This is a genomic window from Enterococcus sp. AAFC-DPL-6103 (genome assembly GCF_058216595.1).
On the sequence record NZ_CM177102.1, the window covers coordinates 520,343 to 578,013 of the forward strand.

General features: G+C 34.5%; 59 protein-coding genes, 1 tRNA gene and 1 pseudogene (1 of these 61 cut by a window edge). 45 read left to right on the forward strand and 16 right to left on the reverse strand.

The features are described from left to right. On the reverse strand, positions 1-488 hold the 5' portion of the coding sequence (locus tag AC4BC3_RS02530; protein ID WP_490466886.1) for a GntR family transcriptional regulator. The gene continues 229 nt to the left of window position 1, outside the view; only the first 488 of its 717 coding nucleotides appear in the window; it begins with the start codon at positions 486-488; the stop codon falls past the left edge of the window. A 158-nt stretch (positions 489-646) separates the two neighbouring features. On the opposite strand from AC4BC3_RS02530, the gene AC4BC3_RS02535 reads away from it, so the two are divergent. Genes AC4BC3_RS02535 through AC4BC3_RS02550 form a run of 4 tightly spaced genes read left to right on the forward strand, consistent with a single transcriptional unit; the run spans position 647 to position 7,176 of the window. Next, on the forward strand, positions 647-1,990 hold the full coding sequence (locus AC4BC3_RS02535; protein ID WP_206907030.1) for a PTS sugar transporter subunit IIC: 1,344 nt from the start codon (positions 647-649) through the stop codon (positions 1,988-1,990). Between the two features lie 36 nt (positions 1,991-2,026). Continuing rightward, on the forward strand, positions 2,027-4,663 hold the full coding sequence (locus AC4BC3_RS02540) for a glycoside hydrolase family 38 N-terminal domain-containing protein (protein WP_490466887.1): 2,637 nt from the start codon (positions 2,027-2,029) through the stop codon (positions 4,661-4,663). Then, entirely contained in the window at positions 4,629-5,957 is a 1,329-nt protein-coding gene (locus AC4BC3_RS02545; RefSeq protein ID WP_206907034.1) for a glycoside hydrolase family 125 protein, read from the forward strand. Before AC4BC3_RS02540 ends, AC4BC3_RS02545 begins: the two co-directional genes overlap by 35 nt. A gap of 52 nt (positions 5,958-6,009) precedes the next feature. Beyond that, positions 6,010-7,176, forward strand: coding sequence for an EndoS/ChiA family endoglycosidase (locus AC4BC3_RS02550; RefSeq protein ID WP_490466888.1), 1,167 nt, complete (start codon positions 6,010-6,012; stop codon positions 7,174-7,176). A 37-nt stretch (positions 7,177-7,213) separates the two neighbouring features. Here the strand turns inward: AC4BC3_RS02550 and AC4BC3_RS02555 are convergent, their stop codons facing one another. Beyond that, complete coding sequence (locus AC4BC3_RS02555; protein WP_490466889.1) at positions 7,214-7,849, reverse strand: SDR family oxidoreductase; 636 nt, start codon at positions 7,847-7,849, stop codon at positions 7,214-7,216. Positions 7,850-8,347: 498 nt separating this feature from the next. Between AC4BC3_RS02555 and AC4BC3_RS02560 the strand changes: the two genes are divergently transcribed. Next, complete coding sequence (locus AC4BC3_RS02560; RefSeq protein ID WP_490466890.1) at positions 8,348-8,770, forward strand: glycine zipper family protein; 423 nt, start codon at positions 8,348-8,350, stop codon at positions 8,768-8,770. A gap of 297 nt (positions 8,771-9,067) precedes the next feature. Here the strand turns inward: AC4BC3_RS02560 and AC4BC3_RS02565 are convergent, their stop codons facing one another. The 5 genes from AC4BC3_RS02565 to AC4BC3_RS02585 form a co-directional block, all read right to left on the reverse strand. Beyond that, positions 9,068-9,172, reverse strand: a complete 105-nt coding sequence (locus AC4BC3_RS02565; protein ID WP_490466891.1) for a putative holin-like toxin — start codon at positions 9,170-9,172, stop codon at positions 9,068-9,070. 487 nt (positions 9,173-9,659) lie between these two features. Further along, the gene (locus tag AC4BC3_RS02570) at positions 9,660-10,295 is read right to left on the reverse strand and encodes an ECF transporter S component (protein ID WP_490466892.1); all 636 of its coding nucleotides are present in this window, start codon (positions 10,293-10,295) and stop codon (positions 9,660-9,662) included. 13 nt (positions 10,296-10,308) lie between these two features. Then, entirely contained in the window at positions 10,309-10,860 is a 552-nt protein-coding gene (gene coaC / locus AC4BC3_RS02575; RefSeq protein ID WP_490466893.1) for a phosphopantothenoylcysteine decarboxylase, read from the reverse strand. Then, positions 10,861-11,607 carry a phosphopantothenate--cysteine ligase gene (locus AC4BC3_RS02580; protein ID WP_490466894.1) on the reverse strand — a complete coding sequence of 249 codons (747 nt, stop codon included), beginning with the start codon at positions 11,605-11,607 and terminating at the stop codon, positions 10,861-10,863. Further along, positions 11,607-12,593 carry an acrylyl-CoA reductase family protein gene (locus tag AC4BC3_RS02585; RefSeq protein WP_490466895.1) on the reverse strand — a complete coding sequence of 329 codons (987 nt, stop codon included), beginning with the start codon at positions 12,591-12,593 and terminating at the stop codon, positions 11,607-11,609. The genes AC4BC3_RS02580 and AC4BC3_RS02585 overlap by 1 nt, the downstream gene beginning before the upstream one ends. Positions 12,594-12,866: 273 nt before the next feature. On the opposite strand from AC4BC3_RS02585, the gene AC4BC3_RS02590 reads away from it, so the two are divergent. From AC4BC3_RS02590 to AC4BC3_RS02615, 6 genes are all read left to right on the forward strand, one after another. Then, complete coding sequence (locus AC4BC3_RS02590) at positions 12,867-13,409, forward strand: helix-turn-helix domain-containing protein (RefSeq protein WP_206907049.1); 543 nt, start codon at positions 12,867-12,869, stop codon at positions 13,407-13,409. A 17-nt stretch (positions 13,410-13,426) separates the two neighbouring features. Further along, entirely contained in the window at positions 13,427-14,512 is a 1,086-nt protein-coding gene (locus AC4BC3_RS02595) for a polyamine ABC transporter ATP-binding protein (RefSeq protein ID WP_206907050.1), read from the forward strand. A 12-nt stretch (positions 14,513-14,524) separates the two neighbouring features. Further along, entirely contained in the window at positions 14,525-15,331 is an 807-nt protein-coding gene (locus AC4BC3_RS02600) for an ABC transporter permease (protein WP_206907053.1), read from the forward strand. Further along, positions 15,331-16,158, forward strand: coding sequence for an ABC transporter permease (locus tag AC4BC3_RS02605; RefSeq protein WP_206898708.1), 828 nt, complete (start codon positions 15,331-15,333; stop codon positions 16,156-16,158). The genes AC4BC3_RS02600 and AC4BC3_RS02605 overlap by 1 nt, the downstream gene beginning before the upstream one ends. Continuing rightward, complete coding sequence (locus AC4BC3_RS02610) at positions 16,155-17,228, forward strand: ABC transporter substrate-binding protein (protein WP_206907054.1); 1,074 nt, start codon at positions 16,155-16,157, stop codon at positions 17,226-17,228. Before AC4BC3_RS02605 ends, AC4BC3_RS02610 begins: the two co-directional genes overlap by 4 nt. 559 nt (positions 17,229-17,787) lie before the next feature. Then, on the forward strand, positions 17,788-18,858 hold the full coding sequence (locus tag AC4BC3_RS02615; protein WP_490466896.1) for a hypothetical protein: 1,071 nt from the start codon (positions 17,788-17,790) through the stop codon (positions 18,856-18,858). A gap of 177 nt (positions 18,859-19,035) precedes the next feature. Here the strand turns inward: AC4BC3_RS02615 and AC4BC3_RS02620 are convergent, their stop codons facing one another. From AC4BC3_RS02620 to AC4BC3_RS02630, 3 genes are all read right to left on the reverse strand, one after another. Continuing rightward, complete coding sequence (locus AC4BC3_RS02620) at positions 19,036-19,665, reverse strand: ImmA/IrrE family metallo-endopeptidase (RefSeq protein ID WP_490466897.1); 630 nt, start codon at positions 19,663-19,665, stop codon at positions 19,036-19,038. A 15-nt stretch (positions 19,666-19,680) separates the two neighbouring features. After that, entirely contained in the window at positions 19,681-20,064 is a 384-nt protein-coding gene (locus AC4BC3_RS02625; protein ID WP_490466898.1) for a helix-turn-helix domain-containing protein, read from the reverse strand. Between the two features lie 282 nt (positions 20,065-20,346). After that, positions 20,347-20,868, reverse strand: coding sequence for a helix-turn-helix domain-containing protein (locus tag AC4BC3_RS02630; protein WP_490466899.1), 522 nt, complete (start codon positions 20,866-20,868; stop codon positions 20,347-20,349). Positions 20,869-21,849: 981 nt separating this feature from the next. Between AC4BC3_RS02630 and AC4BC3_RS02635 the strand changes: the two genes are divergently transcribed. The 25 genes and pseudogenes from AC4BC3_RS02635 to AC4BC3_RS02755 all read left to right on the forward strand — a co-directional run. Beyond that, entirely contained in the window at positions 21,850-22,176 is a 327-nt protein-coding gene (locus AC4BC3_RS02635) for a hypothetical protein (protein ID WP_490466900.1), read from the forward strand. Further along, positions 22,176-22,565, forward strand: a complete 390-nt coding sequence (locus tag AC4BC3_RS02640) for a DUF961 family protein (RefSeq protein WP_490466901.1) — start codon at positions 22,176-22,178, stop codon at positions 22,563-22,565. Before AC4BC3_RS02635 ends, AC4BC3_RS02640 begins: the two co-directional genes overlap by 1 nt. Before the next feature lie 166 nt (positions 22,566-22,731). Next, positions 22,732-22,902, forward strand: a complete 171-nt coding sequence (locus AC4BC3_RS02645) for a hypothetical protein (protein ID WP_490466902.1) — start codon at positions 22,732-22,734, stop codon at positions 22,900-22,902. A 217-nt stretch (positions 22,903-23,119) separates the two neighbouring features. After that, positions 23,120-25,582, forward strand: a complete 2,463-nt coding sequence (locus AC4BC3_RS02650; protein ID WP_490466903.1) for a hypothetical protein — start codon at positions 23,120-23,122, stop codon at positions 25,580-25,582. 68 nt (positions 25,583-25,650) lie between these two features. Then, a complete protein-coding gene (locus AC4BC3_RS02655) occupies positions 25,651-26,361 on the forward strand; it encodes a class A sortase (protein WP_490466904.1) in 711 nt (236 codons plus the stop codon). A 54-nt stretch (positions 26,362-26,415) separates the two neighbouring features. Then, entirely contained in the window at positions 26,416-26,964 is a 549-nt protein-coding gene (locus tag AC4BC3_RS02660) for an antirestriction protein ArdA (protein WP_490466905.1), read from the forward strand. A gap of 146 nt (positions 26,965-27,110) precedes the next feature. After that, complete coding sequence (locus AC4BC3_RS02665) at positions 27,111-28,628, forward strand: cell division protein FtsK (protein ID WP_490466906.1); 1,518 nt, start codon at positions 27,111-27,113, stop codon at positions 28,626-28,628. Between the two features lie 18 nt (positions 28,629-28,646). Then, entirely contained in the window at positions 28,647-29,057 is a 411-nt protein-coding gene (locus AC4BC3_RS02670) for a P-loop NTPase family protein (RefSeq protein ID WP_490466907.1), read from the forward strand. A 291-nt stretch (positions 29,058-29,348) separates the two neighbouring features. Beyond that, a complete protein-coding gene (locus AC4BC3_RS02675; RefSeq protein WP_490466908.1) occupies positions 29,349-30,632 on the forward strand; it encodes a replication initiation factor domain-containing protein in 1,284 nt (427 codons plus the stop codon). 18 nt (positions 30,633-30,650) lie between these two features. Beyond that, positions 30,651-31,262 (forward strand): Phi-29-like late activator, encoded by a 612-nt coding sequence (locus tag AC4BC3_RS02680; RefSeq protein WP_490466909.1) that lies wholly within the window; start codon positions 30,651-30,653, stop codon positions 31,260-31,262. 62 nt (positions 31,263-31,324) lie between these two features. Then, positions 31,325-31,879: a hypothetical protein gene (locus AC4BC3_RS02685; protein ID WP_490466910.1), complete on the forward strand. Its 555-nt coding sequence runs from the start codon at positions 31,325-31,327 to the stop codon at positions 31,877-31,879. A 29-nt stretch (positions 31,880-31,908) separates the two neighbouring features. After that, a complete protein-coding gene (locus tag AC4BC3_RS02690) occupies positions 31,909-32,163 on the forward strand; it encodes a hypothetical protein (protein WP_490466911.1) in 255 nt (84 codons plus the stop codon). A 2-nt stretch (positions 32,164-32,165) separates the two neighbouring features. Further along, positions 32,166-32,624 carry a hypothetical protein gene (locus tag AC4BC3_RS02695; RefSeq protein ID WP_490466912.1) on the forward strand — a complete coding sequence of 153 codons (459 nt, stop codon included), beginning with the start codon at positions 32,166-32,168 and terminating at the stop codon, positions 32,622-32,624. Beyond that, the gene (locus AC4BC3_RS02700; RefSeq protein ID WP_490466913.1) at positions 32,605-33,588 is read left to right on the forward strand and encodes a conjugal transfer protein; all 984 of its coding nucleotides are present in this window, start codon (positions 32,605-32,607) and stop codon (positions 33,586-33,588) included. The genes AC4BC3_RS02695 and AC4BC3_RS02700 overlap by 20 nt, the downstream gene beginning before the upstream one ends. 3 nt (positions 33,589-33,591) lie before the next feature. Continuing rightward, positions 33,592-33,816 carry a hypothetical protein gene (locus AC4BC3_RS02705; RefSeq protein ID WP_490466914.1) on the forward strand — a complete coding sequence of 75 codons (225 nt, stop codon included), beginning with the start codon at positions 33,592-33,594 and terminating at the stop codon, positions 33,814-33,816. A 12-nt stretch (positions 33,817-33,828) separates the two neighbouring features. Further along, a complete protein-coding gene (locus AC4BC3_RS02710) occupies positions 33,829-34,218 on the forward strand; it encodes a conjugal transfer protein (RefSeq protein ID WP_490466915.1) in 390 nt (129 codons plus the stop codon). 21 nt (positions 34,219-34,239) lie between these two features. Further along, positions 34,240-36,744, forward strand: a complete 2,505-nt coding sequence (locus tag AC4BC3_RS02715) for an ATP-binding protein (protein ID WP_490466916.1) — start codon at positions 34,240-34,242, stop codon at positions 36,742-36,744. 15 nt (positions 36,745-36,759) lie between these two features. Further along, the gene (locus tag AC4BC3_RS02720; protein WP_490466917.1) at positions 36,760-38,856 is read left to right on the forward strand and encodes a TrbL/VirB6 family protein; all 2,097 of its coding nucleotides are present in this window, start codon (positions 36,760-36,762) and stop codon (positions 38,854-38,856) included. Between the two features lie 42 nt (positions 38,857-38,898). Continuing rightward, on the forward strand, positions 38,899-39,933 hold the full coding sequence (locus tag AC4BC3_RS02725; protein WP_490466918.1) for a phage tail tip lysozyme: 1,035 nt from the start codon (positions 38,899-38,901) through the stop codon (positions 39,931-39,933). An 11-nt stretch (positions 39,934-39,944) separates the two neighbouring features. Then, positions 39,945-40,172, forward strand: a complete 228-nt coding sequence (locus tag AC4BC3_RS02730; protein WP_490466919.1) for a hypothetical protein — start codon at positions 39,945-39,947, stop codon at positions 40,170-40,172. Further along, positions 40,169-40,708 carry an EF0163 family protein gene (locus AC4BC3_RS02735; RefSeq protein ID WP_490466920.1) on the forward strand — a complete coding sequence of 180 codons (540 nt, stop codon included), beginning with the start codon at positions 40,169-40,171 and terminating at the stop codon, positions 40,706-40,708. Before AC4BC3_RS02730 ends, AC4BC3_RS02735 begins: the two co-directional genes overlap by 4 nt. A gap of 73 nt (positions 40,709-40,781) precedes the next feature. After that, the gene (locus AC4BC3_RS02740) at positions 40,782-41,150 is read left to right on the forward strand and encodes an LptM family lipoprotein (RefSeq protein ID WP_490466921.1); all 369 of its coding nucleotides are present in this window, start codon (positions 40,782-40,784) and stop codon (positions 41,148-41,150) included. A 160-nt stretch (positions 41,151-41,310) separates the two neighbouring features. After that, positions 41,311-41,520 carry a DUF3173 family protein gene (locus AC4BC3_RS02745; RefSeq protein ID WP_242589953.1) on the forward strand — a complete coding sequence of 70 codons (210 nt, stop codon included), beginning with the start codon at positions 41,311-41,313 and terminating at the stop codon, positions 41,518-41,520. A gap of 8 nt (positions 41,521-41,528) precedes the next feature. Further along, positions 41,529-42,689 (forward strand): site-specific integrase, encoded by a 1,161-nt coding sequence (locus AC4BC3_RS02750; protein ID WP_490466922.1) that lies wholly within the window; start codon positions 41,529-41,531, stop codon positions 42,687-42,689. A gap of 292 nt (positions 42,690-42,981) precedes the next feature. Then, positions 42,982-43,860: pseudogene (locus AC4BC3_RS02755) on the forward strand (ArgE/DapE family deacylase); the annotation flags it as partial. 694 nt (positions 43,861-44,554) lie between these two features. On the opposite strand, the gene AC4BC3_RS02760 reads toward AC4BC3_RS02755, so the two are convergent. Both AC4BC3_RS02760 and AC4BC3_RS02765 read right to left on the reverse strand, forming a co-directional pair. Next, the gene (locus AC4BC3_RS02760) at positions 44,555-46,168 is read right to left on the reverse strand and encodes an FAD-dependent oxidoreductase (protein ID WP_490466923.1); all 1,614 of its coding nucleotides are present in this window, start codon (positions 46,166-46,168) and stop codon (positions 44,555-44,557) included. A gap of 332 nt (positions 46,169-46,500) precedes the next feature. Beyond that, positions 46,501-48,435: an ABC-F family ATP-binding cassette domain-containing protein gene (locus tag AC4BC3_RS02765; protein ID WP_490466924.1), complete on the reverse strand. Its 1,935-nt coding sequence runs from the start codon at positions 48,433-48,435 to the stop codon at positions 46,501-46,503. Positions 48,436-48,658: 223 nt separating this feature from the next. Here AC4BC3_RS02765 and AC4BC3_RS02770 point away from each other — a divergent pair, with 223 nt between their 5' ends. Further along, complete coding sequence (locus tag AC4BC3_RS02770) at positions 48,659-49,312, forward strand: redox-sensing transcriptional repressor Rex (protein WP_206907060.1); 654 nt, start codon at positions 48,659-48,661, stop codon at positions 49,310-49,312. Positions 49,313-49,418: 106 nt separating this feature from the next. Here the strand turns inward: AC4BC3_RS02770 and AC4BC3_RS02775 are convergent, their stop codons facing one another. Beyond that, positions 49,419-49,781 (reverse strand): thioredoxin family protein, encoded by a 363-nt coding sequence (locus AC4BC3_RS02775; RefSeq protein WP_490466925.1) that lies wholly within the window; start codon positions 49,779-49,781, stop codon positions 49,419-49,421. Between the two features lie 198 nt (positions 49,782-49,979). Between AC4BC3_RS02775 and AC4BC3_RS02780 the strand changes: the two genes are divergently transcribed. Then, a complete protein-coding gene (locus tag AC4BC3_RS02780) occupies positions 49,980-50,936 on the forward strand; it encodes a permease (protein ID WP_206907064.1) in 957 nt (318 codons plus the stop codon). Between the two features lie 11 nt (positions 50,937-50,947). Next, the gene (locus AC4BC3_RS02785) at positions 50,948-51,784 is read left to right on the forward strand and encodes a TIGR03943 family putative permease subunit (protein WP_490466926.1); all 837 of its coding nucleotides are present in this window, start codon (positions 50,948-50,950) and stop codon (positions 51,782-51,784) included. A 305-nt stretch (positions 51,785-52,089) separates the two neighbouring features. Here AC4BC3_RS02785 and AC4BC3_RS02790 read toward each other — a convergent pair whose 3' ends face one another. Together AC4BC3_RS02790 and AC4BC3_RS02795 are read right to left on the reverse strand one after the other, a co-directional pair. After that, positions 52,090-52,575, reverse strand: a complete 486-nt coding sequence (locus AC4BC3_RS02790; RefSeq protein ID WP_206907068.1) for a threonine/serine exporter family protein — start codon at positions 52,573-52,575, stop codon at positions 52,090-52,092. 18 nt (positions 52,576-52,593) lie between these two features. Next, entirely contained in the window at positions 52,594-53,343 is a 750-nt protein-coding gene (locus AC4BC3_RS02795; RefSeq protein ID WP_206907070.1) for a threonine/serine exporter family protein, read from the reverse strand. Between the two features lie 123 nt (positions 53,344-53,466). Here AC4BC3_RS02795 and AC4BC3_RS02800 point away from each other — a divergent pair. Together AC4BC3_RS02800 and AC4BC3_RS02805 are read left to right on the forward strand one after the other, a co-directional pair. Continuing rightward, positions 53,467-53,537, forward strand: a tRNA-Gly gene (locus tag AC4BC3_RS02800). A 136-nt stretch (positions 53,538-53,673) separates the two neighbouring features. Next, complete coding sequence (locus AC4BC3_RS02805; protein WP_206907071.1) at positions 53,674-54,399, forward strand: DNA/RNA non-specific endonuclease; 726 nt, start codon at positions 53,674-53,676, stop codon at positions 54,397-54,399. 181 nt (positions 54,400-54,580) lie between these two features. Here AC4BC3_RS02805 and AC4BC3_RS02810 read toward each other — a convergent pair whose 3' ends face one another. Then, entirely contained in the window at positions 54,581-55,048 is a 468-nt protein-coding gene (locus AC4BC3_RS02810; RefSeq protein WP_490466927.1) for a TspO/MBR family protein, read from the reverse strand. 261 nt (positions 55,049-55,309) lie between these two features. On the opposite strand from AC4BC3_RS02810, the gene AC4BC3_RS02815 reads away from it, so the two are divergent. The 4 genes from AC4BC3_RS02815 to AC4BC3_RS02830 all read left to right on the forward strand — a co-directional run bounded on the left by AC4BC3_RS02815 (position 55,310) and on the right by AC4BC3_RS02830 (position 57,393). Continuing rightward, positions 55,310-55,576 carry an IreB family regulatory phosphoprotein gene (locus AC4BC3_RS02815; RefSeq protein ID WP_067481587.1) on the forward strand — a complete coding sequence of 89 codons (267 nt, stop codon included), beginning with the start codon at positions 55,310-55,312 and terminating at the stop codon, positions 55,574-55,576. Next, positions 55,573-56,004 carry a Holliday junction resolvase RuvX gene (ruvX, locus tag AC4BC3_RS02820; protein WP_206907073.1) on the forward strand — a complete coding sequence of 144 codons (432 nt, stop codon included), beginning with the start codon at positions 55,573-55,575 and terminating at the stop codon, positions 56,002-56,004. Before AC4BC3_RS02815 ends, ruvX begins: the two co-directional genes overlap by 4 nt. A gap of 21 nt (positions 56,005-56,025) precedes the next feature. After that, positions 56,026-56,337: a DUF1292 domain-containing protein gene (locus AC4BC3_RS02825; protein ID WP_067481590.1), complete on the forward strand. Its 312-nt coding sequence runs from the start codon at positions 56,026-56,028 to the stop codon at positions 56,335-56,337. A 141-nt stretch (positions 56,338-56,478) separates the two neighbouring features. After that, the gene (locus tag AC4BC3_RS02830; RefSeq protein WP_206907074.1) at positions 56,479-57,393 is read left to right on the forward strand and encodes an N-acetylmuramoyl-L-alanine amidase family protein; all 915 of its coding nucleotides are present in this window, start codon (positions 56,479-56,481) and stop codon (positions 57,391-57,393) included. Positions 57,394-57,671: the final 278 nt, after the last annotated feature.

The window sequence follows — 57,671 nt, forward strand, 5'->3', positions numbered from 1 at the left end:
TAGTCATAAACGGATCCTTGCAAGATTTCTTCGGTGATTGGTGCGATAGCGACCGGCATAACGACATGTTCGAAACTATAATATTGGCCATTCAATAAACGAACGCGCTTAAATTCATAAACAGGGTCCGTTTTATTTAAAGATAAGTTTTGCTGTTCTTCTTCTGTAGGCAAACGAGCATCAAAAAACAAAATATTACTTTTGATTTCTTGATCACGATGGGAATAAGTTACCCCAACCGGTAAATCTAAGGGAAGTAATTCGCTTGTGTTGTTTTCAATTGTTGGACGAATATATGTACCCGAACCTTGCTTACTAAATATTAATCCCTCATTTTCTAATAAAGATAGTGCTTTTTTTAATGTAATGCGAGAAACATCATATTTTTCTGCAAAAAATTCTTGGGTAGGTAATAAAGTCCCAGCACGATAATGATTTGTTAAGATATCACGCTTAATATCTGAGTAAATTTCGCGGTATTTGTACAATTTGTAAACCTCACTTTTTATTATTTGTATACACATTTTAATGAAAAAAAGATAATTTGTATATATAATTATAAAATTAAGTGTTTACAAATTATCTTAGTTGTATATAATTAAATCAGAAAACGTTTTCTCTAAAAAGTAGAAAAGGGAGTATTACTATGAAATTTGATGTACAAAAACTTCAAGAGCCATTGTTAAAAGTTTCAGCTTGGGTTGAAGGCAATACTATTCTACAGGCTGTAAAAAATGCGTTTGTCCGCACTATCCCATTTACTGTTGTTGGGTCATTTTCCAATTTAATTAAAATGCAGATCGATGCGTTGATTAAAAATCAAGGAATCGATAATGCAATTCTAACAAATATTAGTAACTTATTTGGTTACTTAGGAAATGCTACATTAGGAATCGTTGCTATTATTGTTGTCTTTTCTTCAGCTTACTCTTATGCGATTGAATTAAAACAGAAAGAAAAAAATGAACGCTTAAATCCAATTATTGCAACATTACTTGCATTGTCTGCTTACTTTGTAATGGTACCAAATAATGTGAATTATCTCGACTCTAAGGCAGAAATAATCGAAGGTTTTGCTTCTTCTTTCTTCAGTTATGAAGGTATGTTTACCGCATTGATTGTTGGAATGATCGCAGTTGCTTTATTTGCTCGATTTACACGAAGTAAATTTACGATCAAGATGCCGGGGAATGTTCCACAAAATGTTTTTGATTCCTTTTTCTCATTGATTCCGATCAGTGAAGTATTATTGATTTTTGGTGTTCTTCGTATCGTGATCCAATCATTAGGATATGTTTCATTGTTACAAATGATTTCTGAAGTGTTAATCAAACCATTGTTGACTGTTGGAACAGGCTTACCTGCAATTATTATTGTCATTTTATTACAACAAATTTTATGGTTCTTAGGATTACATGGTTTTAATATCGTTTGGGGAGTTGTTTCCGCGTTTTGGTTACCGGTTTTCTTAGAAAATGTTGCGAAGTTTGCAGAAACACAAAGTTTTGCTGGCATCTCAATCGCACCAAATACTATGACAAATGTTTATGCAATGATTGGTGGTTCAGGGGCAACCTTTGGCTTGATCATCGCCATGCTAATTTTTACGAGAAAAGGTGAAAAAGAACGAGAAGTTGCCAAATTAGCATTGATTCCTGGTTGTTTTGGTATTAATGAACCAGTTATTTTCGGATTACCAATTGTTTTAAATCCATTGATGTTCATTCCTTGGATCGTTGTACCAATCGTCAATGCCGTGATTGCTTATGTGGTAACTTCACTTGGCTGGGTCGTTCCATTAGTTGTTTTAAATTCAGGGAATGAACCAATTTTTATTAGCACTTGGGTCTTAGGCGCCTTCCATATTAGTCCAGTCATCTTGACTTTTGTATTGGTGGTCCTAGATATCATCATGTATGCACCTTTTGTCATTTTGAATCAACGACAAGAAAGAGCAGCAGACCAATTGATGGCTCGTTCAGCTGAATAATCGAATGAATTGTAGAAGAATAGAGGAGTGTCACTCATGAAAGATATTTACACAGTCGCACATACCCATTGGGATTTTGAATGGTATTTTACCCGTCAAGAAGCGCGCGTTCAATTTATTTTCCATATGGATGAAGTTTTAGAAGCTTTAGAAACAAATCAATTAGATTATTATACGCTTGATGGTCAAATGTCGATTATTGAAGATTATTTAGCTCTGTTTCCAGAAAAAGAAGCAGATATCAAAAAATTTGTGACAGCAGGACGCTTGTTCATTGGTCCATGGTTCACACAAATTGATGAGATGACTACGTCAGGTGAATCGATTGTTCGTAATCTAAAAATTGGAATTGCAGAGGCCAAAGCATTAGGTGGTGTGATGCGAGTTGGTTATCTACCAGACTCTTTTGGACAAGGACAAGATATGCCAAAAATTTATCAAGGATTTGATATTTCTCACGCATTGTTTTGGCGAGGAATGCCAAGAGAAGCGGAAGCTCGTTACTTTTACTGGTCAAGCAATGATGGCTCAAAAGTCTTAACAGCAAATATCAAAAACGGATACTATGCTGGTGTGGAATTGGTTGAGCAAAATCAATTTGATGATCTTGCAGAAAAAATCAGTACACAGACACCAAGTGAAACACATTTGTTACCAGTAGGTGGTGACCAACGAGCAGTTGACTTTGATTTGAAACAACGAATCAATTTAGCCAATCAAGAAAGCGAAGCAACGACTCGATTCATTGAAAGCAACTATCCGATTTTCTTTAAATCTTTAGAAAATGAATCTGAAAAACTTCCTGAGTTCTCTGGAGAATTTATTGAACCGTCTGATTCAAAAATCCATCGTGGCATTTATTCTTCTAGATATGATTTGAAACAGGTTTACGATCGATTAGAACGTAGCTTGACGTATCAATTAGAACCATTATCTGTCGTAGCAGCAAATCATGGTATTCCTGTCAAACAAGGACTGATTACAAGCTTGTGGAAAATCGTTGCCAGAGGACAAGCCCATGATAGTGCAGGTGGCTGTAACAGTGATAAAACGAATCAAGATATCTATATGCGTGGGATTAACGGATTACAAGAAGCGCAGTCTTGTGTGGATTATTTATTGCGAAAATTGAGCATTTCTTTGAACCAAGGACAAGAAAATCAAGTATTTCTTTGGAATCCATTACCCTTTGAATTGTCAACGATTCGTAAAGTGACACTTTCAACTAAAACACCTGATTTTTCATTAGTTGATCAAAACGGTGAAAAAGTCGAAATTGAATTGTTAAGTCAAAAACGAGAAAATGCCGCTCTTTTGAGAAGAAATCCAGCAGCGATGAGTGATGAACACTACTATGTAAGTGAAGTAGCAATCAAGTGTACATTGCCTTCAATGGGATGGCTTTGTTTTACTGTCGAAGAATCGGCTGCAAGTGTACCACAGCTTGCAAAAGCAACGGAGTTAGAAAATGACTGGTATGTGATCCAATTAAAAGAAGGAAAACTAAACCTTTACTCAAAAGAATTGAAGAAATGGTACCATGATTTCTTATGGTTTGAAGACAGTGGTGATGAAGGCGACACTTATGATTATTCACCAGCGTTTAATGACTGGTTCCTAGAACTTGATTTTGCACAGCATCAACAAGTAGTGGTTGAACAAGGCAACTTGATTAGTCGAATGACGATTGAGGGAGAATGGGCATTACCTTTTGACTTACGTTCACGAAAAGAACAAGTAACCGATGGAACAGTCAGCTATACGATGGTTCTGGAATGCAACAAACAAACGAACTTGATCGATGTGCATCTAACTTTAGATAATCAAGTCCTTGATCATCGTTTACGTTTGATGATAGCAACCAAAACAGCGGCAAATGTTTCTACAAGTGATACGCCATTTGGCATCATCCAACGGCCAATTGAAGAAAAACATCTACCTGATTGGAAAGAAATTGGCTATAAAGAAGAACCAACAAGTATGCGACCAATGTTACATCTTGCCAATCTTCATGATGAAAAAGAAAGCTGGTCATTTTTAACTAGAGGTACGAAAGATTTCCAAGTGATCGATGGTGAAAGACAGCAATTAGCAATCACTGTTTTACGTGGTGTGGGTTACTTAGGGCGTCCAGATACGTGGCGAAGACCTGGAGATGCTTCGGGACTTCAAACAAAAGTTGTCCCGACACCAGATAGCCAATTAGTGGGAACAATTGTATTTGAAGGAAGCATTGTTTTAGATGAACTTTTTAATAGCCAAAAGTTACAAACCAACTATTTAGAAACAACACAAGAAGCGCTTGACTATCAAACGCAGGAATTGAATCGTTTTACAACACCCATCCAATATTTCCCAGTCAATCCAAAATCACTTGTTGAAGATCCGCGAGGAAAAGTGACAGCTAGTGAGTTGACTGTTGTATTTAGTAGCCTCCAATCAACCATTGATGGAACAGGGATCGAATTACGTTTGTACAATTCAACAGATATAGCACAAGAAATACCAGGAAAACTCTCTTTTGATGTACCTGCGGAAGTAAAACTACTGAATTTGGAAGGCAAAGTAATTGATTCTGTAGCCAAGAATGTAATAACGTTAGCGATGGATGCTTTCAAGCCAGGTGAGATACGAACATATGGCATTTTTTTCAATAAACAAGAAATGGAGTAGTGACGTGATCAATCAAACAGAGTTAATCAATGAAATCCAAAAATATGCAATGACTATTAACTTAAAAGACGAAAAAGCAACAAAGTTATTTCAACATGCACTCGTTGATACAATTACGAATACTGTTTCTGTAAGAGAAAATGGTGAAATCTTTGTTGCCACAGGTGATATTCCCGCCATGTGGTTAAGAGATTCAACTTTTCAAGTCTTACCTTATTTAGAAATCGTCCATGAAGTGCCCGCAATCAAACAATTGATTCATGGCGTATTGAAGCAACAATTAACGTATATCAAGCATGATCCTTATTCTAATGCATTTAACAAGGAAACTGGTGGCGGTCATTACAGTAATGACACGTCAAATATTCCAATTTCACCATTAGTTTGGGAAAGAAAGTTTGAAATCGATTCATTATGTGCACCATTTTTCTTAGCGTTTCATCTGTACAAAAAAACAGGTTATGAAGCGCATTTGACACCTGATTTTTGGGCGATTGCTGAGTTGGCAATCGATACGTTCATTACAGAGCAACACCACGAAACATCAGAATACCTTTTCCAACGTACAGATTGTCCGCCATCGGACACTTTAGCAAGAGAAGGAAAAGGCACACCGATAAGTTATACGGGAATGGTCTGGAGTGGATTTCGTCCAAGTGATGATGCGTGCACCTATGGGTACTTTGTCCCAGGAAATTTATTTATTCTAGTTATCTTAGATCAATTACTAGAATTGTTAGCAGTGAAAACGGAAGAAGACCAAGAAGTATTACGTCAAAAAATCCAGAAGTTACAAAAAGACATATCAGAAGGTGTCCAACAATTTGCTATTTTACATGACGATAATGGTAAAAGTTATTATGCCTATGAGGTAGATGGTTTGGGAAATCATTTATTTATGGATGATGCAAATGTTCCTAGCTTATTATCTTTACCGTTTTTAGGTTATGTGAAAGAAAACGATCCACTTTATCAAACGACACGTCAGAAAATTTTAAGTAAAGAAAACCCTTATTATTATTCTGGAACTTACTTGGCAGGAATTGGCAGTCCGCATACACCACCAAATTATGTATGGCCGATTTCACTTGCGATGGAAGGCTTGACTTCAACGAATCAAGACTTTGTTGAAGAAAAAATTGATCAAATTGCTAAAACCGACGCTGGAACTTTGCAGTGTCATGAGGGAGTTGATGTGGACAATCCTGAGAATTATACGAGAGAATGGTTTTCTTGGGCAAATATGACGTATTGTGGTTTGGTTTTCCATTATTTGAAATTAAATGGAAAATGAATTGCTAGTGAGGCTTGACGGGATGTTTTACAGAAAAAGAGGAGAAAACAAAATGAAGAAAATGAAGGTTGGATTTGCTGCACTCGTTTTTTTTGCTATGGCACTTTTTATTCCTGTAACAGTTCATGGACAAGAACAAGAACATTCAACACAGACGATGGTTTACTATCGAGCTTGGCGCGATAAAACGATGCAGGGTGTCAACACTAGTTTACCTGATGAAAATTGGTTGACAATGGATGACATTCCTTATGGTATCGACATTGTAAACATCTTTAGTTATGTACCAAAAGGAGAAGAAGACAAAGCAGCACCATTTTTTAAGGAATTGAAAGAACATTACGTACCTAACTTACATGCGCGTGGTGTGAAATTAACCAAAGCAATTGACTATTCCGAATTGTTGAAAGTCCCTTATGCTGGTTCATTTCCAACAGAACAAGAGTTTGATGCATATGCAAATCAATTACTAGATGAACACGTACGTGCTTTTGGTATTGATGGTCTTGATATTGATATGGAAACTTTCCCAAGTGCTGCAGACATTGCTCTTTCAGATGGTGTAATCAAAGCGTTAGCAAAATACATTGGACCACTGGCGAACAATGGCACCGTTTTTGTTTACGACACGAATGGCTCTAACTTAGCACCTTTACAAAATGTTGCATCAAGTTTTACCTATTTAGGATACCAACAGTATGGATCGGATGACACACGAACACAACGTGCAATCAATGATTATGCCAATATCATTGAAAAAGAGCGCTTTATGCCAGGTTTGACTTTCCCAGAAGAACAAGACAATAATCGTTGGTATGATACAAAAGAACCTTATGAGACAAGTAATATTTATAAAGTAGCAAAATTTACCGCAGATCATCAATTATATGGAATGTTTTTATATGCTTTGGATCGAGATGGGCGAACATATCATGCAGATGATTTGAATCATGTTGTGCCATCAAACTTTTTATGGACAAAAACGGCTATTTTGCAAGCAAAAGGATTCACTTTAGAGCAAGCAAAAAATATTGCGATCCATCATTGGAACCGAGTAAGCGAAGAAGGACCACTAAAAAATTCAGTCCTAGAAAAAATAAATTTGGCGCAATCTATTTATGAAGTGAACAAAGTATTATTAGGGTCAAGTAGCGACTTTATAAACGATGGCGCAAGCATCACCTATGATCCAATTTATGAATTAACACTTATGAAATAAAAAAAAGGTATGGCAAGTAGTTGCCATACCTTTTTTTCTATTTAGCTAGTGCGTCTGCAATTTCCTCTGTTCCTTCGGAAAGAACAATTGTCTTTCGAGAAAAAGCGGAAGTATCAACTAATTGACTTAAGAATGCAGCAACTGTTTGGCGACTGATTGTTTTAGCAGCTTGTTCACCAGGTTCAGTTAATTGAATGTGTGAAACCTTTTCCTCATTGGTCAAAGTAACTGGTTGAACAATAACATAATCTAAAGTTGTTTGATGCTTCAACCATTCGTCAGCATAGTGTTTCGTAATGTAGTAGTCGATCATTGAAGCAGGCCAGTTTGCTGGATTATCTGCAAAAACGGCACTAATCATTAGGTAACGTTTGACCTCAGCTTGTTCTGACGCACGAATGGTTTTGATTGCACCGTCAAGGTCGACTTGTAATAAGTTTTTTCCTTGAGAACCAGCAGCAAAAATAACTGTATCGATTTCTTTAAAAGCGTTGACCATTTCTGCTACAGTCCAAGTCAAATCAAATGGAACGTAAGTAACGTTGTTCGCTTCAATTAGTGATTGTTTAGCAACATCTCGAACACCAGCAATGATTTGGTGATCCGTCTTTGCAAGGTCTTCAATCAAGTGGCGACCAATTTGACCATTAGCGCCGACAACAAAAATATTCATAGGAATCTTCCTTTCCGTTCAATTTCTTTCGAACTCATAGTAACACGAAGTTATTTAAATGTTCAGTGTTAACCCTTGGAAGGGAATGAAAAAGAAAGATAATATATCAAAGTAGAAAATGAGTTGAATAGTCTAAGAATATTAGTCAAGACTTAATTTAGAGCCAATAAACTAATAAACTGATATTTATATAAAGCCTAGCAAATTTTTAGTATCCTCTCTGCGTAATTTAATTCTTTCTGACTATGAAATATTACCTTATAATGTGAGTTATTAATTATAGAAGTAATAGCTGTATGCTATATATTTTTTGTTAACGTTTACAAAAAATATGAGGGAGTGTTAAAATGAAAAAAGTTAAACTAATTATTACGATGTTGTCTTGTATGTTGCTACTGAGTATATTAGCCCCAGGTACTTCTCAAGTTATCTATGCTTCAGAAAATGATGATAGTATAGAAACAAATAAAATGTTTCAACCAGAGAAGATAACCATACTTGATTCAATCACTTATAGTAAAATATGCTGGTGCTGAAGTCAAAATGTGCTATGCAGTTCAAACTCTAGGTGATTATATAGTACCATTAGGTAATGGATGGTCAGAAAAATTTGTGAATGGTGGTATTAATGAGTACGCAACCACTAAGGCAGGTTTAGCAAACTTAAGAGATTATTTAGGCGGTGCCGCTGTAGGATTTGCTGTGAATGGGGCAGCCTATGGAGCGGTAATTGGTGGAGTTATGGGGGCTGTCGTCGGTGTTATTATTGGAGCTGGGATATTAAGTAATTGTTGTAATCAAGGACAGGCTGACATTAAAGCTATGATTAATAAAGGTAGAACAAAAGGTGGTGTTCGACTGACGTTAACAGCAGAATTTCCCATTTGTAGCCTTGATTCACAAACGCAATGTGCTATCTGATAATGTAATGATTATACGATAGCTGATAGGAGTTTACGTATATGTTTCCGATGAGAAATTTTCTGATCTTTTCGACTGTTTTTGTAGTAATATTACTGTTTATAAAATACTATAAAAATAATCGAAGAAAATAGTTTTCGACTATTTGGAAAGTAACTATTAAAAATCAAATACATAATGAACAATAAAAAATGGGAGTAAAGTTAATCATCTTTGCGTTTCACCGCTAAAGACGGTGGCAAAGACATTACGATATCAAAAAGAAATAGCTAGTCGTCTCGCTAAAGTGACGACTAGCTATTTCTTTTTGTCGTTTTTAAGCACAGCCACAATCAAACCAATCAATGCGATGGTAAACATACCAAAACCAAGAATGATTTGAATTGTTTCATATGCGGACAAAAGGGTTACTCCTTTCGTAGCGTCCGGTACTTATATTCATAAGCACCACCACCTTTCGAAAAGTAACCACCGTCATTCAACTTCACTGTCAAATTTGATTATAGCATAAACCTTCCTAAACATAAGTAAATGTTTGGGAAGGCTTTCTTTTTTATTGCTTTCTTTTGTTTAATGAATGTGAGAAAAGCTAGACTAATCATTCAGGGAGATCGTTTTTGAAGCTAAATGCTTTGCACTACAACCTTTTTCTACGGTGTTCAAGAAGTAACTCCTTCCAAATAAGCCTAAATTACTCAAAAATTTGGGAAGCAATTTCTGGTAATTTTTTCTTATTTATTGGAGCTGGGCACTTCTTTCACAACCTTTTACACGGTGTTCCCCAAGCAACTTCTCGAAATAATTCATAACTGTCCAAAAATATGGCAAGCTATTTTTGTCAGTTGCTCATTATTTTTTCGAAGCTGAACGCTTGGAGCCACAACCTTTTTTACAATTCTTGTGTAGGGTTTACCTTAATCAACTTAAGAAGAACACTTGCCACAGCTGCAGTTGCTAGTCCTGCAACAATTGCCTCAGGAATTCCACTAGTAAAGATCACAGCAAGAATCGCCGAGTAGACCGCATTTGCACTTGCACCAATTACCTGAGCATAATCTTGTTGGAATAAAAAATAAATCAAATTCATTACTAAAATCGTGTTTGTAAGTGAGCCGACCAATCCTGCGATAAATAAGGCAACAGGAGAAGTATTTCTCTTAGAAAAGCGCTTGATACCTAAATAAACAAAGTAGGGAACGATACCAATCAAAATTCTTGGAATAAAAACCACCAGCAATGCTTTCCAACTACCTTGAGTGGTACCAATCACAGGAACTAAAGGAGAAAAAACAAAGGAAAGTGGGGTTTGGATAATGGTGCTACGGATTAAGCTGATGAAGCCGAAGACCCCACCAAGAAATGCGCCTAATCTTGGCCCTAAAACGATTGATGCAATAATGACTGGAATATGCATCGTCGTTGCATTGATTGGACCAATCGGAATAAAACCGAGTGGTGTGACTGCTAGTAAGATAAGAATAGCTAAAAACATTGCGGTTAAAGTGAAATTTTTAGTGTTTTTCATCACTTTTCCTCCTCTACATTGTTCGTTGATTCAAGTGTAACAGCACTTGATCAATAATTATTTGGACATCTGCCAATGCGCCTTTGCCAAAATCACCACAAGCTAGTAGGGATTCTCTTGGTTCGATTTCTTGATAACCAACAGATTTCAAAGTGGTTAAGTTTCGTTGGTTGATTGGATTTGTGTACATGTTCGTGTTCATAGCTGGTGCAATCAATTTGGGTGTTTTTTGAGGTAAAGCAAGTGCAACTGTAGAAAGTAAATCATCCGCAATTCCATTTGCTAGCTTTCCAATGATATTGGCTGTTGCCGGAGCAACTAGAAAGAGGTCAGCTTGTTTTGCTAATTCAATATGGTTGATTACTTTAGGGTTAGCTTCTTGCATGACATCTGTGTGAATTGGACGTTTGGCTAAAGATTGTAAAGTTAACGGTGTAATGAAATGAGTGCTGCTTTCAGTCATGATGACTTCAACTTGATAACCTAACTTCGTCAATTGGTTGGTGATATCTGCACTTTTGTAGGCAGAGATACTTCCAGAAATACCAAGTAGAACAGTTTTCATTTAATCATCTCCTTTATTTTTTTGAACATTTGTAACAATCAGATCCGCAATTTCTTTTTTTGTAAATGCTTCAGTAACGGTTCCATCTGCTGCGAGTAAATACCCGTGATGGTGTTCTTGAGAAATTTCAGTTAAGTCATTAGCTAGAATGAAGTCAGTTTGATTTTTGACCAGACTTTGTTGCGCAATATTTAGTAAGTGTTCTTTTGAAACATCCACAAGTAACTTAAATCCAACAATACATGCAGTAGGTTGCCAGTTCCGCAAATAACTAATGATTTTGGGTGTTTTTTCTAAAACAATGACTAATTGATCTGTGTCAGAAGAAATTTTCTTGGCAGAGTTGTTGTCAGCTTGCTTTGTTTGGGTCAACCAGTTGTCAAAAGAAGTTTCAGTCACTTCATTTGTACCAAAACTTTCAATGAAATGCTCTTTTGACAAACTAATACTAGGGGTGAAATCACTGACAGCCATACTGTGAATGATGACGTCATATGTTTTTGTTTGTAAAAGTGTTTCTAGAGTTGTTAATAAATCATGTGTCGATTCAATCATATGCAAGTGAATCATGGTACTCGGCTTAGGTAACACACTGTTTTTGGTGGTGACATAGTCAATGATTGCTTCGGGGTTTTTCGAAAAAGCATCCGCGATTTGTTTACCTAGACGACCAGTTGAATGATTGATTATTGCACGTACTTGATCAATTTTTTCCGTGGTTCCACCAGCAGTTATCAAAATATTCATTATTCTTCACCTATATGAACTAAAGTTCTTCCTTGATGTGTTCCTGCCAACAATTGAGCAATTGTTTCTGGTAATTGGGCAAGCAAAATTTCTGTGACCAATAAGTCATTCGCAATTGCTAGTTCAGCCAATTGGTTCCAAATTTTTTCTCGTCGTTCATGAGGCACATTGACGGAGTCGATCCCAATCAACTGAATGTTTCGTAAAATAAAAGGTAAAACGGTTGTAGTTAATTCAATCCCACTGGCGTTGCCACACAACGCAGCAGCTCCATTATAAGAAATCAAAGGTAAAAGTTGACTCAATTGAGCGCCACCAACTGTGTCGATTACATAATCAACGGTTTGTTTTGCTAGTGGTTTTGGTTTTTCTGGTAAAAAAGCAGCTGGTTGAACAACTTGAGTTGCACCTAATTTTTTTAGCCAAGATGCAGCAGCTGTTTTCCGAGAAAGACCAGTGATAGTTGTAAAACCTAATTTATGTAGTAAAGCGATTGCTACACTACCTACACCGCCTGAAGCACCTGTGACTAACACGTGATTCGTTGGCTTCATTCCTTGTTCTAACAACGCATTGACTGCAAGAGCCGCAGTCAATCCAGCTGTTCCTAAAATCATTGCTTGTCGTGTACTTAATTGTTCAGGTAACTTGACTAGCCATTCACTTGGAACCGCTTGATATTGACTGTATCCACCAGGATGAGTAACGCCTAGTCCGTAGCCAGTAACTAAAACTTTTTCACCGGGTGAGAAGTGTTCAGTTGAACTTTTGATAACAGTTCCAGCTAAATCAATACCGGGTGTCATCGGGTAAGTCCGAATCACATTTCCAGATTCACTGCTAGCTAAAGCATCTTTATAGTTAACATCTGAGTAAGCAACTTTAACAAGCACTTCATTGTCTCTTAGATCAATGGATTCTTGCTCAATAATTTTTGCTTGAAATGTTGGTTCCTTTGTTACTTGAAAAGATTTAAAAGTTTCCATAATAAAATGAAACCTCCCTCAAAATTTTCTTATATCATACCATAAATACATCATTTTTTTCGGAGTTCTTTCTCTAAGCTTTTATAAAAAAATAGCGAATGCCTCCTGAAAATTTTTTTCTTTTCTCTAGACGTAAAATTCTTTTTTTTATCACACGTTTTTTTCTCAAAAAAATAAACTGAAAGGGTTGCGTTTTTTGTTAAAATTCGTATACTAATACAGGTGATTGTAAACTTTAAGTTTACTATTAGAAAACTTCCGTTGGAGGAAAAAATGGAAATTGGAGAAAAGTTACGAAATTTACGAATTCAAAAGAACTTGACACAAGAAGAACTTGGCGAACGGACAGATTTATCAAAAGGCTATATTTCTCAATTGGAAAGAGACTTGAGTTCGCCCTCAATGGAAACTTTTTTTTCCATACTCGAAGTCTTGGGTGTTTCACCAGAAGAATTTTTTCGCCAAGAGGCACCAAGCTTGCAGATCGTTTATTCAGCAGAAGACCATACGATTTATTTTGATGAAGAAAATGGGTATGAACTGGAATGGTTAGTTTCTGATTCAAATGAAAAAGAAATGGAACCTGTTCTCTTGACGTTTGAGTCAGTTGGTGAGTATAAGACATTTGAACCTTCTTTATCTGAAACGTTTATTTTTGTGTTAGAAGGGGAATTAGAGTTAATCTTAGGTGAGAAGAGTTATTTTGCGAAAGCTGGTCAGTCTGTTTATTATCAAGCGACGAAGCAACATCAGTTAAGAAATCACTTGACAACTAAGACGAAAGTATTGATTGTTGCGACAAAATCGTATTTATAAATTGGAGGTAGGAAGAAGTGGGGAAACCAATTATTGCGTTTGATCAAGTAGTGAAACGCTATGACGATGAAACGATTTTAAAAAAGGTTAGTTTTGAAATTGAACAAGGAAAATTTTATACATTATTAGGGCCTTCCGGATGTGGAAAAACAACGATTTTACGAATTATTGCTGGTTTTACGGAAGCGACTGAAGGGGATATTTATTTTGAAGGGAAACGACTAAACGATCTTCCTGCCAATAAACGTCAAGTAAATACCGTTTTTCAAGACTATGCATTATTTCCTCATATGAATGTATTTGATAATGTTGCTTTTGGCTTACAAATAAAAAAGATGCCTAAAGATGAAATTCGAAAAAAAGTGACTGACGCACTAAGAATGGTCCAACTTCCTGGCTACGAAACGAGAGAAATCAGTGAAATGTCTGGTGGACAAAGGCAGCGTGTCGCGATCGCACGCGCCATCGTTAATGAGCCCAAAGTCTTGTTACTCGATGAGCCATTGTCTGCTTTGGATTTAAAATTACGAACAGATATGCAATATGAATTACGCGAATTGCAACAGCGTTTAGGAATCACTTTTATTTTTGTGACACATGACCAAGAAGAAGCTTTGGCAATGAGTGACGAAATTTTTGTTATGAATAAAGGAAAAATTGTTCAAAGTGGTACACCAGTGGACATTTATGATGAACCAATCAATCATTTTGTTGCTGATTTTGTTGGAGAAAGTAATATTGTTGATGGTGTGATGATTGAGGACAACTTAGTTGAATTTGTTGGAAAACAATTTGAGTGTGTGGATGGTGGAATGCGTCCAAATGAACCGGTCGAAGTTGTTTTACGCCCAGAAGATTTGAATATTACGACACCTGACAAAGGAAAATTAGTTGTTACTGTAGATACTCAGTTATTTCGTGGCGTACACTATGAAATTATTTGTTTCGATGAACAGCACAATGAATGGATGGTTCACTCAACGAAGAAAGCCAAAGAAGGAAGTAAAGTAGGCCTTTCTTTTGAACCAGAAGATATCCATGTTATGCGTTTCAATGAATCAGAGGAAGACTTTGATGCACGACTAGAAAGCTATGAAGAGTAAGGAGGCTGTGTCATGAAAACAATGCGAAGAATTTATTCAGTCCCTTATATGCTTTGGTTAGGATTATTTGTAATTGCACCAGTTATTATGATTATTTATCAATCATTTTTTGACATGAATGGACACTTTACTTTAGCAAATTATGCTACGTACTTTACTTCAGGAACCTATCTTTGGATGACTTTCAACTCTGTTTGGTATGCGTTGTTGATTACAGTTTTTGCGTTGTTGATTAGTTATCCGACAGCTTATTTTTTGACTAAATTGAAACATAAGCAATTGTGGTTGATGCTGATTATTTTGCCCACATGGGTCAACTTATTGCTGAAAGCTTATGCGTTTATTGGGATTTTTAGCATCAATGGAAGCGTTAATCACTTTTTTGATTTCATGGGTATTGGAACTAAGCAAATCTTATTTACAGATGTGAGTTTCTTATTTGTTGCCACTTATATTGAGATTCCGTTTATGATCATGCCGATTTTTAACGCATTAGAAGAGTTGAATCCATCGTTAATTAGTGCAAGTCGAGATTTAGGAGCAAATAATCTAGAAACATTTCGTCGAGTGATTTTTCCTTTATCTTTAAACGGTGTGAAAAGTGGTGTCCAGGCAGTATTTATCCCTTCACTTTCTTTATTCATGTTGACGCGATTAATTGGAGGAAACCGTGTGATCACGTTGGGGACAGCAATTGAACAACACTTCTTGGTTACCCAGAATTGGGGAATGGGTTCGACGATTGGCGTCATTTTGATTATTGCGATGTTTGTGGTCATGCTTTTAACAGGTGAGAAGAAAAAAGGAGGGCGCTCTTAATGAAAAAATTCAAGTGGTCTTATGTTTATCTAGCCATTGTTTTTTTATTGTTGTATTTGCCAATCTTTTATTTGATTTTCTACTCCTTTAATGACGGCGGCTCTATGACAAGTTTCACTGGCTTTACTTGGGAAAATTACCAAGCGGTTTTTGAAGACACGCGTTTGATTATTATTGTGCTGAACACCTTCATGCTTGCCTTTTTGTCTGCGCTATTGGCGACAATCATTGGGACTTTTGGAGCAATGGGAATCTATTACACGAAAAAAAGAAGATCACGGACAGCATTGTTGAGTATGAATAATATTTTATTGGTTTCACCAGATGTTATTATTGGTGCTAGCTTTTTGATCTTTTTCACTTTGCTTGGCTTTGGTTTAGGATTTCAAAGTGTGTTACTTTCACACATTGCTTTTAGTATCCCGATCGTTGTGTTGATGGTATTGCCAAAATTACAAGAAATGAACGATTCTATGGTGGATGCTGCTCGAGATTTAGGTGCCAATAATCTGCAGGTAGTGAAAAATATCATTTTACCTTTTCTTTCTCCTGGGATCATTGCAGGGTATTTCATGGCGTTTACTTATTCATTGGATGATTTTGCTGTGACGTTCTTTGTTACGGGTAACGGGTTCACTACCTTGTCAGTGGAGATTTATTCTCGTGCGCGTCAAGGAATTAGTTTGGAAATCAATGCGTTGAGTGCACTTGTTTTCTTGTTTTCAATGATTCTAGTAATTGGTTATTATTTTATTAGTAAAGAAAACAGTCCAAAAAGAGGCAAAAAAAATCGTCGCGTGCGTGAGGAGGTGGCAAAACTACAATGAAAAATTTGCAATCTTTATTTTTTGGCATCGTGATGATTATTGTTGTTTTGTTATTCGGCGTTCATCAATTGGAAAAATCAAGTGGTATGGCAAATGCTAAAATTTTAACGATTTACAATTGGGGTGACTATATTGATCCTAGTTTGTTAACTAAATTTGAAAAAGAATATGGCTATAAAGTCAACTACGAAACATTTGACTCAAACGAAGCAATGTTCACGAAAATCCAACAAGGTGGAACGAATTATGATATTGCGATTCCAAGTGAATACATGATTCAAAAAATGATAAAAGAAGATTTATTGCTGCCACTGGATCATTCCAAAATCACTGGATTAAATAATATCAACCCTCGATTTTTAGATTTGGCTTTTGATGAAGGAAACAAATACTCGATTCCTTATTTTTGGGGAACGTTAGGAATTGTTTACAACGATCGATTTTTAGATGCAAAACAAATGCAACACTGGGACGATTTATGGCAACCAAAAATAAAAGATAGCTTGATGTTGATTGATGGGGCCAGAGAAGTGATGGGGCTTTCTTTAAATAGTTTGGGCTATTCTTTGAATAGTAAAAATCTTTCAGAGCTAAATGAAGCTGCAGATAAATTGAATCAGTTAACACCAAATGTCAAAGCAATCGTAGCGGATGAAATCAAAATGTACATGATTAACGAAGAAGCATCAGTTGCGGTAACTTTCTCGGGAGAAGCAGCCGACATGATGTCAGAAAACGATCATTTACATTATGTTATTCCCACAGAAGGCTCAAATTTATGGTTTGATAACATTGTGATGCCAAAGACCGCAAAAAATACGGAAGGTGCCTACGATTTTATCAATTTTATGCTTAAACCAGAAAATGCAGCTCAAAATGCAGAGTATATTGGGTATTCGACGCCAAACGCTGCGGCTAAGAAACTATTACCAAAAGAAATTTCTGGTGATAAGCAATTCTATCCATCAGATGAAACGATTGCCCATCTGGAAGTCTATGAGGATCTTGGTCCTAAATATTTGAGCATCTATAATGATCTGTTTTTGGAATTCAAAATGTATCGCAAATGATGGCAAAACTCAGTAAAACTGGCGAAAACTCAAGGGTTAAAAGCCTTTGTTGACGTGCTTTTAAAAGCTCAGTTTTCCAATTTTCTACCAAAAGCGTCTTTTTAGGCGCTTTTTTCGTGTTATTTTATTTTTTCTACCAGTAATTTTCTACCAGAGAAATAGCCGACGAAACACTTGGTGTGTCTGACTTTATTCCCTGTTTTTTAAATAGAAAAAAAGCAATAAAAAAGTAGCTAATAGCCTAATTATTGCTTTTCAATAGGTTAGAAATGGAAATGAGCTATAACTGTTGGTTTAATGCGCTTTTAGATATTGTAAATGGATTACAATTTAATTAAATTTATAAGAACTGTGATAAAAGTGTGACATTTACAAAATTTAAAGATGTAATTATAAATACATTATGAATAGAAGTGGTATATTTTGACTTGATTTTTTTGATAAACTAACTAAAGATGTCAATGAGTAATATAGATTGATGTATTTTAATCATTATTACTTTAGAATTATTTTTATGGTATAATTTTCATGTGAAAAAATACACATTTTGGAGGGTTATATGAAAAAAATCGGTTTAGTATTAGGATTTATTGGTATTTTAATGATTTCGGGATGTAGTAAGTCTAAAGATATTACAGAATATGTAGATGTTAGCTTTTCTGGAATTGATACGAAGGGTGTTGCTACTTATAATGTAAATACTGATAAGCTATTGAAGGATACTCTGAATTATGACGGTGATACGGATTTTCCAGATGAAAAAACTAAAAAAGAGATAGATGCTATTTTAAATAATTATAAAATTAAATTGAATAAAGATGAAAATTTATCTAATGGCGATAAAGTAAAGTTAGTTGCTAATGTTGATAGCGAAAAGACTAATAAGATTAAGTCTGGTGAAAAAACAATAGTGGTTAAGGATTTAGAAAAACCTAAAGAGTTAAAAACTCAAGATGTAGAAAAAAAATTGGTTGTCAATTTTATTGGAACTAGTGGACGTGGAACTGCTCAAATTGATAATACTTTTGATGATGAACTTAGTTATATTGAGTTTGAGATTAATAATGATGGAGAATTAAAAAATGGAGATAAAGCAACCATAAATACATCTAAAGAATTAACTGATGAACTAATGAATATAGGTTACGTTCTGGATAAAAATTTCTCGCCTTCTTTTGAAGTTACGGGACTTGAGGAGGTAGCAGAAAAAGCAACAGAAATTACTAATATTGATGATATTAAACGTATGATTGATGAGGGTGTTAAGAGAAGATATAAGAGTTCAGAAGAGAATAAATATTCTTGGGATACTCAATATGATATTAAAGAAGAAAAATTAATGTACCGTCAATTTAGTAAAGATGAAGATACTAGTAATAGTTGGATGAATAAAGGCGGTAACGGTAATTTAATAAAAATATTTACAATTAAGTCCTATTCTGGAGGGACTGAGGGCAAATTAAAAGAGACAGAAACGGTCATTTTTGGCTATAGTAATATTATATTAAATGATAAAAAAGAAGCAAATGTAGCAGAAATAACAAAAATTATAGACACAAAAGATGATACTTATTCATTGGAATCAGTAATTAAACTTTATGAAGGTTATGGATACACAGAAGTTGAGTAATGTAAAAAACAAGTGTCTGCAGATTTTAATCTTAGGCACTTGTTTTTATTTATAGAAAAACATTAAAAATTTTTGTTGTTTCTATATATACTTAATTATTTCCCATTTTAATAGTTGCTCCGATGTTTGATATATATTTGAATGGAAAGAATCTAGAAAATAATAGATCATGGTTTTTTACTTGAAAACCGTAAGAAGTTTTTTTCTATTCCCATACCTAAAGTTATTTGAGAATTTCTGAGCAAAGTTTGGTGTTAGATGTTTCTCGAAAATTAAATATTCTTTAATTCTATTATGTAAGGCGGATTTACTCATAAAAAAGTAATTAGCAACTTCTTCAAAAGTAGAAAATTTGTGTAGGGCGTATTCTAACGCATAATCATTTGCCATTAGAATACTTGCTCCTATGTTTGCTCTATATTCTTTGGGTAAATCTTCTGGAAAATAGCCATTTTCTGAAATCATGTCTGAAAATGTGTGACCCTCTTCTGCAAAAGGAATATCTTTATAAAAGTGAACAATTTCGTGCATTGTTGTAAAATTTTTTCTTTCGGGGAATAAATTTTTATTTATGGTAATTAAGACCTCATCAAATATTTTAGAAGTTGAACCTAACATTTTATTGCATAACTGTTCTTTAAAGTCATACTGAATAATTTCGATATCATTTGTTTCAGTTACATAATTTTCTATATCAAAGCATTTAATTGTATTTATATCCTTTGAATAGTATTTACTGGCTTTCGATGCTAGTTCATTTGCTAAATCAGACGCTTCAAAATATATATCTTCATAAATAAAATCCAATGCAACAACCACCTATCAATTGTTCTTTTTGCGATCTTTTTTTTCTTTCGCTTTTTTTATAAGAAATTCCATGTAATCATTTAATTCTTCTTCAAGTTGTTCTATATCTTTAATATCCATATCAGCAGTATTTAACCTGAAATGAGAAATAATACTTTGTCCTATATTGCTTTGATCTTGTGGATCGTTTCTATTGTTAGTTCTACCTAATAAATAGTCTGTAGATACATTATACAAACTAGCAATTTTAGTAATCATTTCAGAATCAGGTTCTCTAGTGCCATATTCCCAATTTGCATATGTTCCTAAATTATTCAAATTCAATTTTTTGGCTACATATGTTTTAGTCCATTCTTTTTCTTCACGTAATAACTTTAGTCTTTCAGCTAGTGTTTCCAATAAAGTTCTCCCCCTTACGCTTAATTATAAACGCTTTGAAAATAAAATGGTAAAAGTTAAACAAAAAGTGTTGACTATTTTATTATGCAACTGTATCATGAGGATAAGTTAAACAAAAAGTTTAACATTTTGGCAAGAATAAACAAAAAAGCATTCACGAGAAGAAAATGAATTTCTTTTTCGCAAACGCTCAAATAAAATCTAGACAATTTCATTTGAGCGTGATTTGACGAATTAAAACAAAAATGAACTTTTCAATAAAGATATGACAGGGTTGGAAATTTATAAAGAATTATCTTTTTGATATTCTTGTTCTAATTCTTTTATGGCAGTATTTATGTTCATATCAAATTCAAGATTTATTAAATTGATCTGTTCATTTATTGGACGATCCAGAGTACCCTTTAGTAAGGTAGAGGCTATTTCAATTTGCACTTTTTCAGGAGCATTCATGATTTGCCGATTAAACTCAGTTTTTTGTTTAATATATTGTAAAAGTCGTCTTTCAGAATCTAAGATATTGAGAATATTTGCTTCTTCGTAAAGTTCTACTTTTTTAATTTGTTTCAATTTTTCTTGAATATCAACATATTCTGTTTTTAGTAGTAATGATTCAAGAGGAACATTCAGTGTTTCTGATAACTCTTGCAAAATTCGCTCGTCAGGAAAAGTTGCTCCATTTTCGTAGTTAATAATAGTTCGTTTAGATATTTCAAGTTTTTTTGCTAACTGATCTTGAGTTAACTTTCTATCTTTTCTAATTCTTCGTAAATTTTCTGGAAAATCAACAAAGTTATAATACATAAAAAAAACCTCCGCTTTCACATATTTCACTTTTTTATATTTTTTAATTGACAAGTGAAAAATAGTGAAATATAATGATTATATCAAGTTGATGGTTTACCATTGTTTCTACTTTATAAAAGTATTTTATCAGAGATAGAATACTTTTATAAGGCAAGAAAGCCTTTTAAATTCAAATAAACAAAAAAGCATTCGCGAGAAGAAAATGAATTTCTGTTTCGCAAACGCTCAGAATAAATCTAGACAATTTCATTCTAAGCGATTTGACGAAATAATACAAGGATGAATTTTCATTCAAGGTTATAAGTCTTTTTGGGGTGAGGTATGTCAGCCCATGAATGAGATACAAGCTGGCAATGGAATCTGTAAATAGAGCCATGCTAATGACTAATTTGGGATAAAAGGTTTCTGGCTTATATTAAGGACTAGGTTTTCTGTTTTGACTACAAAATGTGGTAGGGCGTTGAAAACATTGGAGTAATTTCCGCTTGATATATGATGGGTGTTTATTTTAAATAGTCAAATTATTTCTTATAACCATGTCGTGATGACACGTTGGAAATAGTTGCTCGAACCAAGTTGAAAGGAAAGACTTGATTTTGGCTTAGCAAAAGGAGGAGTGTTGTTTAGCGTATGTGGTAGGTCTATCTAATGTGCCGTGATGTGAATAAATTTCACTAGCCGTTGAAGAATTGATTCTATGAAATGAATGGATATAAGTCTATTTCATAGCTTAGGCGAACTTTTAGGCTGTATCAAACAAACATTCTACTACCACGAAAAAGAATCATAAAATGTATTAGGTTTCTATTTTTCATTTGTTGGAAAATATTTTTTCTGAAAGGAATAGTAAACTTAATTTAATAATAAATATATAAACACAGCTAGTTTTCTGGTTGTGTTTTTTGTTTGTAAAAAATAAAAATATAGTGGTAAAAACAGGAACTACTATCAATAAAAACATTGAAAGAAGGAATTATTTTGGCAAATCGTATTCAAGAAGTAGCTTTGAATGAAAAGCAATTAGGCAATAAAATTAAAGCAGTATTTCGTGCAGAACGAGATATGTATGTAAATGGGAGCCCAATTCGAGGTCGGGTGTTTTCGGCTTCTAGTGCGCAACAACGTGATTTTGAAATTTTTGTTCCCGGTTTAAGAAATTCACAGTTCTTTGATGGTCGAGAAGAGGTAAGTTTGGTTGATCCAGTTGTTCGTATTAGTGCAAAACGTAACAATATTGGGAATAGTCGCTCGTTAGATTTGGTAGTCTATGCGAAAAGATTGGAAGTTGCAGGAGGAAGTAAATAATGGGATTGAATTTCAAAGATAATACAATTGAAGATATTGATGTTAAAAAGACTTTTGGAAAAATGAATTTTTTAGAAGTTGAACAAATTTTTGAACGTGATGCAGATAATCGTGTAACTGAAATTGTACGTGAGCAACGTGTAACTATTTACTCTGAAAAGTTAAACGATCAAGTAGAGATTGCTATTGCTCCAGATTACAACGTAAAAGGTATTGATTATGATGATGAAATTGAATTGACAGGCAATGTCACTGCTCGTGCGTGGTTAAGCACATACGAAGGTTACAACAATTCTGTACAATCAGAACAAGCTTTTAAAATTCGGGCAAGTGGTGTAAAAAAAGCAGGAGTTTCACCTACACCAGTTCAACCAACTAAGGAAAAATAGTTAAGGTAACATTATATTAGGACGAACGGTTGCTCCGTTAACAGCAAGTAAAAGGACATTCTTATGAGTGTCCTTTTTTATTATTGATTTGTGTCAGTAAGTCTTATTGATAGACATTAGTAATAAAAAATAGGAGGTCATGATGGAGGAGGAAATTCTCAGGGTTATGTCACATAGACATGTTAAAAAAATCAATTTAACTGATTATATGGATGTGTTTATTAGTACAGAGTCTGACAAAAGAAAACTGCTAGGGAGTATTAAAAACTTTACTCGTTTACGCAAGATTTATGTTCAACAAGAAGGACGTATTGTTACGTATCTTGAAAAAGTTTAGTAATAGTTTTAGAAGAAAACATTGTTAAATTTGAGAAGAATAATTTTTGAAAACTTGTAAAACACAAAATAAAGAGGTGAGAGTAATTTGGATTGTAAAGTTAAGATTCGTGGTGATCCACGTGTCGAATTGAATATCAGATTCAAGCAAAACTAAGACATGAATTTCTTCGTGTCTTTTTTTTGTGCAAAAAAAACAGATGAAAAGAGGAAAAGAAGTGAAGAATACGAGTAAAAATGTAATGAAAAAAAGATTGATGGCTACAATGATGTTGGGTGCGACTGTGGCAGGTGTTGCGACAACAAGTACCATTGTACTTGCAGAAAAAGGCAATGAGCAAAAAGTAGAAAGTCCAACAAAATATGAAAAAGCACTAGGAAAATCAGATGCAAAAAAAGCAATCAGTTCGTTTGCTTCAAGTGATTATATTTCTGTACTCGATGATCCAGAATCAACAATTGTAGATGATAAAACAATCATTTCTTCTGATTATGATTTCTCGGCTGGATTCATTGAAGGAAAAACAACCGTTGAAACAATTGGTGAAGGATGGGAAGATGGCTTACGACAACCTGATGGTTCGTTAAGTTCAAGAGGAATTCATATCAATGAGAAAGACATTGTCAAAGGTGAAACAGGTGTCATTTATCACCATGTTTCGGCAAACGGACAAGATGTTGATATGAAAATGACTGTAAAAGACTTTACTGGTTATAAACAAGGTCAGATTGGTACTTTAGCGATGAATGTACAAGATCAAATCGGTTCATGGATCAATCGCATGGTTGATATTACGTTTGATGTGGAATTCTTAAAAGCTGGTACAAATGAACAAATTCCATTAACTGGTTATTACACATGGTCAGATATCGACTGGCTACAGTCCGTCACAATCAACAAGGGAATGGTCGATAAATCCGATGGTATTTTAGTTTCTTCAGATAGTTGGTTACAAACGAAAACATTAGAAGATGGCTCAAAAAAATTCGCTGAAGTGAACAATGAAGGTAGTGACGATTTGGATCCATGGGCCATGTTTACGGTGTTATTCCGAGATGTATCTGATTTTAGTTATACATTCAGCACGAATGCTGATCCTGCAAAGGAATGGACGGACGAAAACGACTGGGAGTACGCATGGCAAGGAAATACGGCAGTGAAACCTGCGCAGTCAGAAGTACCTGCGCCAACGAAAGTAGTATCCGATTCTGATGAGTTAGATGTAATCAATAATACGTTAAACGAAATGAAAGAAGGATTCACTTATACGATTTATCAAATTATTCCCGGTGAACTAGAAAAATTCCACCATAAATCATATGAATTGTTAGATACGATTATTCCAGCGCTAAAACGTACGTCTGATGTTAGAACTTCTGATGAAACAGGAACAGACCGTTCAAGTTGGTTTAAAGATATGTCTGAAGGCAATAATATTCGTATGGTAGCGACTGAAGAAGCATTGAGTAATCCAGATTTCTACGCACATACGTACTCTTTCGAATTTGATACGGAAGTTCGAGCTGGAGCTGATTTATCGGAATATCTAGGTGAAGACGGATTGTATCATTTCCCGAATGAGGCAAAGGCGATCATTGATGGTGAAGAAAAAACAACACCACCAACTGACACAGTTGTAAAGGATTATGATTCTGATCCACAAAAATATAATGTTGACGAAAATGGTGAAGAAACAACTGATGCGTTACAAGGAAAAAAAGGTGATAGCGTAAGCTATTCTATTCGTAATCAAGCACCGTATTCAATCGCTGGAAAAGAGTTTTCATTAACAGATAATGTTTCAGATTATGTTGATATTGATTCTGATTCCGTCAAAGTAGAAATGACTGATGACAACGTGTCTGAAAGCAACAGCAATGTAGATAATTCAACTACTGATGTAGAAGATGAAGATTTGAAAGTTACGTTGAACAAATGGATCGTTAAAGCAGAAGAATATCTTGCTGATTCAAAGAGCTATGATGAAACTGCAATTGCGACACTACAAGAGTTCACAGACACAGCAAAAGAAGATTTAGCGAAAGAAGATGTATCAGATAAAGTTCTACAAACAGATATTGATGCGTTGATTTCAGCAATCAAAGTATTAGATGAAGAGGTTGATTCTGATAAAGATAAAGACACGTCTACTAGCAAAGAAACAGTCGATGTGAAAGATGCGAAATGGACAGATATTACGTCTGAAGGGTCATTAACTGCAGACAGTAAAACAGGACAAATCAAGTGGACGTTATCAAAAGAAAAAAGTTCACTATTAGCAGGCAAACACTATCGTTTAACATTTAGCGGAACATTAAGCAAAGATTTAGACTACTCATTACTTGAACAAGAAGATGGCTATGCGATTGTACCAAACGTTGCAACTGAAACAATTGGCGATAATGACAAAGATACAAACGAAGTGGATCGTTTAGTTCCGGAAGACGAAAAACCAGTAACGCCAACTGATCCAGAAACGCCTAAAGAACCTGAAACGACGCCTTCTGAAGCACCAAAAGAACCTGTTGAAGAAGATACAGGAGCAAAAGTCTTGCCTTCAACCTTACCTAAAACCGGAGTACAAGAAGAATCAGATTCTAAAGGTGTTGCGAAAGCATTAGGAGCTATTGCCGGAACAACCGTTTCATTATTTGGTTTTGCTAAATTCTTCAAGAAATAAAGCAATGAAATAAAACAGGAAGAAGAAGGAGCAATTATTCCTTCTTCTTCTATTTTTAAGGAGAATATATGAAAAAATTTTTAAAAACAAAAAAGGGAAAAGTTTTAACACTTATTGCTTTGATTAGTATTTTTGCAGTAAGTAGTTTTTTAGGTTATCAAACACTAACAGATTCTAACAACGTTCAAGTAACAGAAGAAACAGTATCTAGTGAAGCAGTAGAAGTACTAAAAACAAGAAAAGGTATGAATACAGATGAGCGTATTCAATTAGCGAATGATGTCAGTGAGTTAGACGAGAATGGCTTTGCTGATTACGAAGCGATGAATCGCCCAACGTTAGAAGAAATTGAAGAAGCGCAAGCACACGTAGATGATCTAAATGCAATGTATGTTGGAACTGTTGAAATTCCTTCAATTAACCTTGATCTCAATATTTTAGAAGGTACAACATACGAAAGAATGTTGTACGCAGCAACGACAATTTTTCCTGATTCAGTAATGGGTAAAGGAAACTATGCATTAGCTAGTCATAACATGGGTCAAGAAGGAATGATGTTTACTTCACTTCATAAGGTAAAAGAAGGTGATGATATTTATTTGAAAAATAATGAATCTGGGAAAACATTTCATTATCGAACAACGTCTGTAGAAATTGTGAATTATAAAGATACGTCATGTCTAGAAGATCAGGATGAGGCAGTCGTTACATTAATTACATGTGAAAATATTTATGACACGACTAATAGAGTAGTGGTGCAAGGAGAACTTGTAGAATAAAGAGTATTGTTCTGTTACTAAGTGATAGTAAGGGACTTGTTGGGAGGAAGTTAATTGAATATAAGTGTGAGACTTTATTTGGCAAATGAAAAAGAATACAGAAAAGGAAACCGAATTTCAAAATGGTTTGAGTTACCTGTTTCTAAAGAAAAAATTTTTAGAGAACTTAATATTCATAAAGGAGATTTTCAAGAAGAATGTCTTATTTTAATATATGAAGCTCCTTTTAAAATCACTTCGAGGAATTCATTGAACGACTTAAATTATTTTGCGGATGTATTAAAAAATTTGCCTAAATGGATTTCTGATAATTTAGATGAATTAATAGGAGGGCGAGGAGATGAGTTTCTATTTGATGTTTTACTATCTGGAGGCAAGTGTTTTCAACAAATAGAAGGAGTAAATAATTACACGAGCTTAGGAAAATATTTATTAAAAAAATATTTTAATAATGTAACTAGTTCTGGATTCACTACGTTTTTAGATAGGTATTTTGATTACCAAGGATTTGCTGAAGAATGCAGTGATTGGGGATTTGATGGGAATTATTACTATTTCATAGATGGGTTATGTATAGAATTGAATGGAGCTCATTTGATGTAGTGAAAATTAGAAAAATTGTAAAATTTAATTTAAAACAAAGCGAAAAGTGACTTTAGGAACTTATCACTTTTTTGTGAGGAGTGAGAGAATGATCTTATTAAAATCTATTATTCAATGCTTGAACTTTATGTGTGAGGTTTAAGTAAATGATAAAAAAATTATTTAGATATCGTGGTCGGCGTATTCGTTATTCGAGTAGAAATTTGTTAAATCTATATAGAATGTTGTTGATTGCTCCTGTAGTAGCAGTTTTGGGTTACTTTGTTGCATATGAACAAATCTATCCTTTAGTGACAGAAAATGTGAAGGAGTGGCAAGTTTATGTGATACCAGTGCTAGTCATTTTAGGTGGTTTGGTTGGGTCACTATTGTTAATGAACTTACTGATAAAATCTTCAATTATTCGATCTGGGTATTTTTCGAGGGTGGAACAGCGACAAGTGTTAGCTCGTATGTTGATTGATAACAATTACTATACAAAAAAACAAGTTAAAACAAATGATGGCAAGATGAAGGAAAAAATCAAATTTCCGAAAGTCCATTACAAATCGTCAAAAGAGAGTATCTTCGTTTCGTTTGAAACTTCTGGAAATAGATTTCAAGAAAAATTTGAATCAATTGGTGGTTTTTTAGAAACAGCTTTTCATGCAGATAATATTGCTACAGTTGACGAAAAAGGTTTCATTATTTATGAACTAGTTGTTGATGTCTACGATAAACGTATCTCGATTACAGATATGAAAGCTGATAAAGGAAAAGTTCAGTTGATGAAAGGCTTGTATTGGCATTTCGATAAAGACCCGCATTTATTGTTAGGAGGCGGAACTGGTGGAGGAAAGACGTTCACTTTACTATCGCTAATTTATGCGCTTTGTGGTGTGGCAGATATTGAAATTTGTGATCCAAAGAATAGCGATTTGATGGCGTTAGGTAAACTTCCTTTATTTTCGGGAAAAGTCCATACTGGTAAAGAAAATATTGTGTCTTGTTTGAAAAACGGTGTTGAGTTAATGAACAGTCGTTTTGAAATGATGAATAATAGTCCTAAGTACACAATGGGAAAGAATTATGCTTTCTATGGTTTGAAACCAAAGTTTATTATCATTGATGAACTGGCTGCTTTTAAAGCAGAGCTAGCAAGTGACTATGGAACAGAGGGCGAATTTGATGAGTATTTGTCCCAATTAGTTCTAAAAGGTCGTCAATGCGGAATCTTTCTGATAGTCGCTATGCAACGTCCCGATGGGGAATTTATTAAAACGGCTTTACGTGATAACTTTATGTTTCGTATGAGTGTTGGACGTTTGTCAGAAACTGGTTTATTTATGATTTTTGGTGATGAAAATAAAAATAAAAAGTTTAAATTTGTTGAGAAAATCAATGGATTAAATGTATATGGTCGTGGTTATCTTGCTCGTGGAGGAGAGATTGCTCGAGAATTTTTTAGTCCACTAGTACCTGATAGTTTTAATTTTATTGATGAGTTTATCAATATAGGTAAAAAATTAGGCTGTGGATCGGTTTCAAATGAATTAAAAGTAGAATTATCAAATAAAATTTCTGAACATTTAGAGAAAGAAAAAGAAGCACTCGCAGAAGCTGACCCAGAATTTGAATCACAACAAATAGAATTAGATCAGCTAAGTGAAAAATTTGATATTTAATTGAAAGGAGATTATTAAATGTATTCGTTTGATCAAGTTTTAATCGAATTAGACAATGCAATTGCATTGAAAACATTAAAAAATTGGGCGAATAAGATAGAAAAAATAACTGATAAAAAATTTGAACGTAGATATGCAAAAAACGTTTCAGGGCATACTTATAGTTATAAAGTTTTTTCATTTAAAGATATTGAAGATTTTCAAGAACTAGTTCGTTTAAGAAAAAATGATGTGCCTTTAAAAGAAGCCATGTTACAGGTTTTTTTATCAGAAGAAAATAAAGAATTCTTTTTAGACAAGCAAGAATTTAATGAAATGAAAGAAAGTGTGAAATCCTTACTCAAATTGAGTAGAGAAATTAGCATAGAGAATGCAGATTTAAGGAGAAGATTAAACATTTTAGAGAAGAAACTCGATATAGGAGTATAACGGCTGTTTATTCTAAAGATTGTTGCTAATGATAAGTGGGACAGTGGCGTAGCGAAGCGAGAGCCACAGTCCCACTTTTAGCAACGAAAATCTTTTTGAAATAGACAGACGTGAGGTGGGCGTATGCCCACCTCACGAAATGAACCCCCGTTTTATAACATGGGGGTAGAATTGACAAACCCATTGAAAAAAGTTAGTTACTTCCCTTGTCCCGCAAGGGATACAGCGATTCAATTTTTGTCACATTTTTTGAGTATTCTTGTCACATTTTTTGAAAGTAGGTTTTTAATTGTGAGAGGTGTTGATTTAAAGCGATATAGAAAAGAATTAGGTTTAAAACAGAAAGAATTAGCAGATAAGCTGGAAATTGAGCGAAGCCTGATTTCAAAAATTGAATCTGGTAAACGTACAATTTCAAAAGAACTTGAAAAGAAAATTATTAAAGAGCTTCATTTATCTGGTGGAATTGCTTCTGTAGAAGCAAAAATTGACTTTTTAAGAGTTCGTTTTAAAACCTTAGATGTTCAAACGATAATCGAAAAATTACTTCACATGGATATGCAGTGGTTTACACATGAGCCAAGAGGCTTTTATCACTATACAGAAACATTTTCGTATGGATCAATTCGTTTGTTTAGAAATCCAGAAAATACGAATATGGGAATTATGTTGGATTTGTCTGGTGAAGGTTGTCGTCAATTAGAAGAAATTTTTGAGGAAGATAATAATCGCAGTTGGACTGAATTTTTTCGGTCACTTTATGATGATGATATTTTTGGTAAAAATATTGTTGTTGATACAAAAATTACTCGTATTGATATTGCGTTAGATGAGCTAATTGTTGACGGACAAAAGAATTTTGACTTGTATCTGTTGAAAGAAAAAATGGAAAAAGGTTTAGTCAGTACGACATTTAAAAATTTTGATTTTAACGGTGGGTTTGCTTATGAGGGTGGAAAGATGGTTAATAAAGGTCTTTCACTTTACTTTGGTAGCCGTCAATCACCACTCTATTTCAACTTTTATCAAAAGGATTTTGAACTAGCTCGAAAAGAATCTATATCAGTTGAAGAATCTCGTGAACGTTACAGAATTAAAAATCGTTATGAAATTAGGCTTTCTGATGAGAAAGCTTTTTTGTTTGTCGAATATTTTCTTTCAAGTGGTGAAAGTCTTGATTGGTTAGTAAAAGAAATCGTCAATGCGTCTTTAACAGTCTATGAAATCGAAGATGACATGAAGGTTTACTGTCAAGAATGGTATAACGTTATCGACAAATTGGAAGGTTTAAAACTTTCGGTTCAAGGGGAGAAACCTTCAATTGAGAAAACTCTTCGTTGGTTATCAAATTACCTTGCGCCTTCATTGAAAATGATTAAGTTGATTGATAATTATTTAGGGACAAATGAATTGATGGAAAGAATTGATTTTGCGGAATTGAAAGAAAAACATGAGGAACTGATCGAACAGGTTTGTGTTGGTGCAAAAGATTTATTGCTTACTACAGACAGCAACAATGAAGTACATGATTATATGCGACAAGAATTTGAGTTAGAAGAAGAATATCCATTCTGATAAAAGGTGGTAAATGTTATGGCAGAAAGAGAATTTATTGTAAGAATTACTAAAGAAGCTTCAAACCTTACTAAACGTTTAGATCAAGCAGTAATAGATTTATTAAAAATAATGGATAGAATCAAGTCTTTAGATAATTCTGGTGAACTTGATCTTTTATTTTTAAAAAAGAATTTTGAAAAATATGCTATGCAAATTGAGATACTGCAAAAAGAAATTAAACGTATTAGACATTTGTTTTCGATTTATAGTGAAGAAATGTTGGTTTCGGATAAAGTAATTTGGGAAGATTACTACAGAATAGAATATAAGTTTCAAGCTACGGTAAAAGAGTTTATGTATTTTACCGAAGAATATAAATATTTTGTTCCCAACAATGCAAGTGAGTTGCAACAAAAAGTCCGAGATATTCTAACTAAAAAAGGGTTTATTATTGATGGCTATTTTGAAGGTGACTATGTAACATGGATTGGTGTTTATGCACGTCCTAAAGATATGCCCACTTATCTTGATCCGTCAAATGCAGAGGAAGCACGTTTGCAAGAAAAATATAGTGTAGATGGTTTCAAACAAGATTTTTCAGAATGGTTTGAGTGGGAAATTCAAAAAGGAAAATTGTTGGAGAAATAAGTATCTGAGTAAGAAGTTTAATTCTTGCTCTTTTTTTGTGTTTTTTGAAGGGAGGTGAGAATATGTTACGAAAATTGGATAAAGGGTTAACGAAAAACGAGTATGTCATTCGGTATATGAAAGATTTTAAACGTCTAGTGTTAACTGGTGATCGAGTGAGAAACCTAACCGCTCGTGAAGAAGCATTGTTGAATTGTGAGGAGCGTATGGCTGTTTTATTTTATGAACAATTTGTTCGTAATCATAAACGTGCGCCTGATTTATCAATTCTGGAAGGTGAAGTTAAAAGTAATTTTTTAGCTCGATCTAAAGTATTTGCTCATGTAACAAAAGTAACGACTGAATATGAATTTGTACAACTTCATATCAATCAAATTCGTTTGTTGAAACAAATGAAAGGCGATCTGTATTCACCTGATAACTACAATCGAGTGTTAGAACATGAGAAAAGAATGGCTCAACAATATTTTCGCAAGCATGATAATTATCCTGCAGGGTACGAAATTTTGCGAATCAGCCAATCTTATGATGTGGTCGAGCAAGGACTGAAATGTCTTTTAAAAGATTTTTATGAAATTTATCGTTGTGAATATCGTAAATATCAAAAAATGGCGTAACTAGATTAAAAATAGAGGGGAGTTTTGAAATGAATGAATTTAGACAGTTTTTTAGAGAAGTAATGAGAAAAGTTGGACGAAAAATTGCGATTGAACAACCATACTTAACAAACGATCAAATTGATCAGGCGATTGTTTCTTCTCCAACGATTGAGGAGCATTTTTATACAAAACGTTTTTCTGAAATGAATCAATCTGAAAGAGAAGAATATGGTGAAAGATGTTATCGAGAAATGTATAAAGAAACCAAAGATTTTTTAAAGAAAAATAAGTTGTGGCAATAATAATGAAACAAAATATTATGCCCGTTTTTCGAGAAAAAAGTGAGTTTTATAAAAAGTATGCTAGGTATTCTGTACCAGAAATGCTAAGACTTCATGGATTTAGTGTAACTATAAATCCGATTGATGATGAAGATATTGTTCATATTGAAAAAACAAAAGCATTCTTGATGAATAAAGGGATTGTTGGTGAACCACTTTACTTTAAACAAGAATTTTTTGCTGAGTATCCTTTAGAACATACTTGCTTGGTTGTAGAGGGCTACTACCAACGAATGCCAACAGGTGAAAAAAGGTATAACAGTTATTCTTATAGCTTTTATAAAGCTAGTTATCAATCTCATTTGGGGACTGTAGCGAATCGAATGTATGCAGAAAGAGTGAACAAAATAGTGTTTTTAAATACATTTGAAAAAAATTTACATTTAATTGAAGGAGGAGGAAATGGATTTAAAAAGGATTAAGAAAAGAGAAAAGAAAGAGAAAGTGCCGTCTGTAAAAAAAATTACGCAAAAAAAAGCAAATCGTTTTGTTTTGGTAGGTCTAGTTATTCTCTTTGTTTTTTCTGTGATTGGTGTTATTCGAGCGAATGTAGTGGCAAGTAATTTTACTCGTTTAAATGCAGAAGTTAAAGCAATCAATCAACAGTCAACTAAAAAAGAAGTTGTGAAAAAAGAATTTGATGAATCGGCTCTTTCTTTTTATGCTCAAAATTTTGTGAAAGAGTATATGAATTACAATACGAAATGGGAAGATGATGACAAAAAATCTCGTTTAGATCGCTTGTCAAAGTATTTATCATTTGATGTAAAAAATGTAGATGAAACAGAGAATCACACGAAAGATTTTGTGCGTAAATTTAAAGAAGCAAGTGTTATTCAAGTGGAAGAAACAGATACAAGCAAGCTTGTTCATGTAAATGTTGTCTATGAGTTAGAACAAGAGAAAAAGACGGAAACCATTCAAGAAGAAATGATTCTTCCGATTCAAGCTAAAGATAATTTGTTTTCAATTGTTAGTCGTCCTTATTTTTTAGCGACTACTTTACCGCAAGGAAAAACAGAAGCTTTAGAAGCAGTAAAAGAACAAGTTGATGTTCCAATAAAAGAAAAACAAGACATTGAAAAATTTTTAAAAATGTTTTTTGAAAAATATGCAAATGGTAAAGAAGAAGATTTGATGTTGTTGATGAAAGAACCAGAAAAAGCAACTGGTGCAGATAAATTTGTTTCTTTTGATACGAATGAAATGAGCTATTTTGAAACAAATGAAGAAGGTGTTCGTGGCGTTCAAATGTCGGTTACGTTTAAAAATAGTGAAACGGATTTAAAACATACAGAAGACTTTTCACTTTGGATTTCTAAGACCGAAAATTCTTACTTTGTTGATACATTTAAACATTATTTTACAGAAAAGGCAGGTAGTTAGATTATGGATACAGCAAATTTGGATAGTTTTTTAAAATCAGGTTTTATTACCATTTTAGCGTTTGGTGTTATTGTTTTAATTTTGAAGCATTGGAAAGGTGCGGAGTGGTTGAAAATCGGTTCGGTTATTTTGATTGCTTTGATCTTGAATGATTTTGCAATGAATCAAGGGAAAAATGTTTTTAACTTAGTGAAATGGGTATTGAACTTGTTCGGAATCAGTATGTAGAGAGGTGTAACTATGAAATATTATGATTATTCGAGGGGCTTAAAAGCCCCTTATTCTGTTCAAGTGATTAAGTCTCCGAAAGGAAAAATTGTTTGGGTGTTTGCGCAACCAGTCAGTTTGCCATACATACTCATGTTGATTTTTGGGGTGATTGTGGTAGCAGTTTTCTGGAAAACGGTTCGATTACCAACAATTTTTGGCGTGAATTTAAATTTTTTGCTCATGCTTTATTTACCTAATAAATTAGCACGTTTCTTTTCTGAAACTGAATTTGATGGAAAAAATGCTTTTGGTTTTATAAAGGATTTTCTTGCTTACGTGAAGCAATTTGTTTTAGATAATCGTCCAATCGTAGCTTTTGAACGTGTGAACGAAATAGAAGAATTTTCATTTAAACGATAATGAATAGTTAGGAGGAAAGAGATGCAACTAGAGTATCCATTGATTGAGCCAAGTAAAAAAAATATAGTATTAACACAAGAAAAGACAGCGATTGCTTATTATCGCATTCGCTCTGAAACAATGACTTTAACGGATATAGAAAAGAAACAAAAAACAAAGAAAAAAGTAACTCGTGCATTGAAACGGTTAAAACAAAACGGTGGTTTTGAAATTGATTTATTACCTGTCAATGCAGATATTCGTGGGAAAATGGGTGCAATGCGTTCCTTAATTGACCAAGAAAATTATGCTGTTGGCGTGGATAAATTGAAAAAGACTTCTGTTGTCTTAGAGAATGAAATGGGTATGGTTTACGAGTATACATGGATTATTGGTGTTCCGTTACCTAAAAAAGATACTGCAGTAGAACTGAAAGAAAGTTTCACCAAAGCAATCGACCATGTTTCTGAAAAAGTAGTTAAGGGGATTGGCTTTGATATTACACTTGATGAAGATTGGGCAAAAAGTTACCACGATCAGGAACAAGAAGTGTATCAAAATTTGTCTGAGTTATTAGTCGAGCGTTTGACAGAAGATGAATTGTATTATTATCAAGCATATCAATTCTTAAAAAATATTCCCCACGAACGAAAAGATATTCTTTCAAGTCAAAACTTAGATAATTTGATGGCAACAAAAATCAAACCATTGTTTTCTGGTGGTTTACGTTTTAATTGTGAGTATGGCGAAAGCTATGTTTCTTATCTACCTGTAGGAGATATGGGTGTCTTTCTTGATGGCAATCATTTACTAGAAATTACTCAAAAGATGCCTTTTCCAGTAGAAGTGAAGGTACAGGCAACTTTTGCGGAAAGCAAGGGACAATTAGCGCTTTCTGGGCGTTCTTCTCGAGCACGTACTCGAACAAAAAATATCATGCAAGAAGCGCATTTGGCAGGCTCGAAACAAAAAAGAAAAATCGTTGAAGGACAATTATCTTTAGATGATTTAGACCAAAAAATTGATGATAACGTGGATATTATTGATTGGAAAACGGTGATTGTTGTTAGTGGAAATACGAAAAAACAAATGCGTGCTCGTAAGAAGTACCTAATTAACCGTCTAGGAAGTCTAGGGATTCCATTATTAAAAGCGACATTTGACAACCCTTATCTCTTCCAATCAACGTTATACGGTAATTTTATGCGTATGAAAAACGCTAAATGGCAACATACTAGTACTGTTGAAGCGCTAGGAGAACTAAACTTTTTTACGTCACTGAAAGCTGGCACCAATTTAGGTTATTACTTTGGTCGTGTGGATACGACACTTGAAGAAAAAGAAGATCGAAATAGTATCATTTTAAATTCTAAGAATTTAATTTACATGAATATGTTTTTAGGAAATAAGCAGGACGTGAAAGGAAAGAAAACAAATAATCCGCACTGGGCGTTGACAGGCGATACAGGAAATGGAAAGTCTGTGACAGCTAAGAAGTTATTTATGGAATGTGCTACTTTAAAAGATAAAGTCTTGTATATTGACCCTAAAAAGGAAATGCGTCGTCAATTTATGCGAGCAATCAATAATAAAGCTTATCAAAAAAAATATCAATTAGATGTTGATTTTGTACGATCATTTAACTTTGTAACATTAGATGTTCGCGATCAAAAAAATCGTGGTGTACTTGATCCAATCGTTTTATTCGATGAAACAGAAGCAATTGCGACAGCGAAAGCCATGTTGACGAATATTTATGAAGGGACATGGAATCTAAAACAAAAAACAGAAATTAACGAAACCATTGCGAGTGTCGTTTCTGAACGAAAATTAGGAAAACAAGTTGGTTTTTGGCATGTGATTGAACGTTTGGCAGAAAGTGAAATTCCTGACGTTAAAGATATGGGACGTTTTTTACTTTCAACGGTCAAAGGATCAATTTTAGAATTAGCTTTTTCTCATGGTGAAGTGGAAGGACTATCTTTTGAGAAGAAAGTAACGATTTTAGAAATTGAAGATTTAGATTTGCCAACGGATAAAGATGAACAATTAGATGAAAATAAACGATTATCTGTGACGTTGATGTTTGCGTTAGGGACATTTTGTTCAAAATTTGGTTCAAGAAATCCAAAAGAAGAAACTGTTACATTTTTTGATGAGAGCTGGATTTTCCAATCTTCACCTGAAGGAAAAGCAATTTTAAAATCAATGAAGCGGATTGGACGATCATTTAATAACTTTTTAGTGTTAATCACACAATCAGTGAATGATTTAGATGATAAAGACGATGGTATGGGCTTTGGTACAGTTGTTTGCTTTGATGAAGTACAGAATAGAGAAGGTATTTTACAGCACTTAAACTTGCCAATTAATGAACAAAATATGAAATGGGTATCGAACATGGTACAAGGGCAGTGCTTACTTAAAGATATGTTTGGGCAAGTGAATCGTGTGGTTGTTCATGTCATTTTTGAGGAATGGTTAGAACTATTTAAAACAGTTGATGATACGGAAGCCTCGGTTATGGAAAATCGTTTTTCAGCGTAGAAAGGGGCTTATAATATGCAGTATTTAATTGATAGTTACAATGCTTATACAGTAGGCGGTGGCTTGTTAGATAAAGGGTGGCAAGTCGTCAATTGGTTTTTTGTAGATATTCCGTTTTTTGTTTTAAAATTGTTTGCTTCATTTTTTCTTTTTTGTGAAAATGCGTTGAACCGTTCCGATTTTTTTATTGACCAACAAACTTCGTCTTACAGTATGTCGGTTAGTATTTTGAATAATTTCGGGGGAAAGAATATAGGTGGAGGTACTTTACTGGGACTAGCAGTGATTGTTAGTTCTTTTTATTTGCTCTATATGTTCTTTTTCAGTTCAAGAAATTTTTCAAAAGTACTCTTACAGTATTTGTTAGTTGTAGCAGTATTTTTTGCTTGGTTTGGTCAAGTTTCAACAACTGGACAAAACGGTGTGCCAACTACTTACAATACGTCAACATTTTTAATTAAGTCTGTGAATGAGTTGACGAAAGATGTACAGAAAAACTTTATTGCGGGGACAAGTTATGGAAAAGATGAGGGCTCAACAGATGATGACGGTGTGTATCAAAGTCCATTATTTGATGCTACGGTAAAACAAACTTTTAACTATGTGAACAGTGGTTCGTTAGACGGAAAAATGAAGAATGGCGAAAAGCTAAATTATAGCAAGCTATTAGAAAAGCCTAATTTGACAGATGATGAAAAAGAAGATTTTACAAAAGCCAGAACTAAGTATATAGAAGGATTAGAAAAGGAAAACCCATATTTTGAACAAAACGCAAATAAGACAATGGAAAAGGCTTTTGCAGTCTGGGTAGGGATTGTTAATTTAGGTATTTTATCTTTTCCTGTGCTGTATATAAATGTGATGTTAACAATCATTCAAATCATTGTTAATTTGTTAATTTTAGTCTTTCCAATTATTGTTTTGTTCTCGTTCTTTCCAAAGTGTCAAATGATGATGTTCAAGTTTTTTAAAGCATTGATTGGAATTTTATTTTTACCGATTATTTTTGGTGTATTTCTGTCTGTGCTTTTTTGGGTAAATAAATTGATTGATCAGGCATTTTTAGGAATGGTGGAAAAGATCAGTGATAGTTTACTAATGGTTTTAAGTGGGGGGATTATTCTACTTGGAACGATGCTTGTGATGATTATTGTGAAATTTATTTTCTTACGAAAACTCTGGAAAAATCGTTATAGAATCTTGACTTATTTTTCTGATGGTCAAATCGAAAAACCTGTTTTTGAAAGCAAGGTAACAGAAAAAGTGCAAGAAACTTCTGAATTTGGCGTAAATGCAGGAAAAGCTGGCTTGGGTGCTTATACTGGAAATATTACATTGGCGCTAGAAGGAGTTTCAAATCTATTACCACAAAATGATAAAGCGCTGAATTTGGGTCGGGAATATTTTGCTTATGACAATGGCACGTCTGAATTAGGTCAGAGTTTATCTTCTTTGTTTAAAACAAGAACAGAAGATGAAGATGAGTTGCCAATTGAAGCAGAAGATATTGCTGAAACAGAAGATATGGAAAATATATCAGAAGGTGGAGAAGAATCACCAGATGATAATTTCATGAGTGAAGAAAAACAAGACGATAATATGCTTGAAGCAGATATTGAAACGCTCGGTAGTGAGTATGAAGATGAAGACGCAATGAATGAGTCTGAATTAGGAATGTATGATGAAGCTTCGTTACCTTCTGAATTAGAAATTGAAGCAGATGTGTTAGATGTTCCTGAGTTAGATCAATTAGAAGAACAAAACAATGAAGATTATTCGATTGAGTTAGAACCAAATGAAGAAAATGAAATGGAACCAATTGGGCGTGAGAATATTGAATCTTCTGAACCGATTAGTGATGATGTCGTTGAAAATAGTATGAATGTAGTTGTAGATAATTTTGATGAGTTGCAATTTGAGAGAGACGAACGAGCTTATTTTGATGGTGAATCAGACCAAGAATTGATTGTAGGAAATACGGAAAATGCTTTAAATAATGTGTTCTCTTTTTATCATTCGGAAGAAAATTTTAGGAATTTAGAAGCAACAGAAGAAGAATTTTTCGGTTCAACATTTGAAGAAGAACGTACTGATTTTGCGGAAGGCTGGTAATTTTAACCAGCCTTTTTTTATTTGAAAAAAGTGAGGTGTGTCATGAAAAAAGTAATTTATTTTATCTTGGCGTGTAGTGTCTTCTTTTTATTACCATTTATTTTGTTTTTAGGCGTTTTTTCTTCTGGAACTGCTGGCGATTCTTCTCATTTTGATCCTGAAACGCCACAGGAACAAGTTGCGCTTGATGTTGCAAATTTTGTACAGGCGAATGGTGGCACACAACAATTTGCGGCTGCTTGGCTTGGGAATATGGAACATGAAAGTGGCTTGATTCCTTCACGTATTCAATCGGATTTACCGTTTAACGAAACAACAGCGTTTAATCCTTCGATTGGAGGTTATGCAATGGGTCTGGGTCAATGGGACTCCAGTCGGCGTGTTGACCTGTTGAATTTTGCTAAAAAGGGGAGTAAGGATTGGAAACTTACGGCAGTCCAAATGGACTTTGCTTGGAACCATGATGGTTCTGATAGTGAATTATTGAAAAAAATGTCAAAAGGTACAGATGTAAATACCTTAGCCGTCGATATTTTGAAAAATTGGGAACGTGCAGGCACAAAAGATGATCCGATTGAGCAAACTAAAAGAAAGACGAGTGCTAATAATTGGTATAAGAGACTTTCAACTGGTTCGATGGGAAATGGTTCAGCAAATATAGGTGGGGGAAAAATTGATGTTTTAGAATCTGTGATGGGACAAACGATTAACGGCGGACAATGTTATGGTTTAACCGCATATTACGTTGAAAAGTTAGGTGGTCCACAAATGATGGGTTCAGGACATGTGTTTGCAGGGGCTATTGGTAGTGACTACGATTGGGAAAAAATTGGTTGGGAAGTGATTTTTAATCCGAAAACTTCTGATATAAAAGCAGGTGATGTAATCAATTGGCCGGGTGGTGAAGCATTGTCGCCGGGAATATACGGTCATACTGGCATTATAACTAGCGTAGAGAAAGATGGAAAATTTACCACTTATGAACAAAATGCGGAACAAGGGCAAATTTGTGCGAAATACAATCGGCAGTGGGGAAGAGAATTTACAAAAGTTGCGAGTATTGTTAGAAAAAAATAGGAGGTTAGCGCATGTTTAGTAAAAATAGTCTGTTAACGAGAAGGCAGATAAAAGAAATTTGTATAAAGTTTGACTGTAAGAAGAATGAATTTGTTGTTAGAAAATTTCAAGATGGTTTTTTGGTTTCTGTTAATAATAAAGAATATCGAGTGAAGTTTTCTGATGGAATGTTTTCTAAAATAGTTTATTTGAAAGAAATAAAACGTGTACAAAGATTGGGGAAAGTAGGCACTGTATGAAGAAAAAATGGATAACTTTATTGTTGTTAAATTCAGTATTCTTTTTAGATGCCTGCTCAGATAATAATGAGGAACAAACAACTGTTTCTTCTACTGAAATTTCTGTTGTGATGAGAACAGTTGATGATGTGGGTGAAGAAACTAACGACGAAATCGATAGTAGTCAAGTTTCAGAAACGAAAAGTTCTACTTCAACAATGGTTACAGTTGAAAAAAATAAAGAAACGGATAATGAGTTACTACAAAAATATGGTGAAGCCTATGCAAATTTTTCTAGTATCAATGATCGGAACGAAAAATTAAAACAACTGATGACTAAAGAATGTATTAAGAAAAATGGAATTGATGTTAAGACTGCACTAAAACTTCAAAGTAGTGGGAAAGTAACATCAATTTATCAAAATGACGAGGAAGAATATGCTGTATTACTCGATTGTGTACAAAATGGTTCAAACATTCGTATTATGTTATTAGCGAAAGTTAAAGATAATAAGATTTCAGAAATGACTTATAACACGCTAAAACAAGAATATTAAATAACGAAATTATTTAATATGATTATGAATCCTTATGATATAATATTACTATATTCTTAGGAGGATAAATGACATGAAAAAATGGTTATTATTGTTTGTTGCAATGTTTAGCATGATTACATTAGGTGCTTGTGGGTCCAAAATGGATAAAACGGGTGAAGAATTTAAAAACAAAATTATTGAAGAAGAGTCTCGCATTGATGATGAAAAATATAATGAACAAAATTTTAGTTTTTTAATCTATAAAGATAAAGATAGTAATCGTTATCTCGCTGATGTGTGGATACCGTATGAAGGGAAAGATAGTGAACTAGAACATTATTATTCGTATGATGAAAATAAAGAATTAGATACTGAACCATTTAACGGTGGGGATTCATTTGACTATGTAAAATCACAAGGTAATTATGAAGTGATCTATAAATCAGGAAAGTTTAAGTAAAGTCAAACACGAATAATAAAATTTACTGAAGCCGAAATTTAGTTGGAAATAGGTGAAGAAAATTAAAATATCTGGACGCTTTAAGTTCGGATTTAGGGCATTGCTATTTTAGCAGTGTCTTTTTTTGTTGTTAGAAATGATTAGGAGGGCGTTGAAAACATTGGAGCAATTAGAAAAGACGTATGACGTTATGATTGATCGAAGTCGTTTGATCGAATTAGGTTTTAAGCCAAGTCAAGCTTCAAAAATTATTCGAGAAGCTAAAGAATATCTAGCTAACGTCGAAGGAATAAAATTTTATAGTGGAAGACAAGTAGCTGTTGTTCCTGCAAGGATTATCCAGAAGCTATTTTATATTGAAATTGGGTAGGTGAAATTTTGGCTAGAGAAAAAAATATTTATAAAGATAAAGAAACGAAGAAATGGTTTTTTCGAGCATATTTAGGATATGATACGAACGGGAAGAAAATTCAAAAAACTAGACGTGGTTTTAAAACACAAAAAGAAGCAAAGATTGCATATGATAGATTTATGTTAACTCATGAATTTAATCGACCGATTACTGAACTAATGTCGAATACTAATAAAATGACATTTGAAGATTTTTATAAAATTCGTTTTGTTAAATGGTATGAAAAGCAAGTGAAAAGTCAAACGTACGAAAACTCTCAATATATCTACGAGAACAAGCTTAAATATTTTTATCATATTCCTTTAGAAGATATAACAATGCAGGATATTGAGGACTGGATGTTTGAATTGAGTAAAACAACAACTAGAAATTCAAGAATAGAATCTCGCATTCAGACATTATCTAGTTCTTATATCAATCGAATTAGAGGACATTTAAAAATTGTGTTGGATAGAGCATTAAGAGAAGGCTTAATACAATCAAATCCTATTGATGATGTTTCTAAAATTCCTATTGAAAACCATAAAGTTGAGTTTTGGGAGTTAAAAGAATTTCAAAAGGTACTAGATGTTATTCCAAACAACAAAATACAATTTCATCATAGAAGGATTGTTTATGAGTTACTTTTTTATACTGGAATGCGTATTGGTGAATTACAAGCATTAACGTGGAATAATGTTAACTTCAAAAAAAATACTATTACAATAGATAAGACACTTATTTATAAGACAAAAAATGATTGGTATCTATCAACACCTAAAACAAAGAATGCTTATCGTACGATTGGCATAGGAAAAGAGCTTTCTGAAAAGCTAAAGAAATGGCACACATTGCAAGAAGGGATTGGTAATTTTGACTATGTTTGTCAACTGGATGGAACTTTTACACCAAGCTATTCATTTTCTAATTGGTTAAAGTCTTATGCAAAAGAAGCAAATGTAAAAACTATAAAGTTGCATGCGTTAAGACATTCGCATGTAGCTTTTTTAATTGAACAAAATATACAACCACTAATTATTCAAGAAAGACTAGGACATGCTACCATTCAAATTACTTTAGGAACATACGGGCATTTATATGCTAAGTCTGATGAAAAAGTGGTACAACTTATTGATCGAGTGCAGTAGAGGACTGTTATATGCAAGGAAATCTAGTATATTTTGAATATCTCGGTCTACCAATTTTCTACCAAAAATAGTGTAAACGTTGTTAAAATAGGCTTAGATAGAGCTTGTTTGTTAAACAAAATGTATCGCAAATGATGGCAAAACTCAGTAAAACTGGCGGAAACTCAAGGGTTAAAAAACTTTGTTGACGTGCTTTTAAAAGCTCAGTTTTCCAATTTTCTACCAAAAAAAAGCGTCTTTTTAGGCGCTTTTTTTACCTTCCCACAATAAAAGTGAGTTCTCACAGAAATCTTTTGAAGCGAAAATTGAAGGAAATCGTTTATATGATCGTGGATCAACAGACATGAAGAGTGGACTTGTAGCAATGGTTCTCGCGATGATTGATTAAAAAAAAACTGGAAAAACATTTAATGGCAAAATCAAATTATTGGCTACAGTGGGTGAAGAAGTAGGGGAACTAGGAAGTGAACAATTGACCAAAGCAGGATACGTAGACGACTTGGATGGATTGATCATTGGTGAACCAACCAACTACAATTTGATGTATACTCACGTGGGTTCAATCAACTACACTGTCGCATCATATGGTAAAGAGGCCCATAGTTCAATCCCGCAAGAAGGATATAATGCCATTGATCAGTTGAATGAATTCATGACGAAAGTCAATACAGAGATGAAACGCATGGCAGAGACAGTCGAAAATCCTGTTTTAGGTCGGACAATCCATAACGTAACAATTATCAATAGTGGAAATTAGGTAAACAGTATTCCAAGTTATGTACAGCTACAAGGAAATATACGCTCGATTCCAGAATTTTCAAATGATAAAGTCATTGAATTGTTGCAAAAAATCGTGGATGACTTGAACCAAGAAACTGAATTTAAACTTGAGTTAACAATTGATCTCAATAAAATTCCGGTAAAAGCAAATCCCGAATCTTCTTTGCTCCACAGTATCCAAAAACTATTTGAACAGCCATTCCCACTATTTGGTGCTGCTGGAACAACTGATGCAGTTGAGTTTCCCAAAGCAAAACAGCTATTTGATTTCGTTGTTTTTGGGCCTGGTGTACCAACTTTGCCACATCAAGTGAATGAGTATGTTGAACTTGATAATTATTTAGCGATGATTGATAGCTATCAATCAATTATTTTGGATTATGTAGCCTAATATAATAATATACGGTACTTTTTTTTTGTAAGATATAAATTTCATAATAGTTTGCAATTAAGGCTCAAGACTGGTTAGTTAATGACTGACCAGTCTTTTTACGAAATTTAGTTAATCTTTTCTTGCAAAATAGAGTAAGCGAACTTTTTGACTCATATAGCAATCGAGAAATATGAAAAAGAAAGTAGAACAAACGATTAATTTAACACAATGGTCAGTTCAGTAAGGTCTCCATTTCTTAGTTATCTGAGGTTATCAAGCGAACTATTTTTGATTACGTAAATAAGATGTTTACTTTTTCTTAAACAAATCCAAAAAAAAGACAAGATTTCAATCATAATTTCTTCACAATTACGTTCTATTATAAATACATACCAACAAACAACCCTATACTTTTTCATTTTTACTCCTCAAGTAAAAATAACTCCTAAGACCGCGGCTACCCACCGCGGTCGTTTTTTTTTTAATCAAAAAAGAGAAGCATACGATATTTACCGCATGCTTCTCTTTTGAAATGCAGATTTTGAGTATCAGATTACTATCTAGCTGGAGCTGACAGCTTGGAGTCACACTCTTTCCCTCGGTGTCCCCAAAAAAACTCCTCCATATAGCTTGCATTTACTTCAAAAGATGAAGAACTATTTTTGTCAATTATTTATTATTTTGTCGGAACCAAACGCTCTACGACACAACCTTATTCCTCAATCATAGTTGCCTTAATACCAAATCCTGCCAAAATTCGAGCAGAAGTATAGGTATTCAACCCTTTTCTAAAAGTAATAAAAACTTGTTTATCTTTAGGAATCTCATCTACTCGATCACGCAATTCATTCATCGGGATATTTTTGGTTGCCTCAATACTTCCCGACTTAGGCTTGTCTGCCTCTCGGATATCTAAAAAGAAACTGTTTTGTAATTCTTCTTTGGTTAATTCACTTGCTTTTATTGTTTTCACGGTATTGTTTAGCTGATTGATTGCAACGTAGCCAGCGATATTCAATGGATCTCTAGTAGTTGAATAAGGTGGAGAGTAGGGCAACTCAAGATCTGGTAAATCAAAGACAGTTAAGTTTCCAGTAATAGCAACAGATAATTCACCGATTCGTTTGTCTACACCATGTTCACCAACTGCTTGACCGCCCAAAATTTTTCCAGTTTCTTCTTCAAAAATTAGTTTGAGATTTAGTCGAGTAGCACCTGGATAGAAATTTGCATGGTCGAAAGGAGTGATAAAAATCGTTTTATAGTTAGTGATACCAGCTTCTTTTAATTGATGTTCCGTAAGACCAACATAACTTGCAGTATAGTCAAAGATTTTTGCTACACCGGCACCAATGTAACCGCGATACGTAAAAGGTGCACCATTGACGATATCTGCCAGTAGATGTCCTTGACGATTTGCAGCACTTGATAACATACTTGGTGTTGGTTGATGCGTAATTACACTGGTTGTTTCGATAATATCACCGATGGCAAAAATATCAGGAAGATTCGTTTTTAATTGGTTATCAACGATGATTTGACCACTTTTACTCATTGAAATACCAGCAGATTTAACAATTTCATTATTCGGTGCTACGCCTGTAGCAAATAAAATCATATCAGGATGTAGAAGAGCTCCGTCTGATAATTGAACTTCGTTTCCTTTTTGGCGAATGTCATTGATATGTGTATTTAAATGAACAGTTAAGCCTTGTTCAATTAATTTATCATAAACTAAATCAGCAATTTCATGATCGTAAGGAAAAGCGACTTGATCTAACTGATCGACTAAAGTAACTTCCATACCGCGATGTTTAAAGTTTTCAGCTAGTTCTAATCCCATGACTCCAGCACCTAAAACTAAAACATTTTTTGGATCATTTTTTTGAATGAAGGATTGGATTTTATCAGCATCCGTCACACTGCGCAAAACAAAACCATTTTCGGCTTGGTCTGCACCAGGAATTGGTGGTAAAGTTGGGCGGGCGCCCGCAGAAATAATTAGATAATCATAATTTGTTTGGCTGACATGATCAGTTGTTAAGTCATGAATAGTTAATTCTTTTTTATCGGGATCAATTTTTGTGACTTCATGCTTCGTAAACACATCAATATTATTTTTGATTTTTAAAATTTCAGGTGTTCGTTCAATCAATGAATCACGGTCATCGATCACTTGTCCGAGATAATAAGGAAGTGCACAACTAGCGTAGGAAATATGTTCACCTCGTTCATAAATCACAATTTCATGCTCTTCATTTAATCGGCGTAAGCGAGTCGCAAAGGAAGGACCACCAGCAACGCCGCCAATGACTACAAATTTCATAAAAACAACTCCTTTTCTAATTTGAATAGTACTATTTTATTTACAATCCAGCAAAGAATTGTGCCGGAGCAGAGGAAGGGATAAAAATGGATAAAAAGAAAAAAGCATGCGAAGCGAAAAAAGTCGCAACATGCTTTTTGGTAAGTAAATACTTGCTTTATTTTGTGTTGAAGATTTTGAATTTTTATATCAGACGAGTGTCGTGTATCATAACTTTTTAGTGTTCACCAAGCAGCTCCTTGAAATCATGTACAACTGTCTAAAAATATGAGAAGCTATTTTTGTCAGTTGCTCATTATTTTTTTCAGAGCTGATCGCTTGGAACCATCACCTTATTCATACTGTTCCAACTCAATACTCAAGTTTTCCCAAGCAACCAATTTTTCTTCTTGCTCAGCTCGCGCATGTTCCAATTGTTTGTTCAGATCGTTTAATTTTACATGATCGTCAAGAATCTCAGGATGGACCATTTCTCTTTCTAACTGTGCAATTGTTTCATCCAATTGCGCCATTTCTTCTTCGACTTGCGTAATTTTCCGACTTAAACTACGCATCAATTTTTGTTGTTCCTTACTTTGATAGTAATTTGATTTGCTAGTAGGTGTTTCAACGACTTCTGTTTGTTCTTCTTTTGCCAAAAGTTCTGCAATTTCTTCTTCTTCCTGTTTCTTTTCCAAATAATAATCATAATCTCCAAGGTACATCTTGCTACCATTTTCAGATAACTCAACCACCTTCGTTGCGATACGATTGATAAAGTAACGGTCATGAGAAACAAAAAGCAGGGTGCCATCGTAATCAATTAGCGCGTTTTCTAGCACTTCTTTGTTATCAATATCTAAGTGGTTTGTTGGCTCGTCCAGTATCAAAAAGTTTTCTTGGTTCATTGCTAGTTTGGCTAACGCAACCCGTGCTTTCTCGCCACCACTTAATAATGGAATCGTTTTTTCAACATCTTCGCCAGAAAACAAAAAGGCGCCCAATGCACTACGAATTTCTTTTTCCGGTAAAGTAGGATGTTCATCCCATAATTCTGCCAAAATTGTTTTATTTGTGTGTAAGTTTGCTTGACCTTGGTCATAATAGCCAATTGTTACGTTGGTTCCAAGGTGCTGAGTTCCTCGAATAAAAGGTAGCTGATGAATAATAGATTTAAGCAAAGTTGACTTGCCAATTCCATTTGGTCCAACGAGAGCAATTGCTTCTTGGCGTCGAATATCTAAATTGATTGGTGCTGATAATACCTCACCATCGTAGCCAATTGCAGCATCTTCTACTTGTAAGACAACATTTCCAGAAGGTTTTTCTGCATGGAAAAGGAAATGGGCTTGTTTTTCATCACCTAGAGGTCGGTCTAAGCGATCCATTTTTTCTAGCGCTTTCCGACGACTCTGAGCACGTTTGGTTGTTGATGCGCGCACAAGATTACGAGCAACGAAGTCTTCTAGTTTGTGAATTTCTGTCTGTTGTTTCTCATAAGCTTTCCAATCACTTGCAAGTTGTTCAGCTTTTAGGTCAAGATATTTGGAATAATTTCCTTTGTAATGACGCATTTTTTGACGACTAAGCTCATATACTTCAGTGACAACCTTATCAAGAAAATAACGGTCATGTGAGACAATCAGTAAAGCGCCAGTGTAACCTTGTAAATAATTTTCTAACCATGAAAGTGTCTCAATGTCTAGGTGGTTAGTAGGTTCATCAAGAATCAAGATGTCTGGATGCTGCAAAAGCATCCGAGCTAGTGCAAGACGTGTTCGTTGTCCACCAGATAAAGTATCGATTGTTTGATCGTAAAAAGAAGGATCAAATTTGAATCCATGTAAGACGGAACGAATTTCGTTTTCATAACCGTAGCCATTTTTATCGGAAAATTCGTGTTGTAATCGATCATATTCTTTTAAAAAAGAATCATAAGCAGGTGTTTCAGGAACTCCTTCACTGATTGCAACCTCTAATTCGCGCATGCGTTGTTCCATTTTGCGCACTTCTGCAAAAGCTTTTAGCATCTCATTCCAGACAGTTTCATTAGAAGACAGCCCAGTGTCTTGTGCTAGATAGCCGAGTGTGGCTGTCTTATTTTTGGTAATCGCACCTTCATCAGGAGCTTCTAGACCTGCGATTATTTTTAGTAGCGTTGATTTTCCAGCACCATTGCGACCAACTAAGGCAATTCGTGCGCCAGTGCTGATTTCTAAATGAATATTTTGAAACAAAACGTCCGCACCAAAATGGCGGGCGACTTGGTTGGCTTGTAATAAAATCATCGAATCCTCTTTTCTACTTTGTGAATTCTTCTAGGAATAAAAAGTAATTTTCAACTTGTAGTCTACCATAAATTCATTAAGACTGCGAGATTGGTGACAATGATAAAAAGATGAATAAAGAATAAAAATTCACAATATCCGAGCAATCAAATTGATTTTTTCCCATGGATACTGCTATGATGGGTAAATCAAAGAGAAATTAGAAACTCGTGGAGGTAAGCAAGTGAAAGATCATATAATTCCAAAGGCAACAGCGAAACGTTTGCCCTTATATTATCGTTATTTGAGAATTTTAAATAATGCTGGAAAGAAAAAAGTTTCTTCAACTGAATTAAGTGAGGCAGTCCAAGTCGACAGTGCAACGATTCGACGTGACTTTTCTTATTTTGGAGAACTAGGAAAACGTGGCTATGGGTATGACGTGGAAGATTTAATGCACTTCTTTGCTAAAACGCTAAATGATGATCAACTAACAAATGTTGCCTTGATTGGTGTCGGTAATCTAGGAAGCGCCTTGTTAAAATATAAATTTCATCAAAGTAACAGTATCCGTGTTAGCTGTGCTTTTGATGTCAATGAAGAAATCGTTGGAAGAATCGTTGACGGTATTCCCGTTTATCCGATGGATGATATGATGGAACAAATCAAGATCCAACAAATCGAAGTAGCTATTTTGACTATCCCTGCTTCAAAAGCACAAGAAGTAGTAAACCGTTTAACTGAAGCAGGAATCAAGGGAATTCTAAACTTTACCTCTGCGCGATTAAACGCGCCAGCGGATGTTTTGATTCAAAATGTGGATTTAACAAATGAATTACAGACATTGATTTATTTCCTACATTCAGATGCAACTTTAAACACAACGGATGAAGAATAATCTAAAAAATGTTTGTGTTAAAATAAAACATTTATCAATTTAAAACCGCCTAACATCCATTTATATAAATGGATGTTAGGCGGTTTTTCTATTTGAGCTACGTTTGTCACTGACCCTTTTTTCTATTGAAAATTTCTGCATAGCTTGGTGTGGTATCAATCTGGACTAGCTGAGTTAAAAGGGATTCAATTTTTTTTAAGTCAATGAAACGTGCTTGACGAGCAACTTCTTTTCCTTTGTGGAAAATCAAAATCACTGGGGCCGTCAAAACTTCAAAAGTACTAGCCACTTCAGGAACCTCATGAGCATCTAGATGTAAGGCAGGAAGATCGAATGAGGACAGCAACTTCTGTAGACGTGGCTCAATTGCATGACAAACACTACAATGAGGCATGGAAAGAAAAAGAACAATCGTGTCTTCCGTGTCAATGCGGTGCAGCGCTTCTGATAGCTGAGTTGTTTTCTGCATTCAAGTGACCTCACTTCTCATTTTTATTTTCTGTGACTAAATGTAGTCGGGAACGAGTGAATTGTCAATCAAGTTGTTTTTACAAAAAAAGAAGCTAAAAGATAAGAGAATAGTAAAGTTTTTTTCTGAACTTGTAATTCTTTTAGGAAAAGCGTATATTATTTTGGCAAATGACGTTGAATGAGAAGGAGAGACAACATGTTTTCTTGGTTACCCAACTCGGTTTTGCAAATGAGCACGATTTTTTTATCAATCGTTATCGAAGCACTACCGTTTGTTTTATTAGGTTGCATCATTTCGGGAGCATTACAAGTTTTTTTAACGCCGGAACGTGTTCGACGTTGGCTTCCTAAAAATAAATTTTTATCCATTTTAGTTGGCTCTGGATTAGGATTCTTTTTTCCTTCGTGTGAGTGTGGTATTGTGCCGATCGTCCATCAGTTTGTAAAAAAAGATGTTCCAGTACCAACTGCTTTTGCTTTTATGTTGACTGCACCCATTATCAATCCAGTGGTGATTTTTTCAACTTATATCGCGTTTGGCAATTCTTGGAAAATGGCAGGCTGGCGAGTGCTAGGGGCTTTTTTGGTTGCCTTAGTAGTAGGTGTTTGGTTAGCTTATTTTCAAAAGGAATCTGTCTTGAAAGAAAAATTGATTCAAAACCACTTAAATGAACGACAAAAACATTCACATCACCACCATGAATTGCCGATTGAAGACAAGAAAATGGAAAAAATAAAATTTGCTAGCATACATCGACTGGGTCAACAAATATGGCATGTCTTGACTCATGCGATTGATGAGTTTTTCGATACAGGTCGCTATTTGATTATTGGTGGGCTGATTGCGGCAGCGATGCAAACGTATTTGCCAACGCGAGTGATGTTAACTTTAGGATCAACTAAAATTTTAGCAATTATCATCATGCTGTTACTCGCATTTACGATGTCGTTATGTTCTGAAGCAGATGCGTTTATTGGTTCTTCCTTATTAAGTTTGTTCGGAACAGCACCTGTTGTGGCGTTTTTAGTTTTTGGACCAATGGTGGATATCAAAAATCTGTTGATGATGAAGCGCTACTTTAAAAGTCAATTTATCTTCGCTTTGATTTGTGTCATTGCAGTGGTTGTTATAGGTTATACATTAATCATCTAGGAGGGAAAGCAATGATCCGTTTTTTAATTTTATCAGGTTATTTTGAACTGATGATGTATTTACAAGTTTCTGGAAAACTCGATCAGTATATCAATGTTCATTATCGGTATTTAGCAATCCTTTCGATGGTTTTATCTGCGGTGTTAGCATTGGTTCAGCTCTATTTATGGGGAAAAAAGGATCCAAATGAAGCAACAGCTGAGCATCACGATCATGACCACGGATTGACAAAACCAAGTCAGCGTTTGATTGCTTATATACTACTAGCTTTACCAATCATAGTAGGAACATTGTTTCCAACAGTTAGCTTGGATACTACGATCGTTGAAGCAAAGGGATTTAATTTTCCTGTTAGTAAAGAATCAGTAGGCGATCCGGAAATGCAGACGCAATATTTGAAACCTGATACGAGTATTTATTTCAATCAGTCTGATTATCAAGAACAGATGAACGAATTAAAAGCAAAATATGGAGAACAACAAACGATTCAGATCACAGATGAAAATTATTTAGAGATCATGGAACTGATCTATAATTATCCAAGTGAATTTATTGGAAAAACAATTAGCTACGATGGTTTTGTTTATCAGACCCCAGATAAAGAAAAGCAAGATATTTTCTTGTTCCGTTTTGGTATCATCCATTGTGTAGCAGATTCAGGTGTTTTTGGATTATTGACGCAGATGCCCGAAGGAGTCGTTGTTAAAAACGATGAGTGGTATCATGTGGAAGGCATGATTCAGTCTGAATATTATCAACCATTTAAGCGAGATATTCCGACTGTACATGTGACGACTGCTAAGAAAGTGACTGCGCCAAAAAATCAATATGTGTATCGTTCTTTTTAGGAAGAGGAAAAGATTGTGGCTCCAAGCGGTTAACTCCGACTAGATAGTGAGTAGACACTCAAAATAGCCCTTCATATTTTGTAGTGAATGTAGGCAATAAGAAAATTTTTCTAAAATAGTTTCCCTATATCTTAAAGCAGTGATGAAGGATGTGAAGATGTTACTTTTTGCATGTCGAAATAGACTATTATAGGACACAGTGTTCTATTCCACACAGCAAGTACGATTTCGCAAAAATCTCCCTATTCGTTACACAAATAGAATCACTAAAAAAAGAAGTCGAGACGATTTTGTCCCGGCTTCTTTTATTTTTTTAATAGAAACTTTTTTTTACGTTTATTGATCATAGAATCACGCTTTAATTTAAAGTTCCGAATATTATGATTAAATACCTCAGATAAAACTAGACCTAAGGCAATTGCACCAGCGATCATAATCGCTTGTACCGCATAAGTAATCGCTTCTTGATACGAACCAGTGACTAGATTTCGGACAGCTTGATAAGCTAATCCCCCAGGAACCAGTGGAACCATTCCAGGGATATTAAAAATGGTGACCGGCATCTTGAACTTTTTGGAAAAAACATCACTAATAAAGGCGACCCCTAATGAACCAAGCAAGGACCCAAATGCAGCGTTACCGCCAAAGGTAATCGTGACCCAGTAGATCATCCAGCCAAGTGCACCAGAAAAACCACACCAAATCAATGCACTGCGAGGTACATTTGTGATAATGGCAAATGCCGCCGTTGCTAAAAAACTAAAAGAAAATTGTATAAGTATCGTCCACATAGGCAGGCTCCCTTTCGATTAAAAAAGTTGAAAAATAAAAGCGATGGCAAAGCCAATCATAGTAGCTGTCATCATTGCTTCTGTTCCACGAGATACACCTGAAAGATAATGACCAGCTAGTAAATCACGAATAGCATTGGTAATTTGAACCCCAGGCACTAACGGCATAACACATCCAATAATAATCAAATCTTGATTGATTCCGATGTTTAGTCGAACACTAAGAATGGCTGCTAGCCCAATAAATAAAGAAGAAAAAAATTCTGAAAGAAATTTTATCCTGAAAAATTTTAAGCTATATAAATAAATAGCATATCCTATACCGCCAATAAGGAATGCAGTGGGAAAATCAGCTAATTCGCCACCAAATAAAACCATAATAGTTGCACTGATTACAGCTGCACTAAAAATTTGTAGCCATACAGGGAAAAAGAAACGTTCTTTGTAAATGCTTTGTAAGGCGTCATAAAGTTCGGGTAATGTTAATTCTTTAGCTACATAGCGTCGTGACAAATCGTTGACTTTGACAACTTTTTCAAGATTGATGGAACGATTGGTGATTTGTTCCATTCGGATAGTTGAAGTTCGATCAATTCCAATAAATAATCCAGTTTGTGTGACATAACTAACTAGACGATAGTTGCCAGAAGCTAAAGCAATCCTGCTCATCGTATCTTCTACCCGGTACATTTCGGCGTTGCTTTCCATCATGATTTTACCTGCAAGTAAACAAGTATCAAGTAATAAATTCAATTCTTTTTCCGACATGCCATCTTCTCCAATGTTCATTTGTTGTTTTCATTTTACTACAAAAAACAGAAATGAAGTAAAAAAGCGGATGAAAAAAAACTTGAGCAATGGAAAAAAGAGGCGTATACTTTTTTTAGTAATGCGGGTGTAGTTTAGTGGTAAAATCCCAGCTTCCCAAGCTGATGTCGCGAGTTCGATTCTCGTCACCCGCTTAATACAGAGAACGTGCTTTTATAGTCGAGAAGACAGTAGAAGTACGTTTTTTTTTGATTGAAAATAAAAAGAGAGTTTCTAAAGAGGGGAACGTATGTTAAAGTTTAGAAGGTTTGTGAGAAAAGGAGTAGATAAATGAGTAAGAAAACCACTAAGACTATTATGGGTGTTGTGATCGCGATTTTAGCAGGTGTTTTTGGAATTTCGACAACGCAAAATGATTCGGATATTTTTCAACAAATTACTGCAATTTTCGATTCAGCGCCACAAGCGACAAGGTTAGCAGATGTTCCTGAATATGATGGAAAGCATCAGGAAATCGAAATCAATCATAATCAACCTGATTTTTCTCCATCAGATCTTAGTTTAAATAAAGGAGTCTGGGAAAAATACTCTGAGATAGATCATTTAAATCGAGTAGGTTCAGCAAATGCAATGTTAGGAAGAGAATTGTTTCCAACAGAAAAAAGAGAACCCCTTTATGTAAATCCAACTGGATGGAAACAAAAAAAGTTAACAGATGGACAATGGTTATACAATCGCAGTCACTTAATTGGCTTCCAGTTAACTGGTCAAAATAATAACATTAAAAATTTGATGACAGGAACGCGTTCACTAAACACGCCTTATATGTTGGCACATGAAAATGATATTGCTGCATACATCAAAGAAACAAATCACCATGTACGTTACCGAGTGACACCTTATTTTGAAGAGAATGAACTAGTAGCGCGTGGTGTTCAATTAGAAGCACAAAGTATCGAAGATTCTAAATTGAAGTTCAATGTTTTTATTTATAACGTTCAGGACGGCTACACAATCAATTACCAAACAGGTCAAGCTGTTAAGAGTAAGAAATAAGCGAAAAGATGGTAAAGTGCGCAACTCTTTAGAGTAATCACCTGTGCTTTTTGATAGAGAAGTACGGAAATAATCAGCTCAAGAAACTTTGCTTTATTGAAGTCTGTTTTGCAATAATGGGTCACCAAAAAAGAGAGTGTGATGACAATTTTTTGTCGTCACACTCTCTTTTTCGAAAAAATTAATTTAAAATAGCCAATCCAAAAGAAAGATAGGTTGCATAAGCAATCCAAATCAAGTACGGAATGAAGCAGATAGCTGCGCCTTTAGATATACTACGAAATTCACGAATACTGAAAATAATTGTAAGTAATAGAAATAGACTAATAAATGAAGCAATCCAAAAGTATGATCCGCCGAAGAAAAGAATACTCCAAATAAAATTAAGTACCAATTGAACACCAAAAAGAACGTAAGCAAGTGTTTTCTTTTTCGCACTTTTGCTGTCAATCACTAGAAATAATGCTAGACCAATCAATGCATAAAGTACAGTCCAAATGATTCCAACTATATTTCCTGGTGGTGCCAAAAACGGCTTATCTAACTGAGCATAGATAGCGGGAATATCACCAGCAAAAAATCCTGATACAGATCCTATTAATTCTACACCAACGATACAAGCAAGCAATTTAAAAAATCTATTGAGCATATCGTCCCTCCTTTACTATTTGAAGTTTTCATGTACTTCATGTACTCTCTACTTATTAGTATAGTAAGAATGATTCGTAAAAGAAAAAAAGATGCTCAAGAAAAATAATCTAATGTTAGAAAAATCATGTGCTATTGATTCGGAAGATTTTCTAAAGCCAAGAGATTGGCAACTTACAAAATTTGTAAGTTTTGTCTTTTTCTAGTAAAATGAGTGTGGATAAGGTAGAATGAATACCTTGTGGGAAAGAGGTGTAGAATCATGGGTTTTACAGATGAAACCGTACGTTTTGATTTTGATGATAATCGCAAAAAAGAAGTCGGTGAAACATTAGCAATCGTTTATCGGGCTTTGGAAGAAAAGGGCTACAATCCTATTAACCAGATTGTCGGCTATTTACTTTCTGGAGACCCGGCCTACATTCCTCGTTATCGTGACGCACGAAACTTAATCAGACGTCATGAGCGCGATGAAATTATGGAAGTAATTGTTAAAGATTATCTTTCAAATCATGGAGTGAATTTATGAGAGTAATGGGCTTAGACGTTGGCTCAAAAACAGTTGGCATCGCAGTAAGCGATCCATTTGGTTGGACTGCCCAAGGTGTAGAAATTATTCGAATTGATGAGGCAGTTGGCGAATTTGGTTTTGATCGACTAAAAGAATTGGTCGCTGAATATGAAGTGGATCGATTTGTTGTAGGATTGCCCAAAAATATGAATAACTCAATTGGACCAAGAGCAGAAGCTTCCATGGCTTATGGAGAAAAAATCAAAGAACTATTTTCTTTACCGGTCGAATTTCAAGACGAACGACTAACAACAGTTCAAGCTGAACGCATGTTAGTAGAACAAGCAAATACGTCACGAGCAAAAAGAAAAAAAGTAATTGATAAATTAGCCGCAGTCATGATTTTACAAAACTATCTTGACGGTTCGGGTAAACAACTATTTTAGAAAACGAAAAGAGGAATTGATATGACAGAACATAATCATTCACATGATCATGACCATGAAGGACATGAGCACATCACATTGGTTGATGACCAAGGAAACGAAACACTTTACGAAATCTTATTGACAGTTGATGGACAAGAAGAATTCGGTCGTAACTACGTACTATTATACCCAGCTGGAGCTTCTGAAGATGAAGACGTTGAGTTACAAGCTTATGCTTACATCGAAAACGAAGATGGTACAGAAGGTGAATTGCAACAAATCGAAACAGACGCTGAGTGGGATATGATTGAAGAAGTATTCAATACATTCATGGCTGAAGAAGAAGAGTAACCCAAAAAGATGTTCCTAATTAGGAACATCTTTTTATTTTGCAAAAAATCAAAAGAATTTTGTTAGCACATGATCAATTGAATATTTAAGTTCCCTTTAAGCTTCTCTTCTTACACTGTCTGTAACGAGGTGAGTGAGAAGATGAAAAAAATATGTAGCTTGTTTTTAGTAATGGGTGTCTTGTTCTTTGCTGCTAAATCTTTGGGAATATTTGAACAAAAAACAACAGCTGAACAAACAGGAAGCACTCAAACAACTGAAACGAAAGCAACCAGTACCACAACAAGTAATCGTGAAACATTCAAGCAAATCAAAATTGGAAAAGAAGATAGCATCGTCTATGCAGATGAAAGATTAACTACTGAACTTACAACAGTTAATGGAGGCGAATTAACAGAATATCTTTCAGAAACAGATGACTGTTATCAAATAAAAACAAACGCTGGGACAACTGGATATTTAGCAAAAACGGCTGGAACAGTACTTGTACAAGAAATACAAAACCAGCCAACCAGTTTGTCTGAAGCAGTGATTGTTCTTGATCCAGGACATGGTGGTGATGATGTCGGCGCATTGAGTAATGACGAACGAGTCGAAGAAAAGACGATTACGTTAAGTACAGCCAAAAAAGTAAAAGCAGCTTTAGAGGCAGAAGGAGCAACCGTTTATTTGACACACGAGACAGATGAGTTCATTCAACTTGGTGAAATCTGTACATTCAGCGAAGAAAAATCGGCGGATGTCTTTATTAGCTTACACGCTGATTCAACAGAAATTGCTAATGAAGCTACAGGAATCACTACTTATTACTATTACGAGAAAAATGAGGAGCTAGCACAAACGATTGCTGATGGTTTTTCTGACTTGTCCTTGAATTCCCGTGGAATCGCCTATGGCAATTATCAAGTCTTACGTGAAAACCTTCAACCAGCGATCTTGGTGGAGATGGGGTATATGAATAATGATTCTGACTTGGCTGAACTAGTAACGGATGATTACCAAGAAAAATTTGCAGAAAGTTTGACAAACTCATTACTTACTTATTTTAGTGAGTAACATTTGTCCGTAAAAAAAAAAGAATATAAATTGATTCGTCATGTGTTTCATTCAGACTGTAGACAAAGACTTTAGATATCTTCGTTCAAAAAAGATATCTGAAACCTTTGTCTTTTTTTTCATAAAAATCAACAGAAGTACACATTCATTATAGGATTTCATTCAGATCTATTGTGAGAAAAATAAGTATCGTATGCCCTGATTTTTCCATCTTTGATATGAGATATATTGACTGATGTTTTTTTATATCTGTTAAAAGACGTTTAATCGTTTCTTCA

Bases quoted from the DNA above. Each gene is read 5' to 3' on its own strand.
- AC4BC3_RS02535 (WP_206907030.1), top strand. From the start codon at position 647: ATGAAATTTGATGTACAAAAACTTCAAGAGCCATTGTTAAAAGTTTCA.
- AC4BC3_RS02540 (WP_490466887.1), top strand. From the start codon at position 2,027: ATGAAAGATATTTACACAGTCGCACATACCCATTGGGATTTTGAATGG.
- AC4BC3_RS02545 (WP_206907034.1), top strand. From the start codon at position 4,629: ATGGCATTTTTTTCAATAAACAAGAAATGGAGTAGTGACGTGATCAAT.
- AC4BC3_RS02550 (WP_490466888.1), top strand. From the start codon at position 6,010: ATGAAGAAAATGAAGGTTGGATTTGCTGCACTCGTTTTTTTTGCTATG.
- AC4BC3_RS02555 (WP_490466889.1), bottom strand. From the start codon at position 7,849: ATGAATATTTTTGTTGTCGGCGCTAATGGTCAAATTGGTCGCCACTTG.
- AC4BC3_RS02570 (WP_490466892.1), bottom strand. From the start codon at position 10,295: ATGAAAAACACTAAAAATTTCACTTTAACCGCAATGTTTTTAGCTATT.
- coaC (WP_490466893.1), bottom strand. From the start codon at position 10,860: ATGAAAACTGTTCTACTTGGTATTTCTGGAAGTATCTCTGCCTACAAA.
- AC4BC3_RS02580 (WP_490466894.1), bottom strand. From the start codon at position 11,607: ATGAATATTTTGATAACTGCTGGTGGAACCACGGAAAAAATTGATCAA.
- AC4BC3_RS02585 (WP_490466895.1), bottom strand. From the start codon at position 12,593: ATGGAAACTTTTAAATCTTTTCAAGTAACAAAGGAACCAACATTTCAA.
- AC4BC3_RS02590 (WP_206907049.1), top strand. From the start codon at position 12,867: ATGGAAATTGGAGAAAAGTTACGAAATTTACGAATTCAAAAGAACTTG.
- AC4BC3_RS02600 (WP_206907053.1), top strand. From the start codon at position 14,525: ATGAAAACAATGCGAAGAATTTATTCAGTCCCTTATATGCTTTGGTTA.
- AC4BC3_RS02605 (WP_206898708.1), top strand. From the start codon at position 15,331: ATGAAAAAATTCAAGTGGTCTTATGTTTATCTAGCCATTGTTTTTTTA.
- AC4BC3_RS02610 (WP_206907054.1), top strand. From the start codon at position 16,155: ATGAAAAATTTGCAATCTTTATTTTTTGGCATCGTGATGATTATTGTT.
- AC4BC3_RS02615 (WP_490466896.1), top strand. From the start codon at position 17,788: ATGAAAAAAATCGGTTTAGTATTAGGATTTATTGGTATTTTAATGATT.
- AC4BC3_RS02630 (WP_490466899.1), bottom strand. From the start codon at position 20,868: ATGTATTATAACTTTGTTGATTTTCCAGAAAATTTACGAAGAATTAGA.
- AC4BC3_RS02640 (WP_490466901.1), top strand. From the start codon at position 22,176: ATGGGATTGAATTTCAAAGATAATACAATTGAAGATATTGATGTTAAA.
- AC4BC3_RS02645 (WP_490466902.1), top strand. From the start codon at position 22,732: ATGTCACATAGACATGTTAAAAAAATCAATTTAACTGATTATATGGAT.
- AC4BC3_RS02655 (WP_490466904.1), top strand. From the start codon at position 25,651: ATGAAAAAATTTTTAAAAACAAAAAAGGGAAAAGTTTTAACACTTATT.
- AC4BC3_RS02665 (WP_490466906.1), top strand. From the start codon at position 27,111: ATGATAAAAAAATTATTTAGATATCGTGGTCGGCGTATTCGTTATTCG.
- AC4BC3_RS02670 (WP_490466907.1), top strand. From the start codon at position 28,647: ATGTATTCGTTTGATCAAGTTTTAATCGAATTAGACAATGCAATTGCA.
- AC4BC3_RS02680 (WP_490466909.1), top strand. From the start codon at position 30,651: ATGGCAGAAAGAGAATTTATTGTAAGAATTACTAAAGAAGCTTCAAAC.
- AC4BC3_RS02685 (WP_490466910.1), top strand. From the start codon at position 31,325: ATGTTACGAAAATTGGATAAAGGGTTAACGAAAAACGAGTATGTCATT.
- AC4BC3_RS02690 (WP_490466911.1), top strand. From the start codon at position 31,909: ATGAATGAATTTAGACAGTTTTTTAGAGAAGTAATGAGAAAAGTTGGA.
- AC4BC3_RS02695 (WP_490466912.1), top strand. From the start codon at position 32,166: ATGAAACAAAATATTATGCCCGTTTTTCGAGAAAAAAGTGAGTTTTAT.
- AC4BC3_RS02700 (WP_490466913.1), top strand. From the start codon at position 32,605: ATGGATTTAAAAAGGATTAAGAAAAGAGAAAAGAAAGAGAAAGTGCCG.
- AC4BC3_RS02705 (WP_490466914.1), top strand. From the start codon at position 33,592: ATGGATACAGCAAATTTGGATAGTTTTTTAAAATCAGGTTTTATTACC.
- AC4BC3_RS02710 (WP_490466915.1), top strand. From the start codon at position 33,829: ATGAAATATTATGATTATTCGAGGGGCTTAAAAGCCCCTTATTCTGTT.
- AC4BC3_RS02715 (WP_490466916.1), top strand. From the start codon at position 34,240: ATGCAACTAGAGTATCCATTGATTGAGCCAAGTAAAAAAAATATAGTA.
- AC4BC3_RS02720 (WP_490466917.1), top strand. From the start codon at position 36,760: ATGCAGTATTTAATTGATAGTTACAATGCTTATACAGTAGGCGGTGGC.
- AC4BC3_RS02725 (WP_490466918.1), top strand. From the start codon at position 38,899: ATGAAAAAAGTAATTTATTTTATCTTGGCGTGTAGTGTCTTCTTTTTA.
- AC4BC3_RS02730 (WP_490466919.1), top strand. From the start codon at position 39,945: ATGTTTAGTAAAAATAGTCTGTTAACGAGAAGGCAGATAAAAGAAATT.
- AC4BC3_RS02735 (WP_490466920.1), top strand. From the start codon at position 40,169: ATGAAGAAAAAATGGATAACTTTATTGTTGTTAAATTCAGTATTCTTT.
- AC4BC3_RS02740 (WP_490466921.1), top strand. From the start codon at position 40,782: ATGAAAAAATGGTTATTATTGTTTGTTGCAATGTTTAGCATGATTACA.
- AC4BC3_RS02760 (WP_490466923.1), bottom strand. From the start codon at position 46,168: ATGAAATTTGTAGTCATTGGCGGCGTTGCTGGTGGTCCTTCCTTTGCG.
- AC4BC3_RS02765 (WP_490466924.1), bottom strand. From the start codon at position 48,435: ATGATTTTATTACAAGCCAACCAAGTCGCCCGCCATTTTGGTGCGGAC.
- AC4BC3_RS02775 (WP_490466925.1), bottom strand. From the start codon at position 49,781: ATGCAGAAAACAACTCAGCTATCAGAAGCGCTGCACCGCATTGACACG.
- AC4BC3_RS02780 (WP_206907064.1), top strand. From the start codon at position 49,980: ATGTTTTCTTGGTTACCCAACTCGGTTTTGCAAATGAGCACGATTTTT.
- AC4BC3_RS02785 (WP_490466926.1), top strand. From the start codon at position 50,948: ATGATCCGTTTTTTAATTTTATCAGGTTATTTTGAACTGATGATGTAT.
- AC4BC3_RS02790 (WP_206907068.1), bottom strand. From the start codon at position 52,575: ATGTGGACGATACTTATACAATTTTCTTTTAGTTTTTTAGCAACGGCG.
- AC4BC3_RS02795 (WP_206907070.1), bottom strand. From the start codon at position 53,343: ATGTCGGAAAAAGAATTGAATTTATTACTTGATACTTGTTTACTTGCA.
- AC4BC3_RS02805 (WP_206907071.1), top strand. From the start codon at position 53,674: ATGAGTAAGAAAACCACTAAGACTATTATGGGTGTTGTGATCGCGATT.
- AC4BC3_RS02810 (WP_490466927.1), bottom strand. From the start codon at position 55,048: ATGCTCAATAGATTTTTTAAATTGCTTGCTTGTATCGTTGGTGTAGAA.
- AC4BC3_RS02815 (WP_067481587.1), top strand. From the start codon at position 55,310: ATGGGTTTTACAGATGAAACCGTACGTTTTGATTTTGATGATAATCGC.
- ruvX (WP_206907073.1), top strand. From the start codon at position 55,573: ATGAGAGTAATGGGCTTAGACGTTGGCTCAAAAACAGTTGGCATCGCA.
- AC4BC3_RS02825 (WP_067481590.1), top strand. From the start codon at position 56,026: ATGACAGAACATAATCATTCACATGATCATGACCATGAAGGACATGAG.
- AC4BC3_RS02830 (WP_206907074.1), top strand. From the start codon at position 56,479: ATGAAAAAAATATGTAGCTTGTTTTTAGTAATGGGTGTCTTGTTCTTT.